The following is a 57,671-nucleotide window of genomic DNA, read 5'->3' as shown; positions in this document are numbered from 1 at the left end:
TGTCCGCCTTTACCGGCAACGATCATATCTACGGTGTCTTTTCTGAGATCATACGCAAGTTTGCTTAATTCTCTAAAATCCATGCTGATTCCTGTCCTTTCTTTTTTCAGTTTATATGTCTCACAGCTTTACGCATATTTTTCCTTTATACCGGGGATTTTCCCTGTCCGGAAAAATATGCTGCTGTTTTTTATTTATATCATTCTCCGCGAAGATAAGCTTTTACATCTTCCTCGATCGGGTCATACAGATCCGGTGTTACGCCGATATATTTGCATGCCTCGTAAAGTACCGGAACAACGTTCTTGTGGATACCGACACAGTGATGGATGTATGGTCCCTCAACCAGTTTAGCCTCAAGACGTTTGATATTCTCAACCTCAACCCAGAGGTAAGTTCCCATACCTTTCGGTCCGTCGATACCTTTTGCGTTTCCAAGAAGAAGAGAATACTCTCCGTTGTCTCCGTCAAAGCGAACCAGGGAAACGTCGCCGTGTTTTGCCTCCGCTGTGATGCTTCCCGGATGCTCGAATGCCAGCGGGTAAGTAAGCTTCGGTGTCTCTTTTGCAATGGAGATCGGCCATGGTCCGCAATGCTGAAGAAGCTCGCCGTTTTCTACATCAGGATGGCGGATGGTCCAGTCAGCGAAGAAGCTTCTTGTTTCACCCATACCTGCTGCCTCTACCATAAGAGCTGTGATCGCACCGTGGATATCTGTCTCACATACAGTCGGGATACCCTCGTCATTTAACAGGGAGTTTGCTGCACATGGCATGATTCCAAGCTCGCTCTGAAGCTGATTCCAGCACTGGATCGCAATTGCTTTGCAGCCGTATTTCTCTGCCAGATGCTTCATGGCAACCTTGAGAGCAGCTACATTCTCAAGTTCATTCTCTTTGACGCAGATCTCCATGTTGTCGCGGCAATACTGCATAACCTCCTGAACCTCTGTCTGCTCTGCTTTTGCTTTCTTTACTTCATCAGTAAGCTCCGGCATCGGGATCGGTGCAAGCTGAATATTGAATTTCTCAAGAAGCTCACCCTCGTTGCACATGGTTGTCCAGAAATCGAACGGTCTTGTGGAAATCTGAAGGATACGGATATTTTTGAATGTTTTTACTACATTACAGACAGCAAGGAAATCTTTGATCCCTCTTTCGAATACCGGGTCATTCAGTCTGCAGTTTGTCATGTATGTAAATGGAACACGGAATCTTCTTAAAACTTTACCTGTTGCAAAAAGTCCGCACTGTGTATCACGAAGTCTTGTTCCGTCCGGCTCAGGTCTCTCATCCAGAGGTCCCCACAGAAGGACCGGAACATCAAGCGCTTTTGCAAGTCTTGCACACTCATACTCTGTACCGAAGTTGCAGTGCGGAAGGAAAAGTCCGTCAACCTTCTCTTTTTTAAATTTGGCGATGATCTTCTCAAGACCCTCATCATTGTAAAGAAGGCCCTCATCATTAATGTCTGTGATATCTACGAAATCAACGCCAAGCTCCTCAAGTCTCTTAGCAGTAAGTCCGCGATATTTTACTGCATCCGGTGCACTGAAAATACTTCTTCTGGTTGGTGCGTAACCAATTTTGATCTTGTCCATTTTTGAACTCCTTTCGTGAATCCAGGTTTACTGGTTTGCGTTTATTCTTATATGATCCATTTGCTCTGTTCTCTTTTGTTATCTGCATGATATCTTGAAATCCACTTTATTTATATACATAATAAAGTTATTTATGCTTTATTTTCCACTTTATTATTGTAAATACATGTGGAAAAGATTATAATTGAAACAATTTCAAGGACACACTACCGTGGATAAAGGAGAACTATATTATGGGAATCACAGCAAAAGAACTGGCCGCCAGACTGAACCTCTCAGCCACAGCTGTCTCCATGGCACTGAACGGAAAACCTGGCGTCAGCACAGAAACCAGAGCCATGGTCATCCGGGAAGCAGAAAAAGCCGGCTATGACTTCAGCCGACTTTCCATGAAAAAAAATGCGTCCGGAGATATCTACTGCATCATCTGCCGGGCACACAACGCGATCTTAAATTACACACCTATTTTTTCAGAACTTACCGACGGCATCGAACAGGAATGCCGAAAAAACGGATACCATCTGAAAACCTTCCAGCTTTATGAAAAAATCGATGATCTCCAGAAATATATCGAAGAACTCCGCATTTCCCAGTGTGCAGGTGTCATCCTTCTGGGAACCGAAGTCTCTGCTTCCGTATGTCATGAATTTCTCCAGCTCTCCGTCCCTGTCATTCTTCTGGACTCTTACTTTGACTCTGCCGACTGCAGCTGCGTACTCATCAACAACGCACAGGGAGCCTACCTGGCCACCAGCTACCTCATCGACCGCTGTGGCCGCCAGCCGGGACACCTCTGCTCTTCCTACAGGATCACTAACTTCCGCGAACGGACACACGGTTTTCACCGGGCAGTACGCGAACACGGAATGTCCACTGCCAAATCCATCATTCACGAACTCTCCCCATCCATCGAAGGAGCCTTCTCTGACATGCTGGAGATCATAGACAGCGGAACCCCTCTTGCCGGCGCATACTTCGCAGACAACGACCTCATCGCCATCGGCGCCATCAAGGCCCTGAAACTCCGCGGCTACAAGATTCCCGAAGATATCACCATCGCAGGCTTCGACAACATCTCCGAAGGCCGCGTCATAGACCCCGCCCTCACCACCATCGACGTCCCCCGAAAATTCATGGGACAGACAGCCGCCGCCCAGCTGATCCGGGAGATCAAAACCCCCGTCCCCCACTCCGTAAAAATCGAAGTATCCACCACATTGATCAAACGGTTCTCTGTATAAAAAAGAACACCCCAGGCAATATCCCACTTGCCCGGGGTGTTCTTTTCGAACGACAGGGATGAAAAAGACCCTGTATGATCAGTCATGCAAGCCATTCTGCTCAAAATCTCTGAACAGGCTAGCTTCTCCATCATCAGCAAATGCATCTGCATCCCCCTGATCGGAATCATCCTGTCCTCCCTGGATATCTGGGATATCTGCATCCTGGGAATCCTGGGACGTGCTATCCTCAGAGCTGTCCTTGCTATCCTTGCTGGAACTGTCATCTTTACCAAGTTTTACAGTAAGTGTCTTCTCCTTATATTCATTACCATCCAGAACTGCAACCGTCACATCGATCTTTTCCTTCGGCTCATAATACTGAAGCAGCTCAACCAGTTGATCGATACTGGTGATCGTTTTACCATCAAACTCTGTAATGACCATATTCTTGGTAATACCTGCATCATCGGCAGGGCCACCCTCGGTTACCTCCGAAACAAATACACCCTGCGGGATACCATAAATCTGTACTGCCTCCGTACTTACTGTACTGCCTGTGATACCAAGGATACCATGATTATCCACTTTATCCCTTGCCTTGGCATTCATCATGTTCTCAAGAGAATCCGCAACATCAGAGATCGCAATGGCATAACCCATACCTTCAACCTCAGTAGAAGCAAGCTTGGAAGAGTTGATACCAACAACCTCACCATCCATATTCAGAAGCGCACCGCCACTGTTACCGGGATTGATAGCCGCATCTGTCTGGATCAGGTTCACGCCCTTGTTGATACTGCTGCTGTTATCTGTAGAATCACCAGACTCGATCTGACCTGATGCATCTGTCGTACGGTTCTTTGCACTGACAATACCGGTAGTAACAGACTGTCCATAGCCAAGTGCATTACCAATGGCAACAACCTGCTCACCGATCTTCAGATCATCAGAGCTTCCGATCTTTGCAACAGAAATTGCATCCATTGTATCATCCGAAACATCCTTCGTTGCAACAGAAACAACTGCAAGATCCTCGTTTTCATCAAAGCCCTTTACCGTAGCCTCATAAGCTTTACCATCTGCAAAGGCAACTGACAAGGTATCGGCACCATCCACAACATGATAGTTTGTGGCGATCAGCAGCTCAGAATCTGTTTTTCCGATGATAATACCGGAACCGCTTCCTTCAACTTCCTGCTCCTGGCTCGGCGCATACTGGGAACCAAACATGCTATAATAATCCTGAACCTCCTGAACGGACTTGGTTGTGATGGCAACTACAGAAGGCATTGCCTCCTCAGCAACATCTGATACATCCAGACTGCCCTTTGTATCGGAGGATTTTGTAGCCTCTGTATCTTTGCTGTCTTTATTTGATTTTTTATCAGACTTCATAAGAGTCAGATTCTCGGAGCTGTCGGTTGCCGCCTGTACGGACTGTGCACCGGAGAAATAATTTATACCTTCATATGCACCAACTCCAATGCCGCCGGCAAGTACTGCACACAGGCTGATGGTTGCACCTTTTTTCATCATTTTCTTTATTTTTAATTTTCTGTTATTGTTCATGGTTAAATCCTCCCTGGGAAAAAATTCTTCTCTGTTTCCTTTTGATGCTTCAAAGTATATGGGTTAATTGTGTTTACTTTGTGGGAAAAATGTGTTTTATTTGTTAAAACTTTTCACTGTCATCACAACTACAAACCACGCAACCTCAAGAAGAACGATCATTCCACCTGGTTTCAGTCCGGCATAATAGGAAAGAAACAGTCCGGCAATGGTGGTACATACCGCCACGATAATGGCACAGATCAGTGTACCCTTATAGCTTTTTGCCATCTGCATGCCACACGCCACCGGAACTACCAGCATGGAGGAAACGATCAGGGTTCCTACTGTACGGGACGCAATGGAAACTGTCAGAGCCGTCAGAATAGTAAAAAGAAAATTAATATTCCGCACGGAAACACCGGAGATCCTTGCCGCATTTTCATCAAATCCGATATAAAACAGTTCCCTGTAAAAAAACAGCACTGCTGCCAGCACCAGCACACTGATCACAACTACCAGCGCCAGCTCTCCTTCACTGATGGACACAATACTTCCGAACAAAAAGCTGTTCAGACTGGCACCGTTTTCCACAAAGCCGGACAGCACACCGGCCAGTCCGATCCCGGCAGACATGACGATGGAGATCGCCACCTCCGAATAACGCGGGATTTTTTTGCGGATAGCCTCAATTCCAAGAGCAGCTACGATGCACATCACTACTGCACCGGCTACCGGATTCACTCCAAGTATCAGTCCCAGCACAACACCGGCCAGTGAAGAATGGGAAAGCGCATCTCCGATCATGGACATCCGTTTCAGAACAATGGTGATTCCGATGCAGGGCGTGATCACAGCCAGAAGGATTCCCACCAGAAAAGCCCTCTGCATAAATCCATACTGTAAAATACTCATACTTCGTCGATCCTCCCCTCTTCCGCTTTAAAGAACCGGTTTGCTCCTTTAAACTCACCGGAGTTTCCATGAGTAACCATAAGGATCGTCAGCCCCTGTTCCTCATTCCGCTTCCTCAGAACTTCTGCAAGTGTTTTCACAGAAACCATATCCATTCCTGTGGTAGGCTCATCCAGGATCAGGATCTTCGGTTTTCCTGCCAGTGCACGTGCCAGCATAACCCTCTGCTGCTGTCCTCCGGAAAGATCTCCGATCCTTCTTTTCCAGAACTCTTCCATTTCCATTTCCGCAAGTGCGGCTTTCAAACGCGGGATCTCTTTTTTTGCCCGGAAACGTGCCTTCCAGGAAGAGGAATACACGCCTGTCATCATGATCTCTTCCACAGTCGCCGGAAAATTCTGGTTTCTGCTGATACTGTTCTGTGGAACATATCCCAGATCTCCCTTTCCAAATGTGGCAGAAATATCTTTTCCATTTACGGTAATACTTCCCTCCTGCGCCTTCAGTTCGCCCAGAAGAAGCTTCAGAAATGTACTTTTTCCACTTCCGTTTTCACCGGTAAGGATGGCATAATCGCCATCCTTCACCTCCAGGTTCACCTGATCCAGCACAGGTGTCCCTGTATAGTGAAACGAAAGATTTTCTATCAAAATTCCCATAATTTCTCCTTTTTTGTTACAGCTGCTGTCCTGCACCTTCAGTTTAATGCCTTCCTGAGCGCCTCCAGATTCTTCCTCATCACAGAAAAATAATCCTCTCCGGCCTCGATATCCTCCTCACTTAATCCCTCGATCGGATTCAGCACAGCAGTCACCGCATCCACTTCCTTCGCCACTGTCTTCGCCACCTTGGGACTTGCCAGCTCCTCAAAAAATATGGTATGGATATCGTATTTTTTCGCATACTCGATCACTTCCTGCATCTTGGCAGGATCAGGCTCTGAATCCGGTGTCAGCCCTTCGATAGCCAGCTGCTTCAGATCATAGGCATTGCACAGATATCCAAAAGCCTCATGCGCCACTATGATATCCCGGCTCTTCGTACCTTTCAGACCATCTCTGAACTCCTGATCCAGCTCATCAAATTCACCGGCATATTTCTCATAATTTGCTTCATAATAATCACCGTTCCCAGGATCAGCCTTTACCAAAGCATCCCTGATATTCTTCATTTCCTGCTTTGCACGCATAGGATCAAGCCAGACATGAGGATCTTTTCCTTCATCACCATGAGCATGATCATGTCCTCCATCCAGAAGCTCCACACCATCCGATGCCTCAGACACAACCAGATCCTGATTCTCCAGAGTATCCAGTACATCCTCCGCCCAGTGCTCCAGATCCGCACCATTATAGACAAACACATCTGCATCCTCAAGATTCCGGATATCCGTTGCCGCCGGCTCCCAGTCATGAGGCTCCGTTCCCGCCGGAACCATATCCTTTACCTGGATCCTGTCGCCCCCTACCTTCCGGGCAAAATCATACATTGGATAAAAGCTGGCCATCACCTTCAGTCGGCCATCCTCCACAAATGGCTGTCCCACCGTTCCGGCCCTGTGCAAACCATATCCGGTCACACCGCCCACAACAAGAAGCGTCACCGCCAGAACTGCTGCCGCTGTCATCTTCCCTCTGTTAACATTCATTTTTTAAGCCTCCTGCAGCTGTCACAATATCCATAAAAGATCGTCCGGCTCTGATCGATCTCAAATCCGTGTTCATCCAGCACATGTCCCACAAAATGATCGATACATCCACACTGCAGAGGAATCGTATGCCCACATTCCAGACACACAAGCTTACCGTAATTCTTCCGCTCCTCATCACGTATAAAACGATACTGGGCAGGCGCTCCCTCCACAGACGGAACCTTCAGCACCGCTCCCTCCTTCTGCAGCCGCTCCAGTCCTCTGTATACCGTTGTCCTTCCGATCTGGATCTCTTTTCCACGAAGGAGCTCCATAAACTGATCTATGGTATAAAATGTATCTCCATATTCCTGCAGGCATTCCAGAATTATTTTCTGCTGCCTGGTGCTGTATTTCATTTTTTCTTCCATTATATTTCCTACTCTCTTCTATCAACTGCACCTTACATGGCAGATTTGAATTTGAAAACCGTTTTCATATTACATTCAAATAAGAATTTCGTCAAGATATTTTTGAAGGGAAATAATTTTTGGTATGTTCTTATAAAAGCACTTTATCTCTACCTTCTTTTATGATAAAATATAACCAAGACTTAACCAATAGAAAGAAGGTAGACCTCTATGAAATCACAGCGACTGGACATGATCGAAGAATATGTGCTGGAGCATAAGAACGCTTCTCTCGATACATTATGTGAGAAATTCAACGTATCCAAAAACACCATCAGAAGAGATGTCGATATCCTTCTGAAACGTGGCAGTATCATGAAAGTATATGGCGGTGTCGCAGCACTCGAAACTCCACAGACTCTTCCCCTTCTGTCTTACGAAGAGCGTGGCGGACGTTTTCCTGACGAAAAGAAAGAAATCTGCCGCCGTGCCGCAGAGCTTGTGGCAGAAGACGATACCATCTATATCGATACAGGTACAACCTGCCTGAACCTGGTTGATTTTATTGCAGATAAGCACTGTACGATCCTGACCAACAGCCTGCTTATCTTCAACAAGGCAGCATCCTATCCGAACCTGGATATCATTTCCGTTCCCGGAAAGCTGAACCGCAAGACCCTGTCCTTCACAGGACCGGATATCAATGATTATCTGCAGACCTACAACATTTCCATGGCTTTTATGGCCTGCACAGGTGTAACCATGAAGAGCGGACTTACCAATGCCAGCGCCGAGGAATACATCACCAAAAAAGCCATCGCAGAGAATGCCAACAGCATGATCCTTCTTGCAGACCATTCCAAATTCGGCCGGATCTCGCTTATGACCTATTCTTCCATGGAAAAGCTGGACGCCATCGTAACCGACCAGCCACTTCCTGAAGAATACGACAGCTTCTGCCAGGAGCACGGCATCCGTGTTATGACGATCGATTAAATTGGATATTGACCCTAAAAAACGGTGCATCTGCCAGAAATCCAGCAGATGCACCGTTTTTGAATATGCTCATTTCATTAGAGGATTTTATCTGAAAGGCAGATCTTACCCAATCTGCCTTTCAGTGTCATAAATTTATTTATGAAGCTTTCTTAAGCCTCAGTACTTCCTTCCCATGTGCCGACCTTTCTCTTTCCGGCAGCTTCATCAAACCAATGTGTTGTAACTGTTTTTGCTCTTGTGAAGAAACGATAGCCGTCTTTTCCGAGAACGTGCAGATCACCAAAGAAGGAATCCTTGTTTCCGGAGAATGGGAAGTATGCTGTCGGAACCGGGATACCTACATTGATTCCTACCATACCACCATCTGTCTCCATAGCGAATTTACGGCTGTAATATCCGCTCTGTGTAAAGATACAGGAACCATTTGCAAATGGATTGGCATTCATGACTGCGATGCCTTCCTCGTAATCCTTTACTCGTTTGATACAGGTTACCGGTCCGAAGATCTCACGGTTTCCAACTGTCATCTCCGGTGTTACATGATCAAGAATTGTCGGTCCTACGAAGAATCCGTTCTCATATCCCGGAACTACTACATTACGTCCGTCAAGTACAAGCTCCGCACCCTCATCGATACCCTTCTGGATCCAGTTGCAGATCTTCTCCTTATGGCCTGCATTTACAACCGGGCCGAGATCGGTATCTTCATCATATGCACAGCCAAGCTTCATAGCCTCTGCTTTTTTCTTAAGAAGTGAAACAAATTCGTCTGCGATACTATCCTGTACGCATACAACCGGAAGAGCCATACATCTCATACCTGCGCATCCATATGTAGAGTTGATGATCGCATTAACAGTAGCCTCAAGGTTGCAGTCCTCAAGTACAAGTGCATGGTTCTTTGCCTCACACTGTGCCTGAACTCGTTTGCCATGAGCTGCTGCCTTGGAATATACCTGTTTACCAACACCTGTTGTTCCTACGAATGTAACAGCCTTTACTCTCTCATCTGTAAGAAGGATATCAGCCTCTACACGGCTGCAGGTCACAAGGTTTACAACACCCTTCGGGAATCCGCCCTCTGTATAGAAGAGCTCCATGATCCTCATAGCTGTAAGTGGTGTCTGGGAGCTTGCTTTCAGTACTACTGTATTTCCACATGCAATGGAAAGCGGAACCATCCAGCCCCATGGGATCATTGCCGGGAAGTTCATCGGAACAATACCAGCAGTTACTCCAAGTGGTTTGCGATATGTAGCTGTATCATATCCTGTAGTTACCTGCATTGCAGCATCACCCTGGATCATTGTCGGAAGTGCACATGCCTCTTCTGTAGGCTCAATTGCTTTCTGAACATCTCCTCTTGCCTCTTTGATGTTCTTTCCGAGTTCTTTTGCACAAAGTACGGAAAGCTCTTCCTTATGAGCATAAAGAACATCTCTCCATCTGAACATATACTGCTGTCTCTTTGCAAGAGAAAGTGAGGACCATTCCGGGAATGCAGCCTGTGCGGAAGCGATCGCCTCTTCTACCTCATCCGGTGTACAGCAGGGAACCTGCGCGATCACCTCACCTGTACTGGAATCTGTAACATCCATGTATTTCTCTGCCTTTGACTCTTTCCACTCACCGTTTACACAGTAACCCATTTTTTTGATCTCAGCCATTTTAAGATACTCCTTTCGTGCTTACCTTTTTATTCTTAACTTCATAAAAATTTTAGTCATTCTCGTTTTGTTCTGGTCACAGATTATCATTTATTTTTAATTTTGTCAATATAGTATGGTTATATTTTGAGTATATTTTTCAAAATTATGTGTTAATTTATTCACATTTCATGGTATTCCATGTTCCCTGTATAAACTTTTGAAACGTATGCATTTACAGCCATAAAGCCGCATAGTGTCTTGTCGTTTTTTATTCCATTGTGAGAGCAAAAGTTACTCATTTTTGTTATTTTCATAACACACCATTCCACACACACTATTTATTGCCTCCAGCTACGCTGAGGCTTTTAGACCTGTGCAATCGGATTCACAGACAAGTAAGGGGTATCGTTGTTCTGTTACAATTACAGATTCCTCTGATCCCGGCATATTTTCTCTGTATTTTCCAGGAACAAGGGAATACATCTGTGCGTCCCTTGCGGACACACTCATTTTCACGACCACTCGCTTCTTTTCACGGCTTATTGCACCTTTACATACAATCCTGCGCCTGCTTATCTGATCTACAGCATTTTCATAAATTACTGCTGCAGTCAAAAAACAGGATACGGTTATCGTATCCTGCCTTAGCCTTCTCATTTTCTGTTTTTCGCATATTTCTGACTAACCAAATATGGTCTGCACCAGCACCATATAAAACACCGTTCCCCCTCCTATGCTGAGCAATGTACTCTTCTTCCATTTATGTAATGCCACAATGAACACAGTATTGCGATCAGCTCTGGCAGTCCGTAATGAGTACTTTCCGGCACATCCTTCAGACAAAATACCACCAGCAATCCGATCACTGCACAGGGCAGCACTTTTCCCAGATAGGTGATCACAGCCGGCGGTTCCTTTCCTTCCGGGAATATGATAAACGGCAAAAATCGCGTTGTCATAGTCCCTAGGACCACTACCACAACCGTTATGATCTGCTGTGTTATTGTCATAGTCATTCCTTATCCCTCCTGTCCGGCTATATCCCAACTGTCATGCCTGATATTCTCCTGACTTCTGTATACGTTCTTTTTTTCTCTTCTCCTCATGCTTCTTCATTCCCAGGAAGCATAAAACGATCGATGCCATTGACGGAAGGATAAACTTCCCGCTTCCAAAGATCACCAGGCAGATCACAGAGCATACAATTCCGACCAGCGCCGGCTTATGATCTTGTGCATCTTCCCACTGATCAATGAACATAACCACAAACAGCGCAGTCATGACAAAATCCAATGATGTACGTCCCTTCTGCTTTACAATTTCCACAGCTGATGCTGCCCGTCCATGGTAACAAGATCTCCCTCATTGATATCTCTTTCATACAGGAGGCCGTCATCATGTCGCAGACTTGTTTCATTTCCATTTTCATCTTCTATCAGCACTATTGACATAAGTGCTTCACCCGGCTGTCGCTCTTCACAGCCGAAATCCATGTCTTCTTCTATCTTCAGAACCTTATACTGCATGATCAGATTTCCTCCAGCAGCACATCGTTAACGACCTCATAAGCGTCCTCAAGCGCATCCAGTGCCTCTGTCAACGTGTCCATCTTCCGGCTGTCCGCATTTTCTTCCTCATAGGCTTCTATCACTTCAGCCATTACATCCTTCAGCTCCTCCAGTGAATTTGCTATATCCTGCAGCTTCTGATCCTTATCCTCTTTTGATGTGATATTTACGATCTTACTCATGATCCTTCCTCCTGTCGCTTTACTCTCATTCTTTATTCTGATCCTTTATCCTGCATATATCATGCTTTGCATATATCATACTCCACATTCACCCATTGTACCATATCCTGCGCGCAGATGCATCGGATATGTTGTTACTGCTCACTCCGTTCTCAGCAACACGCTTCGCGATGCGCAGAATTTATGCTAATCACATAAATCCGCGCAGTATGTCTGTTTATACTGATTTTTCCGCTCCGGTCTGGTATAATCGATCTAAAGGAGTTTTTCAATTTACAAACTAATCCTTTCCCATTATAAGGAGACATATTGCCATAAAAGAAAAAACAGAAACCTTTAACCAGGGAAAAAGATATTTCTTTTATATTCTGATGTTCGCCATCCTTGGCTGGTTCATTTTTATGCAGATTTTTGGTGCAGATGAACGCTCTTCCGACGCCTCAGCAGCCTCTGTAATCTATTCCGGTACCGTTACCTGGCAGAAACCGGATGGAACCACCCAGGAAATTTCCGTTCCGGGCACCTACAAGGTTCCCGTCGGTGACACGATGGTCCTCACGATACAGCTTCCCGATGATCTTACAGATACCTGCTTTGCCATCCGTTCTTCCCTTCAGGATGTGGATTTTTATGTAGGGGACAACCTCAGGGCCAGCTACTCCACGCATAAAACAAGGCTTGTGGGCAAAAACTCCGCCAGCCGTTATGTTTTCTGCCCGGTTTATGCTTCCGATGCCGGCAAAGAGCTCCGTATTGAACTGACCACTTACACCTCCAACTACACCGGAGTCGTCAATCCTGTTTACTGCGGAGACAAGGCAGATATCTGGATATATATTTTCAGCAGATACGGACTGGAAACCTACATTGCTTTTTTTATCCTGTTTGCCGGAATCGTCACAATCCTGTTCAGTTTCGCTCTGGGACTGGTCTATCATACACGATTTGACATGGAATATCTTGGATGGTGCATGGTTATGGGCGCAGTCTGGATGCTGGGTGAATCCAAGCTCCGTCAGTTCCTGGTCCCCAACGCTTCCTCTCTCGGATCTCTGTGCTTCGTTATGATCCTTTTGTGTCCGCTCCCGATCCTGTTTTTTGCGGACAGTCTCCAGAAAGGGCTGCATCACAGATTTTATGTCTGTCTTGGAAGCATCGCAATGGTAAATTTTGCAGTCTGTACGATCCTCACTGCTGCCGGTATCGCAGATTATATCGAAACTATGCCTGTAAGTCACGGAATCCTGGCAATCACCGTTGCCACAATATTTGTACACCTTTTCCAATATATACGCACCGAAAAAAACAAGGCCGACCGGATTTTGCTCATTGGTCTGCTGGCAGCGATCCTGTGTATTGCCGTTGAAGCAACCTCTGTATACTTTGTCACATCGATGTCCGGACTGTTTGTGGGTGCCGGCATGTTGATCCTGCTTTTTGTCAATATTGTAAGAGCCATCAAAAACGTCCAGGATATGGAACTGAAACGCCAGCAGATCGAAATCCGCAAAAACCAGGAACAGAATGAAAAAATGTCTCTGCAGATGATACAGACCCTTTCCACCACCATTGAAGCAAAGGACGCGTACACCTGCGGCCATTCCTACCGGGTTGCACAATATGCAGCCCTGATTGCAGAGGAGCTGGGCTGGACACCGAAGGAAATCCTGAATCTGAAACGTGCTACTCACCTTCACGATATCGGTAAGATCGGTATCCCGGATCCGTTCCTGAACAAACCTGCACAGCTGACTGATGATGAATACAACCTTATAAAAAAACACACCGTTATCGGTGCCGAGATCCTGAAGGACATAACCCTGATCCCTCATGCGGCAGAAATCGCAAGAAGTCACCATGAGCGTTATGACGGAAAAGGCTATCCGGACGGACTGGCCGGAACAGAGATCCCCATCCATGCCCGCATCGTGGCTGTTGCAGACTGCTACGATGCCATGAACTCCCGTCGAATCTACCGTAATGCGCTTCCACCGGAAGTTATTTACGAAGAATTCCGTAAAAACCGTGGTACACAGTTCGACCCGAAGATCACCGACATTTTTCTGAAACTACTCAACGAAAAGCGACTGCCTCAGTGGGATCCTTCCCAGGAAGAACCGGACACCTATAACCTTCCGGATATGCAGCTTACCGTCAGCAAATTCATCTCTGACATAATGGCCACCATAAAAAGCCAGGAAGATGCAAAAAGCTATGATTTCCTTACCGGTCTTCCCATGCGTAACCTGGGCGAACGTCTTACCGCAGAATTTATGCAGACGCATGATGGATGTCTGATATTCCTTGATATGGATAACCTGAAAAAGATCAACGACATCTATGGCCACAAAGCCGGCGACCGTGCGCTGAAATGTCTTGGAAAGCTGCTTCAGAAACGGGCAGATCAGGGAATTTCCTGCAGACTTGGAGGCGATGAATTCCTGATGTTCCTTCCGGACACAGATCCTGATTCCCTGTCTTTGCAGATGGACGATCTGTTCCAGAAATTTCACACCATCACTACCGATGATCCGGAACTCCGGTTTGCCACACTGTCCGCAGGCCTGTGTCTGTGCAGCACCGAGGATTCCTTTGAGGACTGCTATTCCAAAGCAGATAAAGCTCTGTATTACGTAAAACAAAACGGCAAAAACCAGTTCTTTTTCTACCAGCAGATCGACCGCAGCACTCTTGCGGCATCCGGTTCCGGAAAAGATCTGGAGCTTGTGGCAGAGTCTCTTAAGAAAAGCGGCATCTATGTAGGTGCTCTTGATCTGAATTACCGGGATTTCGCACGACAGTATGAATACATGAGTCAGCTTGTCACACGCAGCCAGTGCAGATGTTATCTGGCGATGATCACCATCGAGACACTTGTGGATACAGTTCCTGATATCGAATCCATTGAGCAGACTCTGGAATATATGGAACAGGCCATCCGGCAGAATATCCGCCGTGTGGATATCTGTACACGCTACAGTTCCCTGCAGTATCTCATCATACTGTTTGAACCTGATGAAACGCATATCCCTGATATCATAGAACGTATTTTCACCCAATATTACCGTCAGTGTGACAGCCATGATTTCCAGCCATCCTATGAATACCTGGAAATATCTCCACAGAAGTTATAAATACTCCCATGACATGATAAAGCCATAACGAAAAAAAGAGGTCGTACTTGACGGCCTCTTTTTCGTTAGAGTTTTGCAAAATATCATTAAGACGTGGCTCTGGAATTTTCCTGCATGAAACTTTTCCCGTATGTTCGATACAGATAAACAGCTATAAAAATAGTCACGGCTTCCGCCAGCGGCATCGTCATCCAGACACCGGCCACACCTATAAGCTTCGGAAGGATCAGTATGAACACGACCACCAGGATCAAAGAACGCATTGATGAGATCAATGCCGAAATAAAACCATTTCCCAGGGCAGTAAAGTATCCGGAAAGAAATACATTTAAACCAATAAACAGGAAAACCGGACTAAACAGCTTCAAGCCATCCCATGTCAATGTAAATACATTTCCGTTCCCGACGAATAAATGGATGATCTGTTTTCCAAATACAAGTGATACTGCGAGGATCAATACTGAACTGATGGCAATCGTAATAAAACTATATCGTGTTATTTCTCTGATCTTGTCATGATTTTCAGAGCCATAATTATAGCTTATGATCGGAGCCGCTGCAACGGCAATTCCCATATAAAAAGCGATGAAGAAATAGTAAATATACATAATGATCGTCACAGCCGCAACTCCATCTTCACCAAAATATTGCATGATAATAAGGTTAAATAAAAATGTAGTGATCCCGGTAGACATCTCCGTCAGCATTTCACTGCTTCCATTGGTGCAGGATTTCAGAAGAACACTCCCATCTGCCTTCGGTCTGCAAAACCTTATATGGCTGTATTTCAGGAAATAAATAAAGCCGATCAACATGCTTACCGTAATGGAGAGAAATGTTCCCCACGCAGCTCCAAGCGTTCCCAGTCCGAATATAGCCACAAAAATATAGTCGAAAACAATATTAAAAGCCAGACCGGTCAGAGACATGATCATTCCGATGTACGATCTCCCATCCGTCCTCACAAGATATTCGAAAAATAGCTTGAATGACATCGGAACCGATCCTAAAAATATGACAAATGCGTATGGCACCACATGCTCCATCAGGCGCTCACTGCTTCCTAAAAAAATACAGATCGGTTTCAGGAAAAGGATTCCCACAACTGTAAAAGCAACCGAAAGTACGAACAGCACGATCGTTATAAAAGTAAATATCTCATTTGCTTCCTGTTCTCTTTTTTGTCCCATTCTCTCTCCTATAATGGCACCTGATCCCGTTGCAAGCATGACAGATGTTCCGAAAATAACACAGGTGATCGGAATAACAATATTAATTCCTGCAAGCGCGTCAGAGCCTGCATACCGTGATACAAAAAATCCATCTATCGTTGTATAAAATGATAAAAAGATCATGGTCAGCACTGATGGGACCAGATATTTTAAAAATTGAGGATAAGACATTTTTGCTTCAAAATATTTCATTTTTTTAGTCTCCTGCTTAATCCCCTGATCAGTCAAAATCTCTGGTAATGTTCGTAAGCCATTTATTTCTGAAATAGTGGATGAACACCACAGGCATTTTTTCGAACTCATCCAGGGTCATTATAAAGTATACCCAGACAGGCGGCAGTTTTAAAACATATGCTGCAAGGAAGGTGAGAGGAACTGCAACAAGCCACATAAATATGGAATCTACGATCATTCCGAACCTGGAATCGCCACCTCCTCTGAAGCATCCGCATATAAGACAGGTATTGATACCCTCTCCTACAAGACGCCAGGTTGTCATGATTATAAAAATACCAAGATAATAAATAGCTGTCTCTGTCAGTTTATCCCGGTAGAAGTCCAGTATCATAGGGCGGACTGCCAGAATAATGGCACATCCGATGAGACTTACGATAATTGTTATTCTCAGCATACGTTTCCCATATTCTCTGGCTGTATCCTTGTGATCTTTACCAAGCTCCTGGCTGATAATGATGGTAGTAGCGTTGGCAAAACCGCGACAGGCGATGGCACCAATGTTTACCACCATAACAGCAACGGCATTTGCGGCAACCATATCATCGCCAATGTGGCCAAGGATCGCTGCGAACGCTGAACTGGCAAAGCTCCAGACAACATCATTTATCACAGCCGGAGAAGCAATTTTCATAAAGTCCCTGAACAGAATACCGGATTTCGCACAGAAATATTTTATCCGGAATCTGACATCGGAGCTGTTTAATGAATAGATGAGACAGATCAATACCTCTGCGATCCTGGCAATAACAGTACCAAGGGCAACACCGGTAACACCAAGCTTTGGAAGTCCAAACAGGCCAAAGATAAAGGTGGCATTACAAAATACATTGACGCAAAGCGATACAATGTATGTAACAGAAGGCAGCATTATTTTTCCGACACTTCGAAGGGCACTCATGAAAACCTGAGAGAATCCCATAAACATAAAGGAAAATGAGATCACCTTCAAATACTCGCTGCCGGCAGCAATCGTATCCGGACTGTTTGTAAAAATCTTCATGATCGTAGTCGGCATGGAAAAGGAGATAACGAAAAATACAAGAGAAACGATCAGTGAGATCCGCTCCGCCAGGCCGAGAATCTTTTCTACTGTCTTTTTATCACCCTTTCCCCAGTACTGGGCACATAAAACCGAAGTACCTGTAGCCATGCCATAATACAAACAGAAAAGAATAAATGTGTACTGGTTGGCAAGAGATGAAGCTGACATGGCAGTCTGGCTTACATATCCCAGCATTACAGTATCCGCAACATTTACTAATGTTCCGATCAGATTTTGGATCATGATCGGAAATGCTAATTTTGATGCATATTTTAAAAAATCTTTTTTATTCAGCATCGGTCAGATCCTCCGTGAATTCCGATAAGATATTTACTTATAAAGAACAGTATATCATATACCCTACAAAACCGCGAGGTTTTTTCAGTATTCTTTCCAATATAATCCTCAATTGTATACTATATTTCACCCTCTGGTCATATTTCCATTGTACATAAAAAAACAATATCACTTTAACGCAAAAAATCATTCTATTTTTTTACTTCTATGGTATAATACTTTATTGCGAAACTAATAAAACGAGGTGAACCAGGTGAAGAAAAAAACAATTGTACCTCTTATCGTTTTTTTACTGGGCATATGCCTTGTTGGTTTAATTGTATACAAAATAGACTCACATGAAACTGAACAACAACACATAAAAGCACAATTAAATGCAACAACCTACGGCGAACGTATAAAAAATGAGATTACAAATGGAATTGCGATCACAGATGCGCTAAAGCAGGTCCTGATCAGTGAAAACGGAAAGATCAATCAGTTTGACACAATTGCGGAAAATATTATGTCTGACGTTATTGAAAGCATACAGCTTGCTCCGGATGGTAATGTAACAGATATTTATCCTTCTGAGGGAACGGAAGCGAGTAAGATCGATCTGCTCCAGGATAAAGATTGCAGCAAAATTTCCTGTTACGCAAGAGACAATCACGTGATCATTACACAAGGTCCTTTCGATTTAAAACGGGGCGGCTGTGGAATTGCTGTCCGCAATCCAGTCTACCTGAAAGATGAAAACAACCAGGAATATTTCTGGGGATTTACCATTGTTATCCTGCGTGTTCCTGACATTTTTTCAGATGCGATCAGTGCACTTTCGGATTTCGGATATGAATACAGACTCTCAAAAACCGACGCTCCCTGGAGCGATACTTATAAAGTTGTTTATCAGTCAGACGACCAATTAACTCATACTGTTTCTTATGGTTTTACGATAGGGGAAGAGCACTGGACATTAGAAGTAGCTCCTGAAAGCGGATGGAGAGACCTTAGATTACTGGTAATCGTCGGCGGAATGTTTACTGCTGTCGTTTTACTTTTCTCAGGTCTTACCCGGGTATGGTTAGTATCGAAAGAAAATAAAAACAAATTTCAAATACTGGCACACACAGATTCTCTCACCGATATTTACAACCGCTATGGATTTGATGAATTAGCCGAAAGGATGTTCACTAAAAATCCAAAAACGCATTTTGTGGCCGCACTCCTTGATATTGATGACTTTAAGTTTATTAATGATATTTACGGACATGTCTATGGAGACAGGGCACTAAAGAGTCTTACAGATAGCATGAAGGCTTTTTTCCCAAAAACCACATTACTGGGAAGAAACGGTGGCGATGAGTTCTGCATTCTTCTGCCGGATCATACCTATAAAGAAGCGGGAGAACTGCTGCTGCAATTTACCAAGCTTCCAAAGACATTTTCATGTAAGGGAAAAGAATATCCGTTTTTTATTTCTCTCGGATATGCAGAATATCCAACCTTTGCCTCCAACCGTTCACAGCTTATGCGCTGTGCAGATGCAGCACTTTATGAAATAAAGCTTCACGGAAAAAATGGATGTATGGCTTACAGGGATGGGCTCCGGTCAGGAATCCGCAAACAGCTCGGATTTGCATTCAAGGATATCTCTGAACACCTTCCGGGTGCATTTATCATATACAGAGCGGACAAAGATGATGATGAACTCCTGTATGCAAACCACGAGTTCCTTCAAATGACCGGATATAAAAATATAGATGAACTCTTCAGCCTCACAAATAAAAGCTTCCACAACCTGATCCGTGAGAATGAACAGCAGCAGATAGAAGCAAGCATCTGGAAACAGATCGATGCCGGCAATAAAAATGATTATTACATCCACTTTCATCTTCGAAAAGCGGACGGCTCTTACCTTTCTGTTCTTGATCACGGAAGGATCGTGGACAGCCAGCAATACGGAAGAGTATTTTATGTAGTGTTTATGGACTGGGAAGCCATGCATGTTCATTACAGTGATAAATTTTCCGGCTAAGATACAGACTTCTCAGTCTGTGTCTTAGCCGACTGTTTTTTCTCTGGGCGGTTCAACCATCTTATAATATGTATTCCATCTGTCTTTCTTTTGTCCGCATTCCCATTTTTTCATAAAATTTTTCTGCTGAAGTATTTCCTGCCCACACATTCAATGTCACTTCATAACATCCCAGCTGCTTTGCTTTATTTTTTATATATTCAAACAGACTTTCCCCAATATGCCGGCCTCGTGCCTCCTGATCGACACACAGGTCATCTATAAAAAGAGATTTAAACGGTACCATATTATTTGAAAAAGGCTGTTCCTTTAATTGACAAAATGCATACCCCACACAAACATCAGCCTCATCCGCTGCAACATATATTGGCTTTTCTTCATTTTTCAAAAGCTCTGTCAATTCGTCTGTCGTATATTTTGTTGTGCCCGGAATAAAGATATCAGGCCTTATATCTGCGTGGATCTGCAGCACCTGTCCTAACAATTCCAGGATCCTCGGAATATCTTTTTCTTCTGCTTTTCTGATGAACATTTTTTCCCTCCTGTTTTTCAATAACTGATTTCACAGATTCTTTATACATACCATAATACCATCGTGTGGATTCCAGGTAAAGGAAGGCTTATAACAATAGCATCCTTTTAAACGGTCAGTTTTTTTCCGGTCAACCTTCTTTTGCAAAATTCCTTATATTGGAATTATCTTATTTATAATTATCTGTAATGTATTCCGCTCCAGTAAATATTATCTTTCACTATCGTTTCCTGCGGAAGTACTACACCATCCAACGCCCACCTTTTATATTCTGCAAACCCTACACGGTCAATAATATATCCCACATGTTCCTTGCCGCCAGGCGCATTTGGATCAATATATTTTTTTACAAATTTATAGGTGTTCAGGATAACCTTGACGATAGTGTCTTCATCTGCCCAGATCAAAAAATCTTCTCCCAGACGTGGATTTTTCTTTCCAGTTCGTCCCATAAGTGTCAGACGATAATATTTTTTTTCACTTCTGGTCCATGCTCTGGTAGGACATTTTGTCACACATACTCCACAGCCTACGCATTTTTCTTCATTGCGCACGATTCTGTAATTATCCATCTTTAACGCATCCACCGAAAGCTTATCACAGCCTTTTACACAGGCGCCACAGGATACACAACGATCAGGGTCATATTGTGGCTCTGTCATACCGATAATTCCAAAATCGTGCATTCTTGCTTTGATACAGTCATTGGCACAACCTGTAAGTGCAATTTTAAAATGAAGATCATTAGGAAATATAGCCTTTTCGATTCTCTTCGCAAAAGCTGCTGTATTATAATTTCCAAAAGGACAGACTCTGTTTCCGATACATGCACAGACATTTCTGGTTCCTGATGCTGAATACCCGGTACCTGCCTCATTTTGATTGATCTGAAGATTATCAATGATGGGTTGAAGCATCTCATTAACTTTATCCATATCTTCCATATGGATTCCTTCAATTTCGAATCCCTGACGAGTGGTAACATGGATCTGTCCGTTTCCATATTTTCTGGCAATATCCACCACCTGCTGCATAACGTCTGCATTACAGCACCCTCCCGGAACACGAACTCTGGAAGCCGTAAGCCCACGGACCTTTGATACACGGAAGGCATTTTTCTTTAGTTTCTTTGTATTGATATCCATTACGATTTCCTCCCCTAATCAAACAGTTTTTTACCTTCTGAATAACAGAATACCGGACCATCCAGACAAATATAGGTATCATTCATTCGACAATGCCCGCATTTACCAAGTCCACAGCACATTTTTCTCTCCTGAGATATCCAGATTTGTTCTTCCTTCATTCCCAGCTTTAAAAGCTCTGCTACTGCAAATTTCATCATGACCGGTGGTCCGACAACAATAGCTGCAGTCTCATGGATATTATCAAGCTCAAGTTCCGGAATATATTTTGTAACAAGTCCTGTCCTATAAGAATCGTCATCAGCGGAATCCACTGTCAGGATCAGCTCCATCTGCTGTTCCCAGATCTTCAGATCCTCACGGAACAAAATATCTGACGGCGATTTAAACCCAAGGATCGTGTGTAATTTTTTCACTTCATCCGGATGCTCACCGAAGTAACTGATCACTCCTCTCACAGGAGATACTCCTGTTCCACCAGCTACCACGATCAGTTCTTTTCCCTGATAATTCTCCTTCTCAAAACCGTTTCCATACGGGCCACGCATAAAAAAACAGCTTCCCTCATTCAGTTCAAAAATCTCTCCGGTCACCTTGCCAACCTTGCGTATGGTCAGATCAACATAATCTTCTCCTATACCACTGACAGAAATCGGTGCCTCACCATATTTAGGAATAGAAACTTCAAAAAACTGTCCCGGTCTTACTTCACCCACATATGTCATACGGAATGTATATTCTGTCTCTGTATGCTTCACGATTTCTTTTATCTTAGATAAGAAAGGAATATATTCATTCGTCATCTTACTTTCCCTCCTTTTCTTTCAGTTTCTGAAGACATTCGATATAGGAAATATACTCCGGACAGACATTTTCACAACGCCCGCAGCCGACGCACATATGATATCCGAATCTTTTCTTATGATCTGAAATTTTATGTAATACCTTAAAGCGCATTCTTTCACCCTGACTTTGGCGGAAGCTGTGTCCTCCGGCAATATCAGAATATCCATCTACCTGGCAGGAAGCCCATACACGGCGACGCTCTCCGGCCTTTGGATTATCTTTATAAAAAATATCCTGCATAGTAAAACAGGTACACGTAGGACAGACAAAATTACAGCGGCCACAGCCAATACATCGACTGCCATATTCCTGCCACATGGAATCCTGGTGGATTGTATTTGAAAGTTTTTCCGGAACCTCTATATGAACCTCATTATTTTCCACAAAAATCGGTTTCTCCTGAACATTCTGTCCATAATCCCATAATAATTCTTCCAGTTCTCTGCATCTCAGCTCCATGTAACATCCATCTTCATCCTGAAAAATATACATATCATATTCTTCACAACGATTCGTTCCCATACTTACGCAAAAACAATTTTTTCCGGATTCCTTACACCCCATCACAGCAAAAACTGTGTTTTCCCGCATTCTTCTGTAATAATAATCCTCTGCACCATTTTTCAAATACATGTCGTCCAGACGTTTCAGGGCATGAAAATCACAGCTTTTCAAGAAAATCAACCTCTGTCTTGCCGCTCCGTCTGCTGTTTTCATCTCATTCTCCGTAAAATAAAGAATCGTCTCTGAAATCGGAAGCAGTACCTCCTTAAAGCTGTAATCCGACTTCTGATCCCAGACAATCTCTTCCCAGCTGTTCAGCAGACCATAACGAACTACATCTGTATCTGAAAAGCATCCTGTCCCCTGGTAAATTTTCGGTCCATACACATCATAGGATTTCTGCAAAATTTCAAAAATATTCTGCATCTCATCACTGCTGACTCGTTTTCCCATCAGATACCCCTTTCTTATAATCACATTTTATAAAATTCTGCAAGACCATCAAAATCTATCAGAATAAAGCGCTTATTACCATAACAGATCAGACCTCTGTCCGTAAGAACCTTACAGGCACGAGATACATTTTCCCTTGGTGCACCAACCAGATCTGCCATCAGGGTAATGGTAAGATCAATATCTATCATCACCCCTTCTTCCGTATCTACGCCAAAATCACGACCGAGCTTCCATAATTTTGCAGCTATTTTTCGCTCCATCTGCATATTTCCGGTCGTATTCTTTAGCTGGTGCCCCATTCGCCAGAGATTTCTCTCATACTCTCTCAAAACAGCTCTTGTCAAAGCATGGCTCTGTTCCATAAGCTGAAGAAACTGTTTTTCTGCAATTTCTATCACCTGCACCGGACAGGCAGCCTCACAAAAAAGTGCATTCGGCTTTTTGCTTACAATGCTCTGATTTAAAAGCCGTCCTTTTCCCAGGATAAAAATCACCTTTCGATTTCCATGCTTGGTCAGATTATAAAGCATCACTTCGCCGGAATACACAAAATATACTGTTTTGGTTCTGCTTCGTGAATGAAAAATCACTTCTTTTTTCTTATAAGAAACAACTTCACTTTCATTAAGCAGATTCTGCAGAATATCCTTTGGGATTTCTTTAAAAAAATCCATCTTCTCCAGTTCCCTGAGTGTTATCTGTCCCATTGTATCAACCTCACTGGTATAGCTTTTGCAGTTTCTGATAATAAACTACTCTTGTCTCGCTTTCCTTTTGTATTATAATGAAAAAGTTTATCGTTTTCCGTGATGTATATCACATTTTTATTCCTGAATCCGTATCATTACAGACAGTCAGCTCAAAATGGTTTCTGTTTGTTTTTATAAGTCCTTCTTTTTGCAGCTTTGATATCTCCGCAGACATTGCCGCACGGTCAATACAAAGATAATCTGCCAGCTGCTGCCGGTCAAAAGGAATGTCAAAGGATAAAGATGCCTGTCTGATAGATACCGCCGACAAATAGGACAACAGCTTATCCCTGGTCGTTCGTTTACCCACATGTGTGATCTTATCGTTGAGGATCAGGATCTTATTTGCCAGGACACCGACCAGGTTACGAATCAGCTTCTGATGATGATCACATACTGTTGGACAGGAAACCAGAAGTCTTTGAACATTTAAAAAAATAATCTCACAATCTTCATCTGCTACCACACTGACATTCAGAACAGCTCCCGGACTTGCTGCATATGGTTCACCGAAAAAATCTCCTGCATGACATTTTGACAGAATATTCCGATGTCCCCAGAGGTCTTCCTGAATAACAAGAACACAGCCTGCCACCACAAGTCCCATTACTTCGGTAGAATCTCCGGCTCTGAAAATATAAGAATCCCGTTTTCTGGAGATTGTTGCTGCATTTACACAGTGCAGTATGGATAATATCTCATTATCAGTAAGACCTTTAAAGAAAGGACTGGTTCTTAAAATGGGTAAATATTTTTTCAAAATTAATCCTCCTGTTGGAAATCAAACATACACGTTGTAATTATTATACTATACTCCTAACAGAAACCAAGGATAAATATTACCGGCCGAGGATAAAATAATAAGAAAGATCATTCGAAAAATCACAGAATAAAAGGAGAATACAATAATGGATAAAAAAATGTTTTGTTTTCAGTGTGAACAGACCGTCGGATGTACAGGCTGCACGGGAAATGCCGGTGTCTGTGGAAAAAAAGCAGATACAGCGAAATTACAGGACGAACTGACAGGTGCGTTGATCAGTCTGGCTAAAGCTGCCGACAGCACGGAAACTATTTCAAAAAGAACCGGACAGATCATAATCGAAGGACTGTTTACTACAGTTACAAATGTAAGTTTTGACAATGCTGCAATCGAAAATATGATACAAAAAGTCAGAGCTGAAAAAGAAAGACTGGTTCCTGACTGCAGAACAGAGGAATATGATCTTCAGCAGCTGTGGAATGCCAATGAAGATATCCGCTCCTTGAAATCTCTTATTCTCTTTGGTATCCGCGGAATGGCTGCCTATGCCTATCATGCAAATGTTCTGAATTATGAAGATGCCGAAGTGAATCAGTTCTTCTGCGAGGCATTATCTAAGATCGGTTATGAAGAAAGCACAGAAGCACTACTTTCCACAGTACTCAAAACAGGAGAGATCAATCTGAAGTGCATGGCACTTCTTGATAAGGCAAATACAGAAACCTATGGAACACCAGAGCCAACTGATGTTACACTTACGGTAGAAAAAGGGCCTTTTATTGTCGTGACCGGACATGATCTGAAAGATCTGCAGCTTTTGCTTGAACAGACTGAGGGAAAAGGAATCAATATCTATACACATGGTGAAATGCTCCCTGCCCATGCCTATCCATTCTTAAAGAAATACGCTCACCTGAAAGGCAATTTCGGAACTGCATGGCAGAATCAGCAGAAAGAATTTGACCATCTTCCGGCCCCGATTCTCTACACTACCAACTGTCTGATGCCTCCAAAAAGCAGCTACGCTGACAGAGTATTTACAACAGAAGTGGTTGCCTTCCCGGGAGCTGTCCATATTGACGAGAAGAAAGATTTCACACCGCTTATTGAAAAAGCACTGGAGCTGGGCGGTTACAAAGAAGATCGTATGTTCTCCGGTATCAACGGCGGAAAAAAAGTGACAACCGGTTTTGGTCATGCAGCCATCCTGTCCCATGCAGGTACTGTAGTAAATGCCGTAAAATCAGGTGCGATCCGCCATTTCTTCCTGGTTGCCGGCTGTGATGGTGCCAAGCCAGGTCGAAACTATTATACGGAATTTGTAAAGCAGACACCTTCTGACAGTATCGTTCTCACCCTGGCATGTGGAAAATTCCGTTTCAATGATCTCGATCTGGGAGAGATCGGTGGTCTTCCACGACTGATGGATATGGGTCAGTGTAATGATGCTTATGGTGCGATCCAGGTTGCTGTGGCACTTGCAGATGCATTTGGATGTTCTGTAAATGAGCTTCCGCTTTCCTTCGTACTCTCCTGGTATGAACAGAAAGCAGTCTGTATCCTGTTAACCCTCCTGCATCTGGGTATCAAAAATATCCGTCTTGGTCCTTCTCTTCCGGCGTTCCTTTCTCCTAATATTCTGAACTTTCTGGTTGAAAATTATGGTATTGCACCTATCACCACACCGGAAGAAGATATCAAAGCACTGATGAACCAGTAAAAGTAAATTTTTCAAAGCCTTTACAAAATCAACAAAGCCGATACAGGATTCCAAAAGTCCTGCATCGGCTTTATTTACAGGTCTGAAGACTCGGATCAGCCGACAACACTTTTAAACATGTGCAGCGATATTCTGATGGAGTTAAATGATAACGTTTTTTAAACAATCTGCAAAAATAATCAACGTTATGAAATCCGCTTTCATAAGCGATCGTTTTTACTTTTTTATTCGTATTTTTCAATAACCATGAAGCTGCCTGAAGTCGATATCCTATCAGATAATTAACCGGTGTAGTATGTAAAAAACGGTGGAACAAATTAAGTGCAGTACTTTTGCTGATTCCTATATGCGAAGCAATTTCATCCAGAGACAAATTGCGATTATAGTTTTCATGTATATATTGCATGATCAACTGCACTCTTTTCTGTGCAACTTCATCCACTGTCTGTACATCTCCTTTATCAGATAACTTTACATTTTCATAAAAAGTCAGCCATAAATCCTGCAGCAATGCCAAAGTAGCAAGTTCTCTTATTTTCTCATTCCTCTGTATTTCCATTATTTTTATCATAGTTTGTATAATCTTTGTTTGCCATAATTCATCAGTCTGAAAACGCTGGAAATATATATTCGATGAAATGATTGGCAAAATATATTTCTTATAGATCAGGCTGTTCTCCGGCGCAATAAATTCCGGCATACATACAAAGTTAGGAATGATACCACCTGATGATGCGTAAAAGCGGTGCAATATTTTAGAATTAATAAAAATTGCTTCTCCTTCTGACAATATAATCTGTTTTTCTCCTATTCCGCATGTAACTTGTCCGGACTCGACATATAAAAACTCAAATTCTCTGTGCCAGTGCCACTCAATACAATGAAAATCAAACAATTCCAGATTATCATAATAATACTGGAATGGATAATCACTGCTTCCATGCTGTTTAATTTCCATGAACTCCTCGTCTGTAAGTATTTTATTATAATCCATCCCATATCACGTTCTTTCTTTTTTACGATATTATACAGTATTTCTACAATTTAATTCAATGTATATATCTGATATTTGCTATATAATCAAGTAAAAAAAGAAAAGAGGTATTCTTATGATTTTTAAATGGATGAATGAAAGTGAGATCAACATTGAGGGCGACAAAATTGAAATAACCGCACCACCCAGAACAGACTTTTTTGTGGAAGTATTGATGAATATGAAGATTGAACATAAAACTGTTAAAAACATTCGGAGAGGAAAATAAAAAATGAATGCTGTAAAAAAAACTAACTACCATAAGACAAAAATAGCCTGTTATATGGGATTTATCACACAGGCTATTGCGGCAAACTTCGCACCGCTTCTTTTTTTGAAATTTCACAGTGACTACCATATTTCTCTCGGTAACATTGCTCTGATATCCACTTTCTTCTTTTTCACACAGCTTCTGGTTGATCTGTTCTGTGCCAAATTCGTAGATCATATCGGATATCGTGTGTGCATTGTTGCATCAGAAATATTTGCTGCATTGGGTCTGCTTGGACTGGCATTTTTACCTGATTTTTTACCTGATCCTTTTATTGGAATTATATGTAGTGTTATTGTTTATGCCATCGGAAGCGGTTTAATAGAAGTACTTTGCAGTCCTATTATCGAGGCCTGTCCGTTTGAAAACAAAGAAGCAACTATGAGTCTGCTCCATTCGTTTTACTGTTGGGGAGCTGTTGGGACAATTTTGATTTCCAGCTTATTTTTCCTGATATTTGGAATAGACAGTTGGAAGTGGCTCGCCGTAATATGGGCAATCATTCCTGCAGTTAATACTTATAACTTCATGACCTGTCCCATTGAATCTCTGGTTGACAATGGTTCTGGAATGGGAATTAAGGATCTGTTTTCCAAACCATTTTTCTGGGTTGCAATATGTCTGATGATCTGTTCCGGAGCTTCTGAACTTGCAATGGCTCAATGGGCATCTGCTTATGCAGAATCAGCACTGGGATTATCAAAAGCTCTGGGAGATCTAACAGGTCCATGTATGTTTGCAGTAACAATGGGAATCAGCCGTATAATTTTTGGTAAATATGGAGAACAGTTAGATTTAATGAAGTTTATGAGTGGTTCAGGCATATTATGCGTTGTCTGTTATCTGCTTACTGCTTTGTCATCCAACCCGATCATCGGACTGATCGGTTGTATTGCATGTGGATTTTCAGTTGGAATCATGTGGCCTGGAACCATCAGTATTTCCTCAAAAACTTTTCCAACAGGTGGAACGGCTATGTTCTCTCTTCTTGCCATGGCAGGAGATTTAGGTGGCAGCATTGGACCTGGAATTGTTGGTCGTATCACTCAGAATGCTGGAAATAATATTAAGATCGGCATGGGATTCGGACTTATTTTTCCAGTAATTCTATTGTTTATGTTATTCCTGCTGTATCGGAAGAAGATATCAAAGCACTGACTTATTGATTGTAATTATATTTTTTCACTCTGCAAACCCGGAAGTCATATCATCACTTTGCTGTCAGATACTATAGACCTGATACAACATTGATCGGATCCTCTTCCATAAACTTTTTTATATTATCCGCCAGAATAGAAACCAGCCGCTGTCTTGTTTCAAGTCCTTTCCATCCCATATGCGGCGTCAAAAGGACATGATCCATAGTATAAAGAGGGTTGGTTTCTTCAGGTGGTTCGGTTTCCTGAACATCAAGTCCGGCTCCTGCAATCGTACCATTTTCCAATGCTTCTATAAGAGCAGCCTCATCAATAAGTGCACCTCTTGAGGTATTAATGATAAACGCTGAGGGCTTCATAAGTGATAAAGTCTCTTTGTTGATCATATGTTTTGTACTTTCCGTCAATGGACAGTGCATGGAAACATAATCACTATTCCTGAGTAATTCCTCAAGCGATACATAGCGGATACCTTTCTCATCCTCTCTCGGTGTCCTGGTATATACAAGTATGTTCATATCCAACGCCTGTGCGATCTGGATAACTTTCCTGCCAATATGTCCTGCACCTATAACACCAAGTGTTTTACCATTTACCTCAACATGCGGAACCTGAAGATTTCTGGTAAAATTGTCATGATTTCCGCATGCCAGCATCTTCATCTGTACCTGCATTGCAGAACTCAGATTTAATATCATCATAATCGCAGTATGTGCCACACGTTCTGTGCTGTATGCCGGGATATTGCAGACTGTAATCCCCTTCTTCCGTGCTGCTTCAAGATCAATATTATTATATCCTGTACCTGCCTCGCAGATCAGTTTAACAGATTCCGGGAATTTCTGTATCATTTCTGCACTCACAGACATCTCCTTTGTTACAATGATATCTGCACCCTGAATACGCTCTGACAGCTGCTGTTCTGTTGTATCATCATATACTGTAACATCAGAAGATAAAACGGAAAAATCCAGCTTCCCATCAAAATTCATTTTCTTTGCATTCAATACCACACATTTATCGTTCATACTATAAATTCCTCCTTAAATTACTTTAGGCTATCGGGATTGCACCTCTTTATCAGTCGGCCATGATCTTCTGAGAGCCACATAGGATATTAAAAAGTTCGCAAACCAACCAGCTGGTACAGCAATCCAGACAAATACAATGCCAAAACGCGGTGCACAGATCAAAGCAACAGACAGGCGGATCGCCAGGTTCACCATATTTGCAATGAGGAACGGGCGCATGATCCCAAGACCACGAAGAACCCCATCGGTTGCCATTTTGATTCCCATAAAGATGAAGAAGTAACCAAGCCATCTCATATAGCCCTCGGATACCTGATAGGCCAGGGCAGTTCCATCTTTACCAAGGAATAGCGAGGAAATCTGCGTGTGCAGTGTTTCAATGACTATAAAAGCAAGAACTGCAAAACATACATCTAACACCAGTGCAGCGTGATATCCTTTTTTGATCCGTTCAATTTTCTTTGCGCCAAGATTCTGGGAAACATATGGGGAAACCGCATTGCCAATGGATACAAAAATCAATGAAAAAACATTCTCTACCCGCATCGTCGCCGCATACCCCGCAAGTGCCTGTGTACCGAAGGGATTTACAACTGCCTGTACGATCATCATACCGATGGACACTGTAGACTGCTGAAGAACCGAAGGTACAGCAATTTGAAGCATGGAATGTAACTCCTGCCTGTCAAACCAGTCAAAACGACTTTTATATCGACGCATCCGGCCAAGGAAAAGAAAAAGTGAAAACACCGCAGAAATTCCCTGTGCTATAAGAGTCGCAAGGGCTGCACCAAACACACCGAGACCAAGTCCGGCCACCATCCAAAGATCCATAAAAATATTTAAGATTGACGAGAATACCAGGAGTCCCAGTGGGATTTTTGATTCACCAATGGAAGTGAACATGTTGGAAAGAATGTTATACATAAACAGAAACGGAAAACCCACGAAATAGACCCGCAGATATAACACTGCATCATTCAGTATATCGCCGGGGGTTTGTAATACCCTCATCATCGAGTGGGAAAAGCAAAAGCCAAAAACACCAAGGACTATGCTTAGAATTAAAAAGCTAAACAAGGACGTTGACACGATGGTCTTCATTTTTCCATACTCCCTGGCACCGAAATAGCGGCTCACGAGCACACCGGCACCGACACCTGCCCCCAGTGCCACACAAATAAAAACGTTGGTCAGCGCTGCGCAGGCCCCGACAGCTGCAAGTGCAAAGGAGCCAACAAATTGGCCGACGATGATAGAGTCAGCCATATTGTATATTTGCTGAAAAAAACTGCCCAAAATCATTGGCATTGCAAAAACCGTCAACGCTTTAAGAGGCGTATCTGTGATCAGATATTCATCTTTTGACATTATCATATTCCTCCACAGCCTTTATAATTTCACTTATTCTTTCCTTCACCGGAATTTATTCCATGTATTCAAAATGCAAGTTTTAAATTACGTTACGAAATAATTATATGTAGTTACAGCCGCTAAGTCAAGCCAGCATTTACTTTTAGCAACATAAATGATATGATATTTAAGGAAAATCACTATCCGGAAGATATTATTTTACAGGAGGGACACTTATGTACCTGAACGGTTTAGATGAACTGGATCAGAAAATCATCCAGTTACTTATAGAAAATGCACGTATTTCTTACTCTGATATCGGTAAAGAAACCGGTATTTCCAGAGTGGCAGTAAAAGCCCGGATCCAGGCTCTGGAGAAAAAAGGCATAATTGAAGAATATACAACTATAATAAACCCTCAAAAGATCAGCGGTGCTGTTTCATGCTATTTTGAAATCGAGACAAAACCAGACCATCTGTCGCAGGTGACAGATATATTACATAATAATGATACCGTCACGCAGATTTACCGTGTCACAGGAAGAGACAAGCTGCATGTACATGCCGTTGCTTCATCAAGTGATGAAATGGAACATTTCCTGCACACAGTCATTGATACACTTCCCGGCGTTATCAGCTGCAGCTGCAATACGATCTTATCACGTATTAAAGATATTAAAGGGTTGCGGCTATAGAAATTAGACCCCAAAGCTGAGACGTTCTCTCAATGAATTTCCCGACCGATCCATTCCATGATCACATTTACAACATATTCCTGCTCCGCTTCTGTCAATTCCCGTCCTTTCGGAATACGATGCCATTTTTCCAGACATCCCCTGCAACAGGTAGCTGTGGCATGCTGGGCTACAAAAACCGGATGCCCTCTCATCGGTGTCTGTTTTCCATCATTTGGTATTTCTGCCGGTGCAAGACGCTTTCTGATAAAATCACAGGCATACTCACGTACTTTCTCCATTCCCTTTTCTGATACATAACTCCGATCGTTTGCCTTCAGGGAAAAACTGCTTCTGAACTTTGACTGCGACAGGCGTTTCCAGAGATTTCCCTCATAAACTGCCGGCGTCTCACATACCATAGAAGGCTGGATGCTGCCCTTATAGACAATCATCTTCTTACTGTCGCTTCCGTTCTCATTTGCGGTCTCGTCTACTGCTTCTTTCAAAAGCTGTGCCTTCACTTCCTGTGCTTCTTTGCTGTCCGGCTGCAGACGTCTTGCCAGACATGTATTTCTGCCAGTTGTCGTTTCATTTTTTATCGCATAATACACAGCTTTCTTCTCTCCGACAAGTACCAGGATCTTTTTCGCCCTGGTCACACCTGTATAAAGGAGATTTCTCTGCAGCATGACAAAATGACTCATAGTAAATGGCATGACAACGATTGGATATTCGCTTCCCTGGGATTTGTGGATCGTCACTGCATAGGCAAGCGCCAGTTCGTCCAGCTCTGTCACATCATAGACTACTTCCCGTTCATCAAACAGAACTGTCAGTTCCCGTTCTTCCACGTCAACTTTTGTGATAGTACCAATATCTCCGTTGAATACTTCCTTATCGTAATCATTCCGGATCTGCATCACCTTATCCTTCAGCCGGTACTGTGTGCCGCCTCTCCGCAGAAAGATCTTTGACGGATTCATGGCTTCCTGCAGCACCTGGTTCAGATTTACTGCCCCACATTCGCCTCTCTGCATCGGAGTCAGCACCTGAATATCCTGCAGTGGATCTACATGATAGTATCTCGGCAGGTTTGTCTTACAATATTGGACGATAGTATCCACCACTTCCTGATTACTCTCTTTGGTGACAAAGAAAAAGTCGGCATCTTTCCCGCCTCTCATATCAATGCCTTCCCCTTTATTGATCCGGTGTGCATTCATGATGATCCGACTTCCCTGTGCCTGACGGAAAATCCGTGTCAGACGAACTACCGGAACACATCCGGAATCAATAATATCTCTGAGAACATTGCCCGCTCCGACACTTGGCAGCTGATCAATGTCGCCTACCAGAATCAGAGACATCTGCTGCGGCAATGCTTTTAAAAGATTATACATCAGCATAATATCGATCATGGAACATTCATCCAGTATCAGCACATCTCCTTCCAGCGGATGTTCTTCATTTTTCTGATAGCCTTCCGGAGGTTTGTATTCCAATAACCGGTGAATCGTTTTTGCTTCCATTCCAGTTGCTTCTGACATTCTCTTTGCTGCTCTTCCAGTCGGTGCAGCAAGAATGATCTGACATCCAGCCTGCTTATATGCAGAAATAATTCCCAGAGTTGTTGTAGTCTTTCCGGTTCCAGGTCCACCGGTCAGCACCATGACCTTAGAGGAAACCGCTGTCTTTACCGCCTGCCACTGAATCTCGTCATAAGTAATTTCTGATGAAGCTGCTACTTTCTTCAATATTTCTTCCGTATCCTCAGATTTCTTCTTTCCACAGGACATCAACCGAAGCAGCCGCTTTGCACAGCCACTTTCTGAAAAATAATATGGGGGCAGATAAATTGCTTCCCGATCTTCTGCTTCATCTCTGATCACATCATTCGTGCGGATCATCTCATCCAAGGTGATCTCCAGCTCCGGTTCTTCCACTTCCAGAAGTTCCTTTGCCCTTCCAGTCAGCTGTTCTCTTGTTGTATAACAATGACCTGCTTCTGCCAGCTTATTCAATGTATAAAAAATACCACTGCGCAGACGGACAAATTTGCCTTTGTCAATCCCCATCTTCTGTGCAATGGAATCCGCTGTCTTAAATCCAATTCCCCAGATGTCATCTGCAAGCCGGTATGGGTTCTCCTTTACGATCGCAATGCTTTCACTTCCATATGTCTTGAAAATCTTTGTCGCATGAGAGGTGCTGACCTCATGACTCTGCAGAAAAAGCATGATATTCTTGATCTCTTTCTGCTCCTGCCAGCTTGTTTTGATCCGGTCTACACGTACTTTTCCTATACCTGATACTTTGAGCAGTTCATCTGGTGTCTCTTCAATAACATCCAGTGTATCCTTCCCGAATTTTTCCACAATTCTTTTTGCAAACTTTGGACCAACGCCCTTCACCAGACCGGAACCAAGATATTTTTCGATTCCATATACTGTAGCAGGAAGTGTCTCCTCAAATTTCTCCACCAAAAACTGCCGCCCATATTTGGCATCCATCTTCCACATACCTTCCAGAGACAGCACAGAACCAACATGGGTATCCGGCATCGTGCCAACTACTGTGACAAGATCACTGTAATTCTTCACTGCACATTTCAGAACCGTGTAGCCATTGTCAGCATTCTGATATGTAATTCTCTCAACTACACAACGTAAGTGCTCCATGCCCGTCTCCTTCTACTCATAATTCATTACAAATGACCACAGAATAAAATACTCTGATCCATAAAAGATCACCAACATACATCCGCTTTACGGCAGAATCTCAAGCCAGTAGCCATCTGGGTCTACGATGAAATTTCTTCTCCTTTTGTACATTCTGTGTTTCTAATGCGTGACTTATATTGCGGATATTCAGTAATAAACCGCTTAATTACATTGGCATCATTCCAGTAATGCATTGGAAAAATGACATTGCAATCTACATTTTTAAGGAAATACAGGATCCCGTCAGCATAGTGATCTCCCTGTCTCGGATCCAAGGGAACAAATGCAGCGTCAAAATGCATACCCTTGATTTTCCTGATCGCCGCGCGATATGCTGAAGTAAGTCTCTGGTTATCAGCTTTCGACCCACCATCCCAATACCAGTCGTTTAAATCACCGGCATGATAAATGGTACCTTCCTTTGTTTTGACAATAAATGCGACACCACTATCGTTAGATAGCAATGTATCAACTTTGGTTTCATTATCCAAACTATAAGCTTGATCATGATAAACATATGTGATCTTCATATCCGACAAATGATTCCTTTTTCGTATATCATTCGCCAGGATTGCCTGATAAGTCATTCCCATATCATCAAGGATCCCAAAAATTTGTGGGTTAAAATGATCCTTATGGAAGTGACTGCAAAAAACGATCACTTCTTTCTCCTTGTCAAGATTCGGTAATTCACCCTTGTAATAATCAAAAATATAGTAGCAGTCTCTGGTCTCAACCAAAAATCCACTGTGGTTAATGTAAGTAATTTTCATAATATCACCTGTATAAATTAACGCCGGTACCGGATAGCAAATCTTTCTTTGCCATGTTTATTTTTCCTTTTTCGAGCGTTTGTAAATTTCACGACAACAGCATTTCTAATACAGATTTTATCGTATTTTTTAGATTCCGTCCATCCTTTATCCACAGCTGGTAGAAAAATGTGAAATGATACTTTTACAAATTCTATTACTTGTTGTTAGTTCATAATTTATGTATAATCCTGTCTTTGACAGTCCTCTTTCACAGTGTTAATATCCTGCACCAGTGTCCGTATTTTTCAGGATCTTAATAAGACGGCTTGTTCCAAGACGCTCTGCGCCAAGACTGATAAATTTTTCTGCATCATCGAAGGATGAAATTCCACCTGCTGCCTTAACTTTTACATTTTTTCCAATATATTTCTTCATCAGCTCTACATCTGCAAAAGTTGCTCCCGCTGTGGAAAATCCGGTAGAAGTTTTGATAAATTCTGCTCCTGCATTTGTAACGATCTCACACATTTTAATTTTCTCTTCTTCGGTAAGAAGACATGTCTCAATGATAACTTTGAGGATTCTTCCATCACAAGCTTCATGGATCGCACGAATCTCATTCTCTACTTCCTCATATCTTCCATCCTTTAAAAATCCGATGTTAATAACCATATCGATTTCTGAAGCACCATTTGCAATGGCGTCTTTTGTTTCAAATACCTTTACAGCAGTTGTATTATATCCGTTCGGAAAACCGATCACTGTACAAATCGGAAGTTTTCCCGCTACATATTCCGCTGCCTGTTTTACATAAGCAGCCGGAATACATGCAGATGCAGCCTCATATTTCATGGCATCATCCAGGATTCCTCGAATATCATCCCATGTTGCAGTCTGTCCAAGTAATGTGTGATCCACCTTTTTTAATATATCTTTTTTATCCATTTTACCTTCCTTTTACTTCAGTTCATCCAGAAGAGAACTTCCAATTGTTCCCTCCGGCATCTTAACTTCAAAATTATCTGCGATCGTTGCACCGATTACTGCAAAAGTATTCTGATCTTCCAGTTTTCCGTATCCCTCCATAGATGGGGAATAAGCAAAAAATGGTACTTTTTCTCTTGTGTGATCAGTTCCTGTATGCGTCGGATCATTTCCGTGGTCAGCTGTAATGATCAGAAGGTCATCCTCACGAAGCTCATCAAGAAGTTCACCAAGTTTTACATCAAATCTTTCAAGTTCCTCTGCATATCCCTTTACATTGCGTCGATGTCCCCAAAGAGCATCGAAATCTACAAGATTTACAAAACAAAGCCCCTCAAACTCTCTTTTCGCAATGTCAATTGTCTGCTCCATTCCATGAACAGAGCTTTTTGACTTATTGGACTCTGTCAGTCCCTCGCCGTCAAAAATATCAAAAATCTTTCCAACAGAGATCACATCATAACCTGCATCCTTCAATGCATTAAGCGCAGTTTTTCCGTAAGGCTTCAGTGCATAATCATGGCGGTTGCTGGTACGTTTGAACTCACCTTTTTTCTTGCCAAGGTAAGGTCTTGCAATAACACGTCCGACTTTCCACTCATCCCTCATGGTGATATCACGGGCGATCTCACAGCAGCGATACAGTTCATCCAGTCCGAAAGTCTCCTCGTTTCCGCAGATCTGCAATACAGAATCAGCAGATGTGTAAACGATCATATGACCGGTAGCGATTTCTTCCTCAGCCAGTTCATCCAGAATCTCTGTTCCGCTGGAGCTCTTGTTTCCAATTACTTTATGTCCCGTTCTCTTCTCAAGCTCATCGATCAGCTCTTTTGGAAATCCGGTCTCTGTAAAAGTCTTAAACGGTTTTGTGATGTGAAGCCCCATCATTTCCCAGTGTCCTGTCATAGTATCTTTTCCGGTACTGGCTTCTTTTAAAAATGTATAATAACCCATTGGTCGCTCCACTGCTGCAACCTGTTTCAACGGATGAAGATTTGCAATTCCAAGCTTCTGAAGGTTTGGAATCGTAAATTCATCTACATTCTGGGAAATATGTCCCATAGTATCTGTTCCTTCATCCCCGTACTGGGCTGCGTCCGGCATTTCTCCTGCCCCAAAGGAGTCTATTACAATAGTAAATATTCTCTTATATTTCTTCATAATTTTTGTCTCCTTTCTGCTGTCTTACTTATGGATCTTACATATTTACAACAACTTTTGTTACTAATTCCTTGAAGGATTTCGCTACGCGGTCTGCTGTTTCCTGCACTTCTTTATGGTTAAGCTCTTTTTGGGAAATTCCTGCTGCCATATTTGTGATGCAGGAAATTCCACAGATTTCCATTCCCATGTGTCGGGCAGCCATAGCTTCGCATGCGGTGCTCATTCCAACTGCATCTCCACCCCATCTCTGTGCAAGTCTTACTTCTGCAGGAGTCTCATAATTTGGTCCTGTAAACTGTACATAAACACCTTCCTGAAGTTTGATGTCACATTCTTTTGCACATTTGCGGATCACATCCTGAAGACGGCGGCTGTATACCTCACTCATATCCGGAAATCTGGTTCCCAGCTCATCCATGTTCGGTCCTATCAGAGGGCTTGGAACTCCCGTTGTAATGTGATCTGTGATCATCATGAAATCTCCCGGTTTATAGGAAGGATTAGCTCCTCCTGCTGCATTAGTGAGAAGGATTTTTTTCGCACCGAGCATTCCCATAAGACGCGTTGGAAGAACAACATCTGACATTGCGTATCCTTCATAATAATGAACACGTCCCTGCATGATTACAACCGGTGTTTTCTCCACATACCCAAACACAAAACGTCCCTTATGTCCTTTTACAGTAGAAACCGGAAATCCCTCGATGTCCGTATAGTCGATGGTCTGTTCAATCTGAATTCCATCTGCAAAATCTCCAAGTCCGGATCCAAGGATCAGTGCAACTTCTGGTTTGAAATCAATTTTCTTTCTTACGCTTTCCAGGCATGTCATTAATTTTTTATACATGATTACTTCTTCCTTTCTTTTGGGTGTTGTCATTATATTTATGCTTTTTTCATAAAGGCAATTCCTCTGCAATGGTCTTTCCAATGCCCTGCGCGCCTCCCGTCACAATCACTACCTTATTGTTAAACTCCATATAAAATCCTCCCCAAAAATCCGCTTTCTATTTCTGTTGCCACAACATTGTGTATTCTTTTTCACCAGTAGCATCATCGAATCCTTCGCATTGAATATCAAACCCTTCTCTTTGGTAAAAAGAGATGGCTCTGGCATTCTTCTGGTATACGTTTAATCGCAATCTAGCTTTTTTATTCTTGATATACTCTAATAAAAGTTTACCTATACCACATGACTGCATTTCATCAGAAACAAAAATACCTTCCACGTATTCGTTACTTAATCCTACAAATCCTTGAATCATTTTATCATCTTCATACACATAGACTTCCGCTTGTGACATCATTTCTTTCACTAATTCATAATTACTTGTCCAATATTGCTCAGGAATAAAATAATGCGCTTTTAAATTGGTCTTTAACCATATGTCAGCGACTCTATTAATATCTATGTTCTGCATCTTTCTGATCATAACAAATATTCTCCACCAACTTTGATTTCTCTGTAACAACCAATCAGCTATATCGTGAATCTCAACCAGAACCACAACCAAAATCTAATATCCTTGAACCTACCGGAAGCATTTTAGTGAACCGCTCCTGTACAACCGTAAAATCTACCAAACGAGTCCCCTGGACAAACATATCCGCATTTTGATTATAATATTCTATCGTTTTGTCCAGGAAGTTTCTCCTCAATCTTAGCTTATTTCATGTACCTTCGGATTTTATCTATCAAAGTGACGTCTGCCGGTAACCAGGCAACACTATTTAACTGATCCTTTGTAAGCCATTTTGCCGCCTCTGCTTCCTTTAATTCAATTCATTGATCACATTCGCATCCATTAATGTAGATCTCCCTCTCGTTTCGTGGTGAGCAAAACAAAATACTCTGCTTTATTATACCTTATGGGAGAGGGTTTGTCATTGAAATCTCCAGGAAGCAAGCGTGGCAAAGGCAGCCGAAAGTAACGATAGCAACAAAAAAACAGTTCCGGACATACTGAGGTTAATCAGTGTATCTGAACCTGTCTTTTCTATGGTCTTTCCAATGAATAGCTGCGCTGGCTTTTCCTTGGAATAGATTATTTAATTGTAAAAAATTCCCGTGAAATGATTTATAAAATAGGTAATTTTACAAAGTCTATTACTTGTTGTTAATTCATAATTTATGTATAATAAAATTAATATAAGAAATACATGCTCAGCATGCGGCCTGGAACATAAATAATCCGCAAGTTTAGCGATATACGAGGAGGAAATTCTCATGGGTAAACAATCCACCAGGGAAAACAAAACAATTTACCAGCTTTGCCGAGAAGCGGCAGGACTTACAAGAGCAGAAGCCAGTGAAAGAATGGATGCTGTCTCTGATTCAAAAATTGAAAAATTTGAATATGAAACACAAGAACCTACGCCTTATGATATCCTCCAGATGGCAGATGCCTATAAAAGACCAGATCTTTGCAATTATTATTGCTCTCACAAATGCGAAATCGGCTATCGTTATGTTCCAGAAATAGAAATGACCGATCTGTCAAATATCATTTTGGAGACAATTGCCAGTTTAAATGAAATCAATCCTCTTACCGGTCGTCTGATCCAGATTGCCCGTGACGGTAAGATCAGCGATGATGAAATGAAAGATTTTGCTTATATCAGTAAAAAACTTGATGAAATTTCTTTAGCCATAGACTCCTTGAATCTTTGGGTAGATAAAACAGCTGGAGAACAAGGACTCAATCTCGAACTCTTAAATGCCGAAAAAGAAAAATTAAAATAATCCATAACACCACGAAAGGATTACGACTATAGAATAACACCAACCGCAGTCAGTGTCTTTAAAGTTGAATTAATCTATAGAAACTGCTATCATATTTTTATCAGAATTTTCCAAGTAAAGGAGGACATGAGTGGATCATGAACGTAATGCCAATTTCCGAAATCATCGAAAAAGTAACCATGATTTGCAAAAAAAATAACGTAAAGCGCCTTGATTTATTCGGTTCCTTCGCCACAGGCACTGCGACCCCCACCAGTGATATTGATTTTGTAGTATACGGCTGTGATAATCTAATGCAGCTAGAAGATGATCTTCAGCAGATTGAAACGCTAAGGAAAATTGATATTTTTGACTTTGACAGTATAAAAAATGAGTATTTATTGGAGGATATAAAAAAATATGGAAAACAAATTTATTAACCGCTATAACACTTTCTGTAAAAGTCTCTCCAATCTTGCAAAAAGCAAAACAGCCGACCCCAAGACCGATTTTGTTCTCGAAGGAACTGTTCTCAATTTCAGTCTTACTTTCGACATCTCCTGGAAAGTTATGAAAGATATTCTGATCAAAAAAATGGGAATTCTTGATTTTGCAGTTGGCTCTCCACGCGAAACTCTGCAGCAGGCATTTACCAATGGTATTATTGATGATGACACCTGGCTGCAAATGCTGAAATCCAGAAATCATTTGTCTCATGATTACGATGGTACTTTCGCCGCAGAGAAATTTCAGGACATTATAAATATTTATTATCCTCTTTTTGAAAAATTCAAAAACGATGTTGCGAAATATTATAAGCAGTAAACTGTGTTTCGTAGAAGGATCACCTTCAGACTATTTTGTTTATTATAGCCTGAAGGTGATTTTAAAATTGTCAATATACATCCGCTTTATTAGATTTTCCAACCAAATTTATGGCAGGATCTCAAGCCAGTAGCCATCTGGATCTACAATGAAATAGATTCCCATTGCTTCATTTTCGAAACAAATACATCCCATCTCTTCGTGCTTTTTGTGCGCTGCTTCGTAATCCTCTGCCTGAAATGCCAGGTGGAATTCGCATTCCCCCAGATTATATGGCTGTGGATGATCTTTAAGCCAGGTAAGTTCTAACTCAAAATCACTTACATTATTGCTCAGATACACAATGATAAAATCATCGGTAGTCGTTCTTCTCACTTCGTGCAGATCAAGGGCCTCGTTGTAAAATTTAATAGATCGGTCCAGATCTGATACATTGTAGTTTTCATGAATCATCTTAAATTTCATAATTCTTCTCCTTTTGTACATTCTGTGTTTTTAATGCGTGACTTATATTGCGGATATTCAGTAATAAACCGCTTAATTACATTGGCATCATTCCAGTAATGCATTGGAAAAATGACATTACAATCTATATTTTTAAGGAAATACAAGATCCCGTCGGCATAGTGATCTCCCTGTCTCGGATCTAGGGGGACAAATGCAGCATCAAAATGCATACCTTTAATTTTCCTGATCTCTGCACGATATGCTGAAGTAAGTCTCCGGTTGTCAGCTTTCGGCTCACCATCCCAATACCAGTCGTTTAAGTCACCGGCATGATAAATGGTGCCTTCTTTTGTTTTGACAATAAATGCTACACCACTATCGTTAGATAGCAATGTATCGACTTTGGTATCATTATCCAGATTATAAGTTTGATCATGATAAACATATGTAATCTTCATATCCGACAAATGATTCCTTTTTCGTATATCATTCGCCAGAACTGCCTGATATGTCATCCCCATATCATCAAGAATCCCAAAGATCTGTGGGTTAAAATGATCCTCATGGAAGTGACTGCAAAAGATGATTACCTCTTTTTTCTTGTCAAGATACGGTAATTCACCCTTGAAATAATCAAAAATATAGTAGCAATCTCTGGTTTCAACCAAAAATCCACTGTGGTTAATGTAAGTAATTTTCATGATATCACCTGTAATAGTACTTGAAAGATCGATTGCCATAAAATAAACAGCCTTTGCGATTTCTTCCGGTTCTACAATACGACCGATTAGACTATTCTTTCTCCTCGTTTTTTTCTGATAAACGGCTTATGATTATCACTTTACCATATTAAAGTTTTTCTATAAGATTTTAACAGCTATTTCTGACATTGTCCACAATTTTAAAAAACAATTCCTATATCAGTTTTCATTCGATGTAATTAGTACAGCAAAAATTAAGTTTCTGCTATATTGACGCAGGATGATTTCTTCATCTGCAAGGCGGAGGAATGATGCGTAGCGGTGGCTGCGACGATTAACGACAACGCTGCAGATAAAATTTAACTAATAAAGGATGAAATATTCGCAACTCATTTCACCGTAATATTTCTTTTCCAAAAGCTCCAAAAATGCCTCATCCATACGGACGGCAGTGGAAAAATATTTACTCTCCGAACGATTCAATATCATCTTCATATTCTTTTAGTTGAGTGCGCCAATTATTTTTATCTTTATCTGTTATTTGTCTAATTACATGGCACGGATTACCTCCTGCAACAACATGGCTTGGGATATCTTTTACCACAACTGAACCAGAAGCAATGACTACATCACTTCCAATTGTGACACCGGGATTGATTACAACATTTCCACCGATCCAAACATTATCGCCTATTGTTACAGCCTTGGCATATTCCAGTTCCAAGTTGCGTACATCCTTATCAATTGGGTGACCTGCTGTATATATACTTACGTGGGGAGCTAAAAATACATTATCTCCAAACGTAACATAATTTTCATCTAATATAGTCAAATCTGTATTAGCATAAAAATGTTTTCCAAATGATATTCTATCGCCATGATCAAAATAGACCGGAGGCGTTAGTACCATATCCACAGGAGCTACTTTAAAGCATTTTTTCAATTCTTCAAAAGCACTTTTATCGTTTCAGTATTCTGATTCATTAAACTTTTTTTGAGCTGCATGAACGTTTTCAAACGAATTATCACCAACTTTATATGGATTATATAATTTACCCTCCATCATTCTGTTCCATTCCGTTTTATTTATCATATTTCGTTAACCTCACAATTTCAATTTTCTTAATTATGCAAACTTGATTTTACATGTTTCCCATTGTATTGCTCGCCCTATTATAAATACAATTTGTTTTCCTTCCTACCGGAACAAACCTTCTTCATTTTCCGACCGGCGATAAAACTGACAAGCTTACTGTAATTTCTTGCTTTCTTCGGACAGACTGCTACACAGTGCATACAAGAAATGCACTTATCCTTATCGGTCATCTTCGGATTGTCCAACGGAATGGCACCTGCCGGGCATTCTTTTGCGCACAGACCGCAGGAAGTGCATTTTCCATTTGCAACAGGTTTGAGCGGAACACCACCATATTCTCGATATGGTCTGTTTCCCGGAAATACAGGTGTCCTTTGTGTTTCGCTGTTTTGCATAATCTTTGCGGCAAACTCCAACAATTCCTTTTCATCCTGCTGATCTGGGCGTCCGGTTCCAAATTGGTGCATCAGGGAATGCTCTGCGACAGCCTCCATTCCTGCGATACATACAAAGCCCGATGCCTCCAGAACATCCTGCAGTTCCAATAAGGTATCGTCAATCATACGGTTTCCAAATACTGCCACAAGAATTGTCTTCGTACCATCTGTCTTTACTTTGCGGAACATATCCGTTACAACTGATGGAATGCGTCCACCGTAAGACGGTACAGCAACCAAACATAAATCCTTTTTTTCAAATTTCACCTTCATGAGTTTATCTGGTTCTTTAATTAGGTCGATTTCTTCAGCATCCAGCTTCGTCCCTTTCGCAACAATATCTGCTACTTTCTCTGTGCCCCCTGTCGGGCTGAAAAATATGTTATAAAATCCCATAATGTTCCTCCTGCTGATTTCGATTTGTTTATTATACTTTTATAACGGTTAACCAATTGTTTTCAATAGTCTTTATATGTTTGAAAACCTCTTTTTTACCAAGATGCTGCCAGATGGGATAAGTACGGTCAATAAAAGTCTTCATCTGGACACTGATTCCGCCATTTCTCTGCACACGTCCATCATCAGTGACCACATCAATGTTGCTCATGCGTAACAAACTGTTCAGCACTTTCTCAAATCGTGGCATGAACTGTATTTCTATCATTATATCCCTCAATTCCATGCTTCTGCACACTTTTTAGTAATAATATTACATCATAAAACGATCTGAGCTTCAATTGCTTCTCTTTTTTCTTTTTCAATATCACTGGAAAGAAAATAACAGTACAAAGTAATTTCATGATTCCCCAGAATGCTTTTAAACCAAATATAAAAAATTTTCCAACAAACCAAATCATACAAATAGTAAATAATACTGATAACATCTTCTTTTCCTTCTAACACTCATCCAATTGTGAGTGATTCATTTTTTTGCGGAATAACACAAAATAAGGTCCAAAAGGGCACTTTCCCTTTTGAACCTATACACTTTATCAGCTAACGTATTTCCCTTTCATTTTTCCTCATGGTCATGAGGCTTTTTCTCTTAAATCTCATTCTATAAATCCTTTGATTGTTCTTTTTGTTCTTCAATAATTCGTTCTGTTGCTTTATGAATCCTATCCTTTGAATATGGTGGTCGTGACATGCTCCCACCACTTAAATCTTACGATTTTGAAGTGGGGGCTTCCTGCTCGATTTGACGCATGGCAAAGATATCTGACGCAGGATTTCACATTCTGATGGACTGGATTAAGATGCATTATTTTTCCGCCTGTGCACATATCATATCCCATGCTTCATCATCAATTTCTTCATTGTGAAACAATTTTCTCCTGTCCTCATCTGTTATTTTTCTAATCACACGACATGGATTTCCGGCTGCAATGGACCAGTCCGGAATGTCTTTTGTTACAACACTTCCTGCACCAATTACCACATTGTCTCCAATATGTACTCCAGGACACACTACTGTATTTCCTCCCAACCATACATTATCCCCGATGGTAACCTCTTTTCCGTATTCAAAAGCAGAATTGCGCGTATCTGGATAAATTGGATGTCCTGCTGTATAAATAGATACATTGGGTGCCATCTGACAGTTATCACCGATTTTTACCTTTGCCACATCTATAATTGTACAGTTATAATTTGCAAAGAAATTTTTACCTACTTCTATATGCGAACCATAATCGCAGTAAAAAGGTGGGTTAATCCATGCATCTTCCGATTTTCCCAAAAGTTCTTTTACTATTTCTGCAATCCCATCAAAATCCGACCGATCTGCAAAATTAAGTTTTTGCAGAATTTTTCTACCTATCCTCTGTTCTTCTATAACCGCTTCATCTGAAATGTAAGCAAGCTGCATATCTCTTCTTTTTTTCATATCCATAATTTAATTCTCCATTTCTGTTAAATTTTTTAACCATTTATATTGTTTATAATGTTTAAATACTGCCGGAAGTTTTACCAGTTCATCCAGATTTAAGACAAAATACACCATCATTACCGGCAATTTAAATACAAATGCTGCGATACATCCCAGTGGAACTGCAAAGCACCACATGGTAACCACATCACATATTAATCCAAATTTTGTATCTCCCCCTGCTGGAAAAATACCCCCTATTGTCATAGAATTAATTGATTTTCCTATTACATAATAGCTGCTTATAAACAGCATATTCTTTAAATATCCTGTTGCTATATCAGTCAGATTCGTAAAATGCAGGATTACAGGTGTCGCAAGAAAAATCACTCCAGCCGTCACCACGCCCAAAAATACCGAAGTTTTGCATAAAATATTTCCGTTTTTCTTTGCTTCAGATAAGTTCCCTTTACCAAGCAGATTTCCAACAATAATACTTCCCCCATATCCAAAGCCGGTACAACCACAGATTAAAAGATTCTTGGTTATATTTGCAATAGAATTGGCTGCGATAGCATCTGAACCAAGATGTCCAAGTATGACAGAATACATCGTAAATCCACCGCCCCAGGCAAGTTCATTAAAAAGTACCGGATAAACATGTTTCCAGAATTTCCTTGTTATATGGACTTCCCTGTTTTTTATGGCTTTTACTCCAATCCAAAATTCCTTTTTCAGGTGCAAAATATAAATCGTAATAACCAGACCAAGTCCATTTGCAATGACAGTAGCCAGTGCCGCACCTGCAATCTCCATTCTTGGAAAGCCCATGTATCCGTAAATCAGAATAACATTCAGTATAATATTAACACAGACAACAACTGCACTTATTATGGTACATCTGCCTGCATAACCACAATTTTTCAAGATTCCCTGCAAAACCTGCAGAACTCCTGAAAAGATATAGGATAATCCAATCACTTTCAAATACTTAATACCATAATCAATCAGTATAGTATCGTTTGTAAATAGTCGCATGAGCGTTTCAGGAATAAAGAATGTTGCAAGCAGAAAGAGAATGGAAATTATGAATACATATCTTAATACAAGTCCTGCTGATGTCCGTAATCCATCAAAATCTCTTTTTCCATAATACTGTGCAACAAACATATTTTCCCCTATTGTAAGTGCTGTTAAAATCAAATTAAAAACAAAGGTGATCTGCGAAGCCAGCGAAACTGCTGACAGAGAGTTCTGATTTAATCCTCCCAACATAAAAGCATCGCATGCACTTACAAGTGCTAACATAAATTGTTGTGCTGTAATGGGCAGAGCAAGTTTCAAAATCTTATTTGTGAATTCGTTTCCCATCTACAATTTTTCCTTTCTGTGCACAATATAAAAATAAACCAATTTTATTGATTTTTATACCATAATCAGCCATAATAATATAACAAACGTTCGAAAAGGAGATTATTTTGATGGAATTATGTCCAAGCATTATTTTAAATTCAGATGCATCTGAAAATGTTGCCTATAACAATCCAGACTTTCCTGCATATATAAAAAAGGGACAGCTTTCACGCTATCCTGACTTTCGTGCAGTCAGTCATTGGCATGACGATCTGGAATTTATTCTGATCTTAGAGGGACAGATGTTTTATGATGTGAATGGTCAGAAGATTTCTTTGCAAGCAGGTGAAGGAATTTTTGTAAACAGCCGCTGCTTTCATTATGGCTATTCCGATACTCATACAGAATGTCTCTTTATCTGTATTCTGTTATCTCCGCAGTTGCTTTCTGTAAATACTTATTTTGTGGAAAAATGTCTAAATCCCCTGATACAGAATATTCATTTTCCCTATCAGCCACTGAATCCGTCTATCCTGTGGCAGAATTCTATTCTTCGTGACCTTGAAATTCTTTACAAAAAAAATGTGGATGAAATACAGCCATTTATTACGCTGGAAAAAACCGTTCATATTTTTCGCCTCCTTGCTGAAAATATGAACTATTTTCCAGATTATGATAAAGATACAGAGGATACTCTGGCTCTTACTACAATGATCGGATATGTGCAGAAAAATTATCCCCAAAAAATTATGCTTAAAGATATTTCATCCTCAGGAAATTGCTGCAAGACAAAATGCACTTCCCTTTTTCAGAAATATTTGAATACTTCCCCAATGGTATATCTAAATCGCTATCGTTTGGAAAAATCTGTTTTTCTTCTTCAAAATACTACAATGTCTGTTACTGAGATAGCGTATACCTGCGGGTTTTCAAATAGCAGTTATTTTTGTGAACTTTTTCATAAGTATTATAATACCACCCCTGGGAAGTTTCGAAACAGCAATAGATAAGCACTATTCATATTCTTTGGCTTAAACTCTCAGATTTGCCACTCTTCACATTTAATATCACTTATCTGCTCGATTGGAATGACTGTTTGATCTGTCATGATGATGGTATGCTCGTATTCGTCTATCTTTTTTACACTACCGGAGCACGTAACATAGGATCCGCCGGCTTTTTTTGCATCGGGAATAAAATAAGTTATCGATACTTTCTGTTCTATGCCAATATTATTTCTGATTATATTAATTTTTTCGTTCAGCTGAGCAATCGCTTCCTCACTCAGTTCCAATCGTTCATCGGTTAATCTTGCCGTCTCTTTTATCGCAGCATCATGTCCAGTCAGGGCTGCAAAAGGAGCAAATTGCGCTGCCCGATCCTGAAGCGGCATTTGCGGATGATTCTTAGAGACCGGATGGGGTAAATTGATGATATCGTCATAAGAATTATTTTTCATCCTCTTCCAACTCCTTTACGCCTTATGTCCGCCAATTTGTTCATTTCTATCCCTGGCGGTTGCGCCTTCCTGAAGATTCATTCCCTTCAGTACAGCATTTTTTCCAAACTTCTTTTTGATACTGAGCATGGCTTCCTGCATACGCTTTTCGCGGTCCAGCGCGGCTTCTTCCTCTTCCTTCTTTTTCCTTTTCACCTCATAATCCGTAAAAAGATCCAGCTGCTCATACACCTCTTCTTTCTTTACAGAACTTTCATCCACAAGCCTGTTCGCTGTGATATTGATTCTTCTGATAAGCAGGTTTCTGTCAACGATCCTGTCATATAGTTCTATTACTGCATCCGTTATCATTTTTGTTGAGGAAGTCTGCCTTTTTAGATTGGTCGTTCCATGTGCGTGTTTCGGGATTTTTCTTCCATAACGATCGATCGTAACCTCTCCATGATATTGTTTTCTCCTGTCGGTGTTGCTCAGATTCTCAATATCATAACCAACTGTCAACACGATCTGGTCTGTGACCAGCTTCTTGTCCACCAAATCCAAAACCATCTGGTCCGTCATCTCTTTTACAACCAGTTTTGCTTTTTCAAAATCATAAGGACAATGAAGTACCTGTCCGGAACAAACACTGTTCGTTTCCGGTTTATAGGCCTTGACCATTTCCATGGTACAGGGCTCGTACCCCCAGGCATGATCGATCAACAGTTCTGCATTAACGCCAAACAGCCTATATAACAGATCTTCATTGTATAATTCATTCGTTTTTCCGATGGAACATCTTGCAATATCACCCATTGTATAAAGCCCGTATTCTTCCAGCTTCTTTGCGTATCCTTTTCCTACTCTCCAAAAATCAGTAAGTGGTCTGTGGCCCCAGAGTTTCCTTCGGTATGACATTTCATCCAGTTCCGCAATTCGTACACCATCTTTATCTTCTTTAATGTGCTTTGCCACGATATCCATCGCAATCTTACACAGATACATATTTGTTCCAATTCCTGCAGTTGCTGTTATACCTGTTGTCTTCAGCACGTCCTGTATCATGGACATGGCAAGTTCTCTTGCTGTCATATTATAGGTATGCAGATAATCCGTTACATCCATAAATACTTCGTCGATCGAATAAGGGAAAATATCTTCCGGCGCAATATATTTCAGATAAATGCTGTAAATTCTGGTGCTGTATTCCAGATAGAGAGCCATCCGTGGTGGAGCAACAATATAATCAATCTCCAGTGCCGGATTGGTATCTAATTCTGTGCTGTCATCAGAAGCTCCGATAAAAGCTCTGTTCGGCGCTTTCCACCTGCGGGCGCTGTTGGCTTCTTTTACTTTTTGAACAACCTCAAATAAACGAGCCCTTCCGGGTATCCCATAACACTTTAAAGCTGGCGATACCGCAAGACAGATTGTTTTTTCTGTTCTGCTTTTATCCGCAACCACAAGATTGGTCGTTAAAGGATCCCTATTTCGTTCTTTACATTCCACAGACGCATAGAATGACTTAAGATCGATTGCAATATAGGTTCTTTTCTTTTCCATCATTCTACACCTCCCGATTCTCCTGTGTTGCTTTATTTATCTAGGTCAGAAGTCTACCGGCACTCTTATTTCCACGCCTTCCAGATATCCGGCTGATATCCAAGAGTGGATTGTTTTCCATTACGAACCACCGGTGTCTTAATCACCTGCGGGTTTTCCAGTACCTTCTCAAGTTTATCTTCCTCTGCAATGTACTTAATGAGCGCAAGCAGATCCTTATCCTTGCCCTCCCAGTTGATCATATTTTCCAGTCCACCATTTGCCTGGGCGACCGAATTGAATTCACCCTTGCTCATGCCTTTTTCTTTCATATCAATAAACTGAAACTTGATCCCACGTTCTTTGAAAAAACGTTCTGCTTTCTTTGTATCATTGCACTTCTTTGTTCCAAAAATCTGTATATTCAAATTATTTCTCCTTGTCCATCACCATATGTATCAATTTCTCAAAAGACGCTCTGAAATGCTCATCATCCTCTGCTGTTCGTTTTCTTGGTCCTTTTAAGTGATTCTTTCCGGATGCCCTTCGCGCTTTCTTGTTCAAGTGGCGTTCCATAAGCATCTGGTCAATATTTTCATTGGTATACCATTTCCCGGATTGATGAATCGCATACGCAGCTTTTCCAAGTGCCATTGCCGCCACTCCATAATCCTGTGATACAACAATATCTCCTTTATGGCAAATGCTGATCAGTTTATAATCCACTGCATCTGCTCCGGCTCCAACTACGATTACTTCACTGTAATCAGAAGATAACACATGATTGGTATCACACAACAACGTTACCGGAAGATCGTGCTCTTTCGCAACTTTTTCAACGATACCAACTACCGGACAGGCATCTGCATCAACAAAAATCTGCATATCTTCTCCCTCAATTACACATAAACGGAGTGCGAACCTCGATGAGATTACCACTCGGATCATACAGCCTTACAAGTTTCTGACCACCTGCAATTTCTGCTAGTTCAGTGGCATATCGGACGAAATACTTACCGGATTCATATTTTGCAAGCAATCCATCTATATCAAATTCCTCAAAATACAGTTCCATCCTGTTATTGAATGGTGTAGAAATCTCATCCAACGTCTTTCCCCATAAACCAACGTCCTGCAAAACAAGGCCCTCCGATAAAATTACATTCCCTTCATTCTGAAGAATCACTTGCAGACCAAATAAATCCCTATAAAACTCTATGGATTTTTCTATATCATCTACTACGATCAGTATATTCTTTAACATGCTGGCCACCTCGCAATTCACTTTCGGTTATATGATCTTCCCGGATAAATGATCAATTTCATGCTGGCAAATCTGTGCCGTCCATCCGGACAGCTTCTGCCTCTGTTTTTTCCAGTTAAAGTCATAATACTCCACTTCAATTTCCTGGTATCTGGTCGTCTTGCGGACACCGTCCAGGGACAGACAGCCTTCTTCTGTCTCATACATGTCACGTTTTGAAACAATCACCGGATTGAACATCACAACATCTATGAATCCCATATTTACAATGATGATATTCTTCTTTACACCAATCATGTTCGCCGCCATACCAACACAACGTTCTCTGTTCGCCTGCAGCGTATCCTGCAGATCCTTTCCAACCTGGATATCTGCTTTCGTGGCCGGTTCAGATGGCTGGCCTAAGAAGAAAACGTCTCTTACGATTTGTTTTACCATTTACTTTCTCCTGTATTCTATTTTTATTCTTATTTATCTTGATCGAAAAGCTTTCTCATCGACTCAAGATCAATTTTACAGCATCAATCAAATACTCTCTCTCAATATCGACTCAAGTATAACATAAATACAATTCCTATAGTGAGTCTTTCCTACCAAACAAAATTTCTTCTCCCTAGATTTTTTCATTCGGATCAACAGGATGAGCTGTCATCTGCTGATAGCAAAATCCGATGCATGGAGCATGACAATTATACGCACATTTGTAACATGGATCTTTTTTTCTGCGTTCCATGCGAATCGCCTCTGCGAACATCTCTTGAATAGCGTCTCTTCTACGTTTGGCATCAATATACCTCTCCTCTGCCTGCATGCATTCCTCATCAAGAATCGGAATCATCCTTCTTAATACCGGCGCGAAATGTTCCTCTTCCTGATCCCAGGAACACTGGCGCTGCATACAACGCGGCTTCTTATCAATCCTTTCTGCATAATACAGACACTCTGAACAATAATGTTCTCTGAAAGTCTCCTCATCAATCACCGGTAACTTTTCTTTAATCTCTCTAGTTATTTCTTCTGCTTTTAGATATGGTTTCATCTGTTTAATCTCCTTTCTGTTTGCCACTTCTTTTCACTGGCAACACAAGGGTATGGCAGAAGTTTCCCTCTGCCACACGACTTCTATTGTCAGTTACCCCGAAATACACCGGGGCAATCTTTTTCATTCAGTGCTCGTTTGTCTTGTTCACGCGTGTATCCCATCTCAGGGAACACCCAGTCCGTTAGCGCCATCGCAGGCAGCCTCAACCATATCGTGTATGGTCTCCAGGATCCTCACTCCTCCTGGCCGACATCAGTCGGTCATTTTTTGCGGACAGTTCATACATGCTATCCTTTTCTGTTCTCTGCTCCTGCGTTTGCTCTCGTTTGATTTCTCCCTCCGTATCTTCTTGGCACAAGCAGGACAATACCTTGATGCACCAGAGCCCGGGACATATTCAACGCCGCACACCGTACAATTTTTAGCGGGCATTGCTGCCCACCGTTTTGTAGGTATGATATGTAATTCATCGACAAAGCCGATGAATTTATAGTAAATCTTGATTTCCTGCTTCACTGTTCCGTCTGCCATCTTCTCACGCTCCGAAACAAGTATCTTGTCTATGAGTGCGTTTATAACTGTTGCATCCAGTTCTTTTAAGCCTTGATAATTTCGGATAAGGGCGAGGAAGTCACGGATTCCCCGTGATTTCTCGTAGCTTTCATTAAGAGTTTCCGTCACCTCTTTCAGCCTTGCTTCAATTTCAAGCTGCTCTTTCTGGTATTTCCCCGACATCATCTCAAAATTCCGCTCGGTAATACGCTCCATGACCTTATCCTCGTAGAGAGAGGAAAACAGCCTGTCCAGTTCCGCAAGGCGTTTGTTCAGCTTCTTACGTTCTTTCTCTAATGCTTTCGCCCTGCTCTGGTCTGTTTCCGTGAGCCGCTTTTCTATGGCCCTGACCGCCTTTTCATCATTCACTGCCATATCCGCAAAACAGTTGATGTCGGCAAGAACGGCATTGAATAAATCCCTTGCTTCTATATTGTGGGCACTACACTCGCTTCTTCCGTTTCTTGCATAATTATTACATGAATACTGTACACAGTCGATAATCTCTGGGCGTTTCCTCCTGTGTACGTTCATTGCCCGCAGAGCACATCCGCAGTCCACACACTTGATAACGCCTGCAAAAATATTTACAAATCCTCCCTTGTTCTGTGGAAGCCTACGACTTGTAATAAGCTGTTGGACAATATCAAATTCCTCCTGCGTGACTATTCCCTCATGGGTATTGGGTATCACTTCCCATTCTTCGGGCAGCTTAGAGGGGCGTTTCTTGCTTTTCATATTGGCGGCAATCCGTTTGTAGCCTACAAGATTTCCCGCATATATCGGGCTTCTTAAAATGCTCCTCACGCTGTTCCCACTCCAAATATAGCGTTTGTCCTCGTTCCCCTCAAAATGACGTTCAAAGCCTGTTTCGCCACGCTCCGCCGCATAAGCGGCAGGGCGTAGGATATGCTGTTTATTAAGATGTCTGCAAATTTTGGCAACTCCATTCCCTTTTAATGCAAGGTCGAATATCTCTTTTACAACATGTGCCACTTTATCATCTATCAGCAGATGGTTGTGGTCGGCAGGGTCTTTGATATAGCCATAAGGGGCGGTAGTTCCCATGAATTTCCCCTGTTGAAACCTCGCCCGATATGCCGATTTTATCTTAACAGATATGTCAGCGGCATACATTTCGTTTAAAATGTTGCGGAAAGGCGTGATGTCCATAGCAGATTTATTCAAGGTATCTACGCCGTCATTGACCGCTATATACCTCACGTTATGCTCTGGGAAGAAAACTTCCAGATATAACCCACAATCAAGATAGTTTCTCCCCAGACGGGATAAATCTTTCGTAATCACGCAGTTTATCAGACCGCTTTCAATGTCTTTTATCATATTCTGGAAACTTGGTCTTTGGAAATTTGTACCAGAATAACCATCGTCCACATACGTTTTTGCTATGTGCCATCCCTGCTTTTTCACATAATCCGTGAGGATGGATTTCTGTGTCGCAATGCTCGCACTCTCGTTATCCGTACCATCGTCTTTAGATAAGCGGCAATAAATGCCGACTAAATAGATTTTCTTTTCTTCTTTGATTCCTGCCATACTGTAAAACCTCCGTATCTGTCCTATCTGTTTTCATGTCCCATTGCGTACATTCTAAGCGGACAGCCCCTCATTGTCGAAGGTGTCGCCCTCGGCAATCTTCTTCCGAATATCCTCGGAGATAATCGGGACAAACGCTTCTGTAACGGTCTGTGTGCCGACATATTCACGGCTGATTATCATCTGCACTGGTGCTTTTGGCACGATACGCTTTCTCTTTTTATCTGCTTTCTTATCCTCGCCCATACTTAAATCTTCCTTTCCAGACAGGGCAGGGAAGAGTTTGGAAATGTCCCCGCCCTGCCAATCAGATACCATTAATCCTCGCTGTTTAATTCTTTCTGTAATGCTTTAAGGAGTGCCGCCGCTTCATCAGCGTTCAGCGTGATTCCCTTGCCGCACTTTTCACGGTTCGGGGAAAAGCTGCGGATGTCATACTTCGGCTCTTTCCCATTCCATGAAATGAGATTGATTTCCTTTGTGTAGCCACTGTCGCCCGTAGACAATACTGCGATTTCCTTTACGATTTCATACTGGATTTCTCTCATTCTCCATACCTCAACTCTCTGTATTTACTTCCCGAAAAAAGAAGATTAGCGGCTGTCACGGTTGCGTTTCCTCTGCAACTCACGCTCCAAAAGTTTGATGATGGTTTCCTCCATCTGCTTCGGCGTTGTGTTCTTCGGAAAGTATTTTTTCAGCTTGCTTGTGTTGATTTTCAAGGTTTCTTTCTGGTTGCCCTTTTCCTCCGTCATAATCGCAAATATCGTATCCATGTCAAGCCGCCCGCTCTGGCTTAACTGTTTCATCCGCTGTGCCTGTGAGAGTGAGGGCGTTGCTTCTTCGCTCTCCATCGTGGCAAAGAGGTTTTCCTGCTCGTCTTTCTTCAAGAAGGACAGTTCCACCGCAGGCGTGAGGGCGATTTTCCCCTCGTCCACCATCTGCAAAATCGGCGGTATCAGTTCCGTCAGGCGGATAAAACGCTGCACGGTCATCCTGCCCACGCCGAAGCCCTGTGCCACCTTGTCGTCCGTCCGCAACTTCGTCACAACTTGTGACGAGGTTAAGTCTGTGCGGAAACCCTGCCGCTTCATGGCTTCGGATTTCATCTTGTAAGCAAACGCCCGCTCCGATGGCAGGATATTCTCACGCTGCAAATTGCTGTCTACAAGGGTGATGATGGCTCGGTCACGGTCTAAGGGCAGGACAAACGCAGGCACGGTATTTATCCCTGCAAGTTCAGAAGCACGGACACGCCGCTGTCCTGCAATCACTTCATAACCGTCCCCGTCCTCTTTCGGGCGTGTGATTATCGGCGTGACAATGCCAAATTCCTTGATGCTTTCCGCTAACTCTGACAGCGGTTCATCTTCTGCCACATGAAACGGGTTGTCGGGGAACGGGTACAAGTCTTTGGTCTTTAACACCTTAAAATCCTGTTTCTTCATTCACATATCTACCTTTCTTTCGCTCTGCTTCTATGATTTTTCTGCAATTCTTCCAACACTTCGGGCGGTATTTTTGACAGCAGCCGCCCCATCTGCTCGTTGGTTCTCTGCAATTCAAATATCTTCTGATTCGCTTTCTGCACCTTTAGTTCCTGCTCGTACTTTTCATCACGCATACGCCCCGCATAGTCTGATTCCTGCCCAATTCTCTCTTTCAAACTGTCGATATACGCCTGCTGTTTCCCGATTTCCTTAGAGAATTTCTCCACGTCTGGCAGCCATGCAGAGAGTAAATCTAACGCTTTATCCCTTTTCTTCCCTGCGTTAAAGGCGTTGATGTCGGATAGGGCAGACACGATTTCTTCATACTGTTTATCAAGCCTGCCGCCTAATTTATAGAGCCATGTGGGGACGTGTTTCCGCTTGGTTTCCATTGAGGACTGCCCCCGTTCAAGCTGATTCCACCGTGAGGACATCCGCTCATGGTAGGCGGTCTGCCACTCGGATAATGATTTCTGGTTGCCTAAGATAGCTTTCGCTGACAGCTTATTGTCTGGCGTAATCGGCACAAAGCAGAGGTGCATATGGGGCGTTCTCTCGTCCATATGGACGACAGCGGAGAGGATATTCTGCTTTCCAACACGCTCCGAAATGAAGTCAAGAGCCGTCTGGAAATACGCTTTTTGTTCTTCGGGCGGTAACTGGTTCATAAATTCTGGTGAAGCTGTGATGAGCGTTTCCACCATCATCACGCTGTCTTTCCTTGTCCTGCACCCCGCTTCGGCTACCATGCGGTTAATCTCTTTCTTGTAGGTGTACTTTGGTGGTGCTATGAGATGGTAATTGTTTTTAGAGCGTTCCATATCTATATCTGGGTTGCTTTTGTAGGCTTCTTTCTTCCGCTCGTTGTGGCGTTCACAAGCCGCAACGCCGCCCGCTTTTCGTTTCTGGAAACGCAGGATTGCATAAGGCATAGGCGGATTCCTCCTTTCTTTCGGCGGGTGACCGTCCTTTGGGGTGACAGCGGTGACGGTGGTGACAGCAGTTTTGGGATACCCCCTGCCGACTGCCGCAACTGTCACCCTCACCCCCTGCATGACGGTCATGTCGATGATGACGGTGTTTTTGGGATACCCCCCTCGCAAGAGCCGTCACCGTCATGCCGCCATTCTTTTATCCGAAGCCGTAAGGCGTAGGATAGCAGGGCACAGCCCTGCCTTAAGGGAGTCCAGAGGGAACGTCTGGCACACGACTTTGCAGGGCAAAGTGTAGTGTGTTACACCCTGTAAACGCAGTCGGAAAAATCGGAATGATTTTTCTGACCGCAGGGGTGGTTTTACACGACCGAAAAGGGCGAGTAAATCTCACGCCTGCATTTTGCGTTTACGGGGTGTTCTCCCGTAGGGATGACAGCGGCAGGGTATCCTAAAATCACTGTCACCACCGTCACTGCTGTCACCCGCAGGGCAGAGCCGCCAGCTTTACATGGCTTTAAGCGTCAATGACAGTAACAGGGGGGTATCCTAATATCGCTGTCACCACCATCACCGCTGTCACCCGCCCTCCTTGCAAGGGCAATCCGCCTGCCGTCTTTCCTGCGGCTGTACTGGTAGCAGATACGGTTCTCGCTTAAAAATGTGGTGCGGTATTCATTCAGCCATTTCGTAATCACCGTGGGTATGGTTTCCGTTTCCCCCATAGCGGCTAACAGTTCCGTTGCCGTGCCTATCCATTCTTCCTTATCCCTCATAAAATCCACCAACCGAAAAAGGACATCTGGTATCGTTTCTTTCGCAAGCTGCTCCTGCGTTTTCCGCTCCACAAGCTCCCAACG

At 42.2% G+C, this 57,671-nt stretch carries 61 protein-coding genes and 2 pseudogenes (1 of these 63 running past the window's edge); 12 read left to right on the top strand and 51 right to left on the bottom strand.

The window, feature by feature from the left end; all coding sequences use genetic code 11:
- Positions 1-83: the beginning of a transketolase gene (locus tag DWX61_RS15690; RefSeq protein WP_118515784.1), read on the bottom strand. Its footprint begins 748 nt before the window's first position; the window shows 83 of its 831 coding nt (coding positions 1-83); the start codon lies at positions 81-83; its stop codon lies beyond the left edge, outside the window.
- Between the two features lie 116 nt (positions 84-199).
- The gene (locus tag DWX61_RS15685) at positions 200-1,600 is read right to left on the bottom strand and encodes an L-fucose/L-arabinose isomerase family protein (protein ID WP_118515782.1); all 1,401 of its coding nucleotides are present in this window, start codon (positions 1,598-1,600) and stop codon (positions 200-202) included.
- Positions 1,601-1,833: 233 nt separating this feature from the next.
- Between DWX61_RS15685 and DWX61_RS15680 the strand changes: the two genes are divergently transcribed.
- Entirely contained in the window at positions 1,834-2,841 is a 1,008-nt protein-coding gene (locus tag DWX61_RS15680; protein WP_118515780.1) for a LacI family DNA-binding transcriptional regulator, read from the top strand.
- Positions 2,842-2,919: 78 nt separating this feature from the next.
- On the opposite strand, the gene DWX61_RS15675 is transcribed toward DWX61_RS15680, so the two are convergent.
- From DWX61_RS15675 to DWX61_RS15655, 5 genes are all read right to left on the bottom strand, one after another.
- The gene (locus DWX61_RS15675) at positions 2,920-4,392 is read right to left on the bottom strand and encodes a S1C family serine protease (RefSeq protein WP_118626231.1); all 1,473 of its coding nucleotides are present in this window, start codon (positions 4,390-4,392) and stop codon (positions 2,920-2,922) included.
- 96 nt (positions 4,393-4,488) lie between these two features.
- Positions 4,489-5,286, bottom strand: coding sequence for a metal ABC transporter permease (locus tag DWX61_RS15670; RefSeq protein WP_015526431.1), 798 nt, complete (start codon positions 5,284-5,286; stop codon positions 4,489-4,491).
- Positions 5,283-5,945, bottom strand: coding sequence for a metal ABC transporter ATP-binding protein (locus DWX61_RS15665; RefSeq protein WP_015526432.1), 663 nt, complete (start codon positions 5,943-5,945; stop codon positions 5,283-5,285). The genes DWX61_RS15670 and DWX61_RS15665 overlap by 4 nt, the downstream gene beginning before the upstream one ends.
- 38 nt (positions 5,946-5,983) lie before the next feature.
- Positions 5,984-6,934 (bottom strand): metal ABC transporter substrate-binding protein, encoded by a 951-nt coding sequence (locus DWX61_RS15660; RefSeq protein WP_114002488.1) that lies wholly within the window; start codon positions 6,932-6,934, stop codon positions 5,984-5,986.
- Positions 6,931-7,347, bottom strand: coding sequence for a Fur family transcriptional regulator (locus DWX61_RS15655; protein WP_015526434.1), 417 nt, complete (start codon positions 7,345-7,347; stop codon positions 6,931-6,933). The genes DWX61_RS15660 and DWX61_RS15655 overlap by 4 nt, the downstream gene beginning before the upstream one ends.
- A 210-nt stretch (positions 7,348-7,557) precedes the next feature.
- Between DWX61_RS15655 and DWX61_RS15650 the strand changes: the two genes are divergently transcribed.
- Positions 7,558-8,322, top strand: a complete 765-nt coding sequence (locus tag DWX61_RS15650) for a DeoR/GlpR family DNA-binding transcription regulator (protein ID WP_015526435.1) — start codon at positions 7,558-7,560, stop codon at positions 8,320-8,322.
- A gap of 152 nt (positions 8,323-8,474) precedes the next feature.
- Here the strand turns inward: DWX61_RS15650 and DWX61_RS15645 are convergent, their stop codons facing one another.
- From DWX61_RS15645 to DWX61_RS15620, 5 genes and pseudogenes are all read right to left on the bottom strand, one after another.
- Complete coding sequence (locus DWX61_RS15645) at positions 8,475-9,992, bottom strand: CoA-acylating methylmalonate-semialdehyde dehydrogenase (protein WP_021651218.1); 1,518 nt, start codon at positions 9,990-9,992, stop codon at positions 8,475-8,477.
- A 663-nt stretch (positions 9,993-10,655) separates the two neighbouring features.
- Positions 10,656-10,990: pseudogene (locus tag DWX61_RS15635) on the bottom strand (branched-chain amino acid transporter permease).
- A gap of 34 nt (positions 10,991-11,024) precedes the next feature.
- Positions 11,025-11,300, bottom strand: coding sequence for an ABC transporter permease family protein (locus DWX61_RS15630; protein ID WP_118626227.1), 276 nt, complete (start codon positions 11,298-11,300; stop codon positions 11,025-11,027).
- The gene (locus DWX61_RS15625) at positions 11,288-11,500 is read right to left on the bottom strand and encodes a hypothetical protein (protein ID WP_118626225.1); all 213 of its coding nucleotides are present in this window, start codon (positions 11,498-11,500) and stop codon (positions 11,288-11,290) included. Before DWX61_RS15625 ends, DWX61_RS15630 begins: the two co-directional genes overlap by 13 nt.
- Positions 11,501-11,502: 2 nt before the next feature.
- On the bottom strand, positions 11,503-11,724 hold the full coding sequence (locus tag DWX61_RS15620) for a hypothetical protein (protein WP_118626223.1): 222 nt from the start codon (positions 11,722-11,724) through the stop codon (positions 11,503-11,505).
- 401 nt (positions 11,725-12,125) lie between these two features.
- Between DWX61_RS15620 and DWX61_RS15615 the strand changes: the two genes are divergently transcribed.
- Entirely contained in the window at positions 12,126-14,858 is a 2,733-nt protein-coding gene (locus tag DWX61_RS15615) for a bifunctional diguanylate cyclase/phosphohydrolase (RefSeq protein WP_270427729.1), read from the top strand.
- Between the two features lie 86 nt (positions 14,859-14,944).
- Here DWX61_RS15615 and DWX61_RS15610 read toward each other — a convergent pair whose 3' ends face one another.
- Positions 14,945-16,282 (bottom strand): MATE family efflux transporter, encoded by a 1,338-nt coding sequence (locus DWX61_RS15610; protein ID WP_182434023.1) that lies wholly within the window; start codon positions 16,280-16,282, stop codon positions 14,945-14,947.
- A 28-nt stretch (positions 16,283-16,310) separates the two neighbouring features.
- Positions 16,311-17,666, bottom strand: a complete 1,356-nt coding sequence (locus tag DWX61_RS15605) for an MATE family efflux transporter (RefSeq protein WP_059086577.1) — start codon at positions 17,664-17,666, stop codon at positions 16,311-16,313.
- Between the two features lie 253 nt (positions 17,667-17,919).
- Here DWX61_RS15605 and DWX61_RS15600 point away from each other — a divergent pair, with 253 nt between their 5' ends.
- Positions 17,920-19,683, top strand: coding sequence for a diguanylate cyclase domain-containing protein (locus tag DWX61_RS15600; RefSeq protein WP_118626217.1), 1,764 nt, complete (start codon positions 17,920-17,922; stop codon positions 19,681-19,683).
- A 61-nt stretch (positions 19,684-19,744) separates the two neighbouring features.
- Here the strand turns inward: DWX61_RS15600 and DWX61_RS15595 are convergent, their stop codons facing one another.
- From DWX61_RS15595 to DWX61_RS15570, 6 genes are all read right to left on the bottom strand, one after another.
- Positions 19,745-20,215 (bottom strand): GNAT family N-acetyltransferase, encoded by a 471-nt coding sequence (locus DWX61_RS15595; RefSeq protein WP_118626215.1) that lies wholly within the window; start codon positions 20,213-20,215, stop codon positions 19,745-19,747.
- Positions 20,216-20,394: 179 nt separating this feature from the next.
- Entirely contained in the window at positions 20,395-21,360 is a 966-nt protein-coding gene (gene asrC / locus DWX61_RS15590; RefSeq protein WP_118064000.1) for a sulfite reductase subunit C, read from the bottom strand.
- A gap of 14 nt (positions 21,361-21,374) precedes the next feature.
- The gene (asrB, locus tag DWX61_RS15585; protein ID WP_118368662.1) at positions 21,375-22,163 is read right to left on the bottom strand and encodes an anaerobic sulfite reductase subunit AsrB; all 789 of its coding nucleotides are present in this window, start codon (positions 22,161-22,163) and stop codon (positions 21,375-21,377) included.
- 1 nt (position 22,164) lies between these two features.
- Positions 22,165-23,163, bottom strand: coding sequence for an anaerobic sulfite reductase subunit AsrA (gene asrA, locus DWX61_RS15580; RefSeq protein WP_118626213.1), 999 nt, complete (start codon positions 23,161-23,163; stop codon positions 22,165-22,167).
- Positions 23,164-23,183: 20 nt separating this feature from the next.
- Positions 23,184-23,873, bottom strand: a complete 690-nt coding sequence (locus DWX61_RS15575; RefSeq protein ID WP_118626211.1) for a Crp/Fnr family transcriptional regulator — start codon at positions 23,871-23,873, stop codon at positions 23,184-23,186.
- A gap of 109 nt (positions 23,874-23,982) precedes the next feature.
- On the bottom strand, positions 23,983-24,675 hold the full coding sequence (locus DWX61_RS15570) for a Crp/Fnr family transcriptional regulator (RefSeq protein WP_118368665.1): 693 nt from the start codon (positions 24,673-24,675) through the stop codon (positions 23,983-23,985).
- 148 nt (positions 24,676-24,823) lie between these two features.
- On the opposite strand from DWX61_RS15570, the gene hcp reads away from it, so the two are divergent.
- On the top strand, positions 24,824-26,398 hold the full coding sequence (gene hcp / locus DWX61_RS15565) for a hydroxylamine reductase (RefSeq protein WP_118626209.1): 1,575 nt from the start codon (positions 24,824-24,826) through the stop codon (positions 26,396-26,398).
- 70 nt (positions 26,399-26,468) lie between these two features.
- On the opposite strand, the gene DWX61_RS15560 is transcribed toward hcp, so the two are convergent.
- Positions 26,469-27,356 carry an AraC family transcriptional regulator gene (locus tag DWX61_RS15560; protein WP_243101208.1) on the bottom strand — a complete coding sequence of 296 codons (888 nt, stop codon included), beginning with the start codon at positions 27,354-27,356 and terminating at the stop codon, positions 26,469-26,471.
- A gap of 151 nt (positions 27,357-27,507) precedes the next feature.
- On the opposite strand from DWX61_RS15560, the gene DWX61_RS18810 reads away from it, so the two are divergent.
- The gene (locus tag DWX61_RS18810) at positions 27,508-27,660 is read left to right on the top strand and encodes a DUF1349 domain-containing protein (protein WP_147419635.1); all 153 of its coding nucleotides are present in this window, start codon (positions 27,508-27,510) and stop codon (positions 27,658-27,660) included.
- Positions 27,661-27,663: 3 nt separating this feature from the next.
- The gene (locus DWX61_RS15555) at positions 27,664-28,860 is read left to right on the top strand and encodes an MFS transporter (protein WP_118626207.1); all 1,197 of its coding nucleotides are present in this window, start codon (positions 27,664-27,666) and stop codon (positions 28,858-28,860) included.
- A gap of 70 nt (positions 28,861-28,930) precedes the next feature.
- On the opposite strand, the gene DWX61_RS15550 is transcribed toward DWX61_RS15555, so the two are convergent.
- Together DWX61_RS15550 and DWX61_RS15545 are read right to left on the bottom strand one after the other, a co-directional pair.
- Positions 28,931-29,887, bottom strand: coding sequence for a 2-hydroxyacid dehydrogenase (locus tag DWX61_RS15550; protein ID WP_059086572.1), 957 nt, complete (start codon positions 29,885-29,887; stop codon positions 28,931-28,933).
- 30 nt (positions 29,888-29,917) lie between these two features.
- The gene (locus DWX61_RS15545; protein WP_118626205.1) at positions 29,918-31,261 is read right to left on the bottom strand and encodes an MATE family efflux transporter; all 1,344 of its coding nucleotides are present in this window, start codon (positions 31,259-31,261) and stop codon (positions 29,918-29,920) included.
- A 218-nt stretch (positions 31,262-31,479) separates the two neighbouring features.
- Here DWX61_RS15545 and DWX61_RS15540 point away from each other — a divergent pair, with 218 nt between their 5' ends.
- Positions 31,480-31,938: an Lrp/AsnC family transcriptional regulator gene (locus DWX61_RS15540; protein ID WP_117677391.1), complete on the top strand. Its 459-nt coding sequence runs from the start codon at positions 31,480-31,482 to the stop codon at positions 31,936-31,938.
- A gap of 29 nt (positions 31,939-31,967) precedes the next feature.
- Here the strand turns inward: DWX61_RS15540 and recD2 are convergent, their stop codons facing one another.
- The 6 genes from recD2 to DWX61_RS15505 form a co-directional block, all read right to left on the bottom strand.
- Complete coding sequence (gene recD2 / locus DWX61_RS15535; RefSeq protein WP_118626203.1) at positions 31,968-34,598, bottom strand: SF1B family DNA helicase RecD2; 2,631 nt, start codon at positions 34,596-34,598, stop codon at positions 31,968-31,970.
- Positions 34,599-34,720: 122 nt separating this feature from the next.
- Complete coding sequence (locus DWX61_RS15530; protein ID WP_114002500.1) at positions 34,721-35,413, bottom strand: MBL fold metallo-hydrolase; 693 nt, start codon at positions 35,411-35,413, stop codon at positions 34,721-34,723.
- A 258-nt stretch (positions 35,414-35,671) separates the two neighbouring features.
- Entirely contained in the window at positions 35,672-36,340 is a 669-nt protein-coding gene (gene deoC, locus DWX61_RS15525; RefSeq protein WP_021652514.1) for a deoxyribose-phosphate aldolase, read from the bottom strand.
- Between the two features lie 12 nt (positions 36,341-36,352).
- Complete coding sequence (locus tag DWX61_RS15520; protein ID WP_015526454.1) at positions 36,353-37,543, bottom strand: phosphopentomutase; 1,191 nt, start codon at positions 37,541-37,543, stop codon at positions 36,353-36,355.
- Between the two features lie 37 nt (positions 37,544-37,580).
- Entirely contained in the window at positions 37,581-38,393 is an 813-nt protein-coding gene (locus DWX61_RS15515; RefSeq protein ID WP_022427082.1) for a purine-nucleoside phosphorylase, read from the bottom strand.
- 160 nt (positions 38,394-38,553) lie between these two features.
- Positions 38,554-38,979 (bottom strand): GNAT family N-acetyltransferase, encoded by a 426-nt coding sequence (locus DWX61_RS15505; protein WP_118515750.1) that lies wholly within the window; start codon positions 38,977-38,979, stop codon positions 38,554-38,556.
- 794 nt (positions 38,980-39,773) lie between these two features.
- Here DWX61_RS15505 and DWX61_RS15495 point away from each other — a divergent pair.
- The 3 genes from DWX61_RS15495 (at position 39,774) to DWX61_RS15485 (ending at position 41,093) form a co-directional block, all read left to right on the top strand.
- Positions 39,774-40,289, top strand: coding sequence for a helix-turn-helix domain-containing protein (locus DWX61_RS15495; RefSeq protein ID WP_092071021.1), 516 nt, complete (start codon positions 39,774-39,776; stop codon positions 40,287-40,289).
- Between the two features lie 137 nt (positions 40,290-40,426).
- A complete protein-coding gene (locus DWX61_RS15490; protein WP_092071024.1) occupies positions 40,427-40,708 on the top strand; it encodes a nucleotidyltransferase family protein in 282 nt (93 codons plus the stop codon).
- Positions 40,689-41,093: an HI0074 family nucleotidyltransferase substrate-binding subunit gene (locus DWX61_RS15485; RefSeq protein WP_022426101.1), complete on the top strand. Its 405-nt coding sequence runs from the start codon at positions 40,689-40,691 to the stop codon at positions 41,091-41,093. The genes DWX61_RS15490 and DWX61_RS15485 overlap by 20 nt, the downstream gene beginning before the upstream one ends.
- Positions 41,094-41,201: 108 nt before the next feature.
- Here DWX61_RS15485 and DWX61_RS15480 read toward each other — a convergent pair whose 3' ends face one another.
- From DWX61_RS15480 to DWX61_RS15435, 9 genes are all read right to left on the bottom strand, one after another.
- Complete coding sequence (locus DWX61_RS15480; RefSeq protein WP_015541530.1) at positions 41,202-41,558, bottom strand: VOC family protein; 357 nt, start codon at positions 41,556-41,558, stop codon at positions 41,202-41,204.
- Positions 41,555-42,280 (bottom strand): MBL fold metallo-hydrolase, encoded by a 726-nt coding sequence (locus DWX61_RS15475; protein ID WP_330672060.1) that lies wholly within the window; start codon positions 42,278-42,280, stop codon positions 41,555-41,557. The genes DWX61_RS15480 and DWX61_RS15475 overlap by 4 nt, the downstream gene beginning before the upstream one ends.
- 424 nt (positions 42,281-42,704) lie before the next feature.
- Entirely contained in the window at positions 42,705-43,184 is a 480-nt protein-coding gene (locus DWX61_RS15465) for a sugar O-acetyltransferase (RefSeq protein ID WP_227752346.1), read from the bottom strand.
- Positions 43,185-43,208: 24 nt separating this feature from the next.
- Positions 43,209-43,334, bottom strand: a complete 126-nt coding sequence (locus DWX61_RS19375; protein ID WP_255639151.1) for a hypothetical protein — start codon at positions 43,332-43,334, stop codon at positions 43,209-43,211.
- Between the two features lie 80 nt (positions 43,335-43,414).
- Positions 43,415-44,170, bottom strand: coding sequence for a 4Fe-4S binding protein (locus tag DWX61_RS15460; protein ID WP_118626201.1), 756 nt, complete (start codon positions 44,168-44,170; stop codon positions 43,415-43,417).
- Between the two features lie 31 nt (positions 44,171-44,201).
- Entirely contained in the window at positions 44,202-44,420 is a 219-nt protein-coding gene (locus DWX61_RS19370; RefSeq protein ID WP_286188085.1) for a hypothetical protein, read from the bottom strand.
- On the bottom strand, positions 44,407-44,658 hold the full coding sequence (locus DWX61_RS15450; RefSeq protein WP_118515740.1) for a hypothetical protein: 252 nt from the start codon (positions 44,656-44,658) through the stop codon (positions 44,407-44,409). The genes DWX61_RS19370 and DWX61_RS15450 overlap by 14 nt, the downstream gene beginning before the upstream one ends.
- A 377-nt stretch (positions 44,659-45,035) precedes the next feature.
- Positions 45,036-45,665, bottom strand: coding sequence for a sugar O-acetyltransferase (locus tag DWX61_RS15440; RefSeq protein WP_118626199.1), 630 nt, complete (start codon positions 45,663-45,665; stop codon positions 45,036-45,038).
- A gap of 3 nt (positions 45,666-45,668) precedes the next feature.
- The gene (locus DWX61_RS15435; protein ID WP_118626197.1) at positions 45,669-47,012 is read right to left on the bottom strand and encodes an MATE family efflux transporter; all 1,344 of its coding nucleotides are present in this window, start codon (positions 47,010-47,012) and stop codon (positions 45,669-45,671) included.
- Between the two features lie 110 nt (positions 47,013-47,122).
- Here DWX61_RS15435 and DWX61_RS15430 point away from each other — a divergent pair, with 110 nt between their 5' ends.
- Positions 47,123-48,004, top strand: a complete 882-nt coding sequence (locus DWX61_RS15430) for a helix-turn-helix transcriptional regulator (protein ID WP_118626195.1) — start codon at positions 47,123-47,125, stop codon at positions 48,002-48,004.
- Between the two features lie 29 nt (positions 48,005-48,033).
- Here the strand turns inward: DWX61_RS15430 and DWX61_RS15425 are convergent, their stop codons facing one another.
- The 13 genes and pseudogenes from DWX61_RS15425 to DWX61_RS15365 form a co-directional block, all read right to left on the bottom strand.
- On the bottom strand, positions 48,034-48,453 hold the full coding sequence (locus tag DWX61_RS15425; protein ID WP_118626193.1) for a hypothetical protein: 420 nt from the start codon (positions 48,451-48,453) through the stop codon (positions 48,034-48,036).
- A gap of 15 nt (positions 48,454-48,468) precedes the next feature.
- Positions 48,469-49,995: a Y-family DNA polymerase gene (locus DWX61_RS15420; RefSeq protein ID WP_118515808.1), complete on the bottom strand. Its 1,527-nt coding sequence runs from the start codon at positions 49,993-49,995 to the stop codon at positions 48,469-48,471.
- Positions 49,996-50,060: 65 nt separating this feature from the next.
- A complete protein-coding gene (locus DWX61_RS15415) occupies positions 50,061-50,402 on the bottom strand; it encodes an arsenate reductase family protein (protein ID WP_118039893.1) in 342 nt (113 codons plus the stop codon).
- 1 nt (position 50,403) lies between these two features.
- Positions 50,404-50,859 (bottom strand): YaiI/YqxD family protein, encoded by a 456-nt coding sequence (locus DWX61_RS15410; RefSeq protein ID WP_118515730.1) that lies wholly within the window; start codon positions 50,857-50,859, stop codon positions 50,404-50,406.
- 10 nt (positions 50,860-50,869) lie between these two features.
- On the bottom strand, positions 50,870-51,238 hold the full coding sequence (locus DWX61_RS15405; RefSeq protein ID WP_118515728.1) for a VOC family protein: 369 nt from the start codon (positions 51,236-51,238) through the stop codon (positions 50,870-50,872).
- A 27-nt stretch (positions 51,239-51,265) separates the two neighbouring features.
- Positions 51,266-51,676 (bottom strand): peptide deformylase, encoded by a 411-nt coding sequence (locus DWX61_RS15400; protein WP_117990283.1) that lies wholly within the window; start codon positions 51,674-51,676, stop codon positions 51,266-51,268.
- Positions 51,677-51,851: 175 nt separating this feature from the next.
- Positions 51,852-52,277 (bottom strand): hypothetical protein, encoded by a 426-nt coding sequence (locus DWX61_RS15395; protein ID WP_118626191.1) that lies wholly within the window; start codon positions 52,275-52,277, stop codon positions 51,852-51,854.
- 255 nt (positions 52,278-52,532) lie between these two features.
- Positions 52,533-54,389, bottom strand: a complete 1,857-nt coding sequence (locus DWX61_RS15390; protein ID WP_001820670.1) for a recombinase family protein — start codon at positions 54,387-54,389, stop codon at positions 52,533-52,535.
- A gap of 54 nt (positions 54,390-54,443) precedes the next feature.
- Entirely contained in the window at positions 54,444-54,707 is a 264-nt protein-coding gene (locus DWX61_RS15385; RefSeq protein WP_000253176.1) for a hypothetical protein, read from the bottom strand.
- Entirely contained in the window at positions 54,707-54,937 is a 231-nt protein-coding gene (locus tag DWX61_RS15380) for a YdbC family protein (protein WP_001206986.1), read from the bottom strand. Before DWX61_RS15380 ends, DWX61_RS15385 begins: the two co-directional genes overlap by 1 nt.
- Positions 54,938-54,982: 45 nt before the next feature.
- Positions 54,983-55,837, bottom strand: coding sequence for a ParB/RepB/Spo0J family partition protein (locus tag DWX61_RS15375; RefSeq protein WP_118626189.1), 855 nt, complete (start codon positions 55,835-55,837; stop codon positions 54,983-54,985).
- A gap of 8 nt (positions 55,838-55,845) precedes the next feature.
- On the bottom strand, positions 55,846-56,811 hold the full coding sequence (mobV, locus tag DWX61_RS15370) for a MobV family relaxase (RefSeq protein WP_001820668.1): 966 nt from the start codon (positions 56,809-56,811) through the stop codon (positions 55,846-55,848).
- Between the two features lie 524 nt (positions 56,812-57,335).
- A pseudogene (locus DWX61_RS15365) lies at positions 57,336-57,671 on the bottom strand (AAA family ATPase); the annotation flags it as partial.

It is taken from the genome of Ruminococcus sp. AF20-12LB (genome assembly GCF_003478985.1).
GTDB lineage: Bacteria > Bacillota > Clostridia > Lachnospirales > Lachnospiraceae > Blautia_A.
Note: the sequence above shows the minus strand (reverse complement) of the source record. Positions and strands in the feature narration are given on the sequence as shown.

What these genes read in the sequence shown, in the direction of transcription:
- DWX61_RS15560 (WP_243101208.1), bottom strand. Translation starts at nt 27,356, where the DNA reads ATGGAAATTAAACAGCATGGAAGCAGTGATTATCCATTCCAGTATTAT.
- asrC (WP_118064000.1), bottom strand. Translation starts at nt 21,360, where the DNA reads ATGGATATCAATACAAAGAAACTAAAGAAAAATGCCTTCCGTGTATCA.
- DWX61_RS15425 (WP_118626193.1), bottom strand. Translation starts at nt 48,453, where the DNA reads ATGAAAAATAATTCTTATGACGATATCATCAATTTACCCCATCCGGTC.
- DWX61_RS15400 (WP_117990283.1), bottom strand. Translation starts at nt 51,676, where the DNA reads ATGGTAAAACAAATCGTAAGAGACGTTTTCTTCTTAGGCCAGCCATCT.
- DWX61_RS18810 (WP_147419635.1), top strand. Translation starts at nt 27,508, where the DNA reads ATGATTTTTAAATGGATGAATGAAAGTGAGATCAACATTGAGGGCGAC.
- DWX61_RS15575 (WP_118626211.1), bottom strand. Translation starts at nt 23,873, where the DNA reads ATGGGACAGATAACACTCAGGGAACTGGAGAAGATGGATTTTTTTAAA.
- DWX61_RS15395 (WP_118626191.1), bottom strand. Translation starts at nt 52,277, where the DNA reads ATGAAACCATATCTAAAAGCAGAAGAAATAACTAGAGAGATTAAAGAA.
- DWX61_RS15405 (WP_118515728.1), bottom strand. Translation starts at nt 51,238, where the DNA reads ATGTTAAAGAATATACTGATCGTAGTAGATGATATAGAAAAATCCATA.
- DWX61_RS15515 (WP_022427082.1), bottom strand. Translation starts at nt 38,393, where the DNA reads ATGTATAAAAAATTAATGACATGCCTGGAAAGCGTAAGAAAGAAAATT.
- mobV (WP_001820668.1), bottom strand. Translation starts at nt 56,811, where the DNA reads ATGCCTTATGCAATCCTGCGTTTCCAGAAACGAAAAGCGGGCGGCGTT.
- DWX61_RS15390 (WP_001820670.1), bottom strand. Translation starts at nt 54,389, where the DNA reads ATGGCAGGAATCAAAGAAGAAAAGAAAATCTATTTAGTCGGCATTTAT.
- DWX61_RS15475 (WP_330672060.1), bottom strand. Translation starts at nt 42,280, where the DNA reads ATGGCAATCGATCTTTCAAGTACTATTACAGGTGATATCATGAAAATT.
- DWX61_RS15645 (WP_021651218.1), bottom strand. Translation starts at nt 9,992, where the DNA reads ATGGCTGAGATCAAAAAAATGGGTTACTGTGTAAACGGTGAGTGGAAA.
- DWX61_RS19370 (WP_286188085.1), bottom strand. Translation starts at nt 44,420, where the DNA reads ATGCCACGATTTGAGAAAGTGCTGAACAGTTTGTTACGCATGAGCAAC.
- DWX61_RS15410 (WP_118515730.1), bottom strand. Translation starts at nt 50,859, where the DNA reads ATGCAGATTTTTGTTGATGCAGATGCCTGTCCGGTAGTTGGTATCGTT.
- DWX61_RS15625 (WP_118626225.1), bottom strand. Translation starts at nt 11,500, where the DNA reads ATGCAGTATAAGGTTCTGAAGATAGAAGAAGACATGGATTTCGGCTGT.
- deoC (WP_021652514.1), bottom strand. Translation starts at nt 36,340, where the DNA reads ATGGATAAAAAAGATATATTAAAAAAGGTGGATCACACATTACTTGGA.
- DWX61_RS15375 (WP_118626189.1), bottom strand. Translation starts at nt 55,837, where the DNA reads ATGAAGAAACAGGATTTTAAGGTGTTAAAGACCAAAGACTTGTACCCG.
- DWX61_RS15595 (WP_118626215.1), bottom strand. Translation starts at nt 20,215, where the DNA reads ATGTTCATCAGAAAAGCAGAAGAAAAAGATATTCCGAGGATCCTGGAA.
- DWX61_RS15665 (WP_015526432.1), bottom strand. Translation starts at nt 5,945, where the DNA reads ATGGGAATTTTGATAGAAAATCTTTCGTTTCACTATACAGGGACACCT.
- DWX61_RS15655 (WP_015526434.1), bottom strand. Translation starts at nt 7,347, where the DNA reads ATGGAAGAAAAAATGAAATACAGCACCAGGCAGCAGAAAATAATTCTG.
- DWX61_RS15380 (WP_001206986.1), bottom strand. Translation starts at nt 54,937, where the DNA reads ATGAGAGAAATCCAGTATGAAATCGTAAAGGAAATCGCAGTATTGTCT.
- DWX61_RS15660 (WP_114002488.1), bottom strand. Translation starts at nt 6,934, where the DNA reads ATGAATGTTAACAGAGGGAAGATGACAGCGGCAGCAGTTCTGGCGGTG.
- asrA (WP_118626213.1), bottom strand. Translation starts at nt 23,163, where the DNA reads ATGGGAAAACGAGTCAGCAGTGATGAGATGCAGAATATTTTTGAAATT.
- recD2 (WP_118626203.1), bottom strand. Translation starts at nt 34,598, where the DNA reads ATGGAGCACTTACGTTGTGTAGTTGAGAGAATTACATATCAGAATGCT.
- DWX61_RS15440 (WP_118626199.1), bottom strand. Translation starts at nt 45,665, where the DNA reads ATGGATATGAAAAAAAGAAGAGATATGCAGCTTGCTTACATTTCAGAT.
- DWX61_RS15555 (WP_118626207.1), top strand. Translation starts at nt 27,664, where the DNA reads ATGAATGCTGTAAAAAAAACTAACTACCATAAGACAAAAATAGCCTGT.
- DWX61_RS15685 (WP_118515782.1), bottom strand. Translation starts at nt 1,600, where the DNA reads ATGGACAAGATCAAAATTGGTTACGCACCAACCAGAAGAAGTATTTTC.
- DWX61_RS15680 (WP_118515780.1), top strand. Translation starts at nt 1,834, where the DNA reads ATGGGAATCACAGCAAAAGAACTGGCCGCCAGACTGAACCTCTCAGCC.
- DWX61_RS15545 (WP_118626205.1), bottom strand. Translation starts at nt 31,261, where the DNA reads ATGTCAAAAGATGAATATCTGATCACAGATACGCCTCTTAAAGCGTTG.
- DWX61_RS15670 (WP_015526431.1), bottom strand. Translation starts at nt 5,286, where the DNA reads ATGAGTATTTTACAGTATGGATTTATGCAGAGGGCTTTTCTGGTGGGA.
- hcp (WP_118626209.1), top strand. Translation starts at nt 24,824, where the DNA reads ATGGATAAAAAAATGTTTTGTTTTCAGTGTGAACAGACCGTCGGATGT.
- DWX61_RS15385 (WP_000253176.1), bottom strand. Translation starts at nt 54,707, where the DNA reads ATGGTATCTGATTGGCAGGGCGGGGACATTTCCAAACTCTTCCCTGCC.
- DWX61_RS15460 (WP_118626201.1), bottom strand. Translation starts at nt 44,170, where the DNA reads ATGGGATTTTATAACATATTTTTCAGCCCGACAGGGGGCACAGAGAAA.
- DWX61_RS15490 (WP_092071024.1), top strand. Translation starts at nt 40,427, where the DNA reads ATGAACGTAATGCCAATTTCCGAAATCATCGAAAAAGTAACCATGATT.
- DWX61_RS15650 (WP_015526435.1), top strand. Translation starts at nt 7,558, where the DNA reads ATGAAATCACAGCGACTGGACATGATCGAAGAATATGTGCTGGAGCAT.
- DWX61_RS15480 (WP_015541530.1), bottom strand. Translation starts at nt 41,558, where the DNA reads ATGAAATTTAAGATGATTCATGAAAACTACAATGTATCAGATCTGGAC.
- DWX61_RS15430 (WP_118626195.1), top strand. Translation starts at nt 47,123, where the DNA reads ATGGAATTATGTCCAAGCATTATTTTAAATTCAGATGCATCTGAAAAT.
- DWX61_RS15435 (WP_118626197.1), bottom strand. Translation starts at nt 47,012, where the DNA reads ATGGGAAACGAATTCACAAATAAGATTTTGAAACTTGCTCTGCCCATT.
- DWX61_RS15615 (WP_270427729.1), top strand. Translation starts at nt 12,126, where the DNA reads ATGCAGATTTTTGGTGCAGATGAACGCTCTTCCGACGCCTCAGCAGCC.
- DWX61_RS15530 (WP_114002500.1), bottom strand. Translation starts at nt 35,413, where the DNA reads ATGAAAATTACTTACATTAACCACAGTGGATTTTTGGTTGAGACCAGA.
- DWX61_RS15610 (WP_182434023.1), bottom strand. Translation starts at nt 16,282, where the DNA reads ATGAAATATTTTGAAGCAAAAATGTCTTATCCTCAATTTTTAAAATAT.
- DWX61_RS15605 (WP_059086577.1), bottom strand. Translation starts at nt 17,666, where the DNA reads ATGCTGAATAAAAAAGATTTTTTAAAATATGCATCAAAATTAGCATTT.
- DWX61_RS15450 (WP_118515740.1), bottom strand. Translation starts at nt 44,658, where the DNA reads ATGTTATCAGTATTATTTACTATTTGTATGATTTGGTTTGTTGGAAAA.
- DWX61_RS15485 (WP_022426101.1), top strand. Translation starts at nt 40,689, where the DNA reads ATGGAAAACAAATTTATTAACCGCTATAACACTTTCTGTAAAAGTCTC.
- DWX61_RS19375 (WP_255639151.1), bottom strand. Translation starts at nt 43,334, where the DNA reads ATGATAAATAAAACGGAATGGAACAGAATGATGGAGGGTAAATTATAT.
- DWX61_RS15620 (WP_118626223.1), bottom strand. Translation starts at nt 11,724, where the DNA reads ATGAGTAAGATCGTAAATATCACATCAAAAGAGGATAAGGATCAGAAG.
- DWX61_RS15675 (WP_118626231.1), bottom strand. Translation starts at nt 4,392, where the DNA reads ATGAACAATAACAGAAAATTAAAAATAAAGAAAATGATGAAAAAAGGT.
- DWX61_RS15540 (WP_117677391.1), top strand. Translation starts at nt 31,480, where the DNA reads ATGTACCTGAACGGTTTAGATGAACTGGATCAGAAAATCATCCAGTTA.
- DWX61_RS15520 (WP_015526454.1), bottom strand. Translation starts at nt 37,543, where the DNA reads ATGAAGAAATATAAGAGAATATTTACTATTGTAATAGACTCCTTTGGG.
- DWX61_RS15550 (WP_059086572.1), bottom strand. Translation starts at nt 29,887, where the DNA reads ATGAACGATAAATGTGTGGTATTGAATGCAAAGAAAATGAATTTTGAT.
- DWX61_RS15495 (WP_092071021.1), top strand. Translation starts at nt 39,774, where the DNA reads ATGGGTAAACAATCCACCAGGGAAAACAAAACAATTTACCAGCTTTGC.
- DWX61_RS15420 (WP_118515808.1), bottom strand. Translation starts at nt 49,995, where the DNA reads ATGGAAAAGAAAAGAACCTATATTGCAATCGATCTTAAGTCATTCTAT.
- asrB (WP_118368662.1), bottom strand. Translation starts at nt 22,163, where the DNA reads ATGACGAATGAATATATTCCTTTCTTATCTAAGATAAAAGAAATCGTG.
- DWX61_RS15505 (WP_118515750.1), bottom strand. Translation starts at nt 38,979, where the DNA reads ATGATCAGAAAGATGCAGAACATAGATATTAATAGAGTCGCTGACATA.